The organism is Lysinibacillus sp. NPDC056232, assembly GCF_042267565.1.
In the GTDB taxonomy this organism is placed as follows: Bacteria; Bacillota; Bacilli; order Bacillales_A; family Planococcaceae; genus Lysinibacillus.
The window spans coordinates 109,375-167,045 of sequence record NZ_JBHJTF010000005.1; the positions used below are offsets into that span (position 1 = coordinate 109,375).

Here is a 57,671-nt window from a genome sequence, read left to right on the forward strand (position 1 = left end):
GAAAGAAAGACAGAAACGACGGAAGAAGAGTCAAAGTGACGGATAGAAATTAGAGCGACGGATGGAGTTGCCGGAGCGACGGAAAGTATCGACCAAGCGAAGGAAAGAAGAGTCAAAGTGACGGATAGAAATCAGAGCGACGGATAAAGTTGCCGGAACGACGGAAAGAAAGACAGAAACGACGGAAGAAGAGTCAAAGTGACGGATAGAAATTAGAGCGACGGATAGGATTGCCGAAGTGACGGATAGAAAGTCAAAAGCGACGGAAAGAATCGACCAAGCGACGGAAAGAAATCAGAGCAACTGATGAATGTGCGAGAAAATGAATATCAAAGACATTTGGAAAAATAGTATATGAATTTTGATGATTGACACATACTACAAATTTGTAGTATGTTTTAATTACTACAATGGCGTAGTAATTAAAGTGAAGGGAGTGACAGAGGTGGGTTATTATAAATTGTCCGAAACAGAAGAGGAATTGATGGACTTTATATGGAAACAAAATCGTAAGTTTACATCTACAGAATTATTAGATTTCTTTAACCGTGAGAAAGGGAAGCAGTGGAAGTCTCAAACCATTTCTACCTTTTTGACAAGGTTGGTAGACAAAGGGTTGCTGGATGTAAAAAGGGAAGGTAGATCAAATGTGTATATCCCTCTTCTTTCGCTAAAAGAGTATAAAAAGAAAGAAGCACAAGGCCTATTAGATAAGTTGTATCAAGGTTCAGTAAAGAACTTTTTAGCAACGCTCTATGACGAAAAGGTTCCTTCTGATGAGTTGAAAGAACTAAAAAAATGGTTTTCAGATAAGTAGGTGTGATGATGAATGAGTGGTTAAGAATCTTGGTGACATTGTCGGTCGCTGGAAGTATTGTTCTATCACTTTCCTTTTTGATCACGTATGTGACAAAGGAGTTACTCACTGCAAAATGGAACTATTGGAGTAGAAAACTGTCTCTTTTCTTTTTTCTAGTTCCAATTTTTGTTTTCCCTGAGTTACTTTTCATTTTTAGGAAAACAAATAATGATATCGCTTTTGGGAATCAGTTTGTAGTACTGAAAAACACATTAACTGTATCATTAGCAGCTGTCCAAATTTTATTTGCCATTTGGATTGCAGGAGTAATCGTCAAAAGTGTTTGGGCTTTCTATTCATATCAAAGACTCAACAAGCAGATAAAAGTATCAAGTTTTTTAGTTCCAGCAGAAAGTGAAGTACACCAACTCCTTACTAAAAATATGGATCGTATGAATTGCTCGACTGATATAGAGATTATGTATAACAGGTTTAATATAAGTCCCATTTTAATCGGGATTTTAAAACCGACTATTGTGTTACCGATGTATAAGATTCCAAATGATGAATTAGAGATGGTTATTAAACACGAATTGATTCATTTTAAGAAAAAAGATTTATGGATAAGAAGGTTTATGCTAATTGCAACAATTATCCATTGGTATAATCCTTTAATTTATTTATTAAAAAAAGAAGTACTTATGTGGAGTGAGCTTTCTTGTGATGAAGATGTTGTTATGAAAATGTCTCATGTAGAGAGGAAAAAATATGGAGAAACGATTTTGAATATGATTGAACGATCAAATGAGCAATCTAATTCATTTATCTTTGGCACCACTTTTTCAACTGAACAAATGAATTTAAAAAGGAGATTGATGAAAATGTTAAAAGTAAAAAAAATGAGTAAGCCTGTTATAGTCCTATCCTCTGTTGCATTATTAGCACTTGCAAGTATTGGCGTAGGAGGAGCTGCATTAGCTCAAAAAAATACACCATCTATTTTAGGAGATATTATTCAAGAAGAAAACAAAGTTGCAACATTAGTTTCTTCAAATGGAGAAAAAGAGGAAGCAAAGGGAGGATTTTCCGAGTTGATTTCAGTCAAAATGTCTGATGAATCCAAGTTTACAAAAGATGAGTGGCAAAAAGTTCTTAAGCAAATTGAAAAAGGTGAAGTTCATTTAGAAGAATAATAAAAGAATCCTGTACTTTTATAGTATGGGATTCTTTGTGCGTGTACATTTTTAAATTCACATTTCCCTCGCCATAGCGAACAATTGAGCAGTCAAGTAAAGCGTTGAACCGGCTTTTTATGAACTGCAGGAAATTTTATAAATTCCTCATCTTTATAAGTGAAGTCTAAGAAACCATTATATTTTTGGACTATATCTTTAATGATCGTTGTACCTATGCCTTCATGCTCCTGCTTTGTTGTTAAACCAGAGCGGTCAAATAAAGAATCTACGACGTTTGTAGGTAGTGGGATAGTGCTGTTCTTACAAGTCATAATCTAGACTATCAGAAGAGTAAATTAAGTATTAGAATAATGAAGCTATCTATGGGAAGTAAAAACGCTGCACAAATCAGTGTGCAGCGTTTCTTTAATCAAATAGATGTTCATATGGGGCGATGTCAATTTTCATTTCATCTAATTTTTTACGTAAAAATTTATGGTCACGCTTTGGCGTTGCTTGAATGTAGCCACGAATAATCAAATCGTGGTTAATAGAAGGTGCTTTTTCTTCTAAAGCAAGCTCGCCAATTTTTCCTGCTATTTTTTCCTTTGCTACTTGTCTAAATAGCTCAGGTACAGGGCTTACAAGTTCATATAAAAGCTCTTTCTCAGGTTGTCCCCATAAATGAATGGTTTTATCTAAATAATACTCTTGCCAATCCAAATCGGATTTACCGTCCTGCTTCGGTAATGCCTTTAAAAATTTGCGGAACATGAAAAATCCGCCTATCGCCATAAATGAAATAAGTACAACTACCCAAAATAGGATAAACCATAAAAACCAACCACTTAACAAATCGTTCACCTCTTTGCCTTCTCTCACTCTATTATAAAAGCTTACATAAAAAAATTCATCCTAAATGTCCCTTTTTTAGCAATAAGTCAGTATATATTGTGTAAGAAAGGAGGTGACCTCCATGGCAAAAGTCAATTTCTTAGGTGCTACACTGCGCTTAAAGTATGTCGCTGGACACAATGCTCAAAACGAGCCCATGTTCACAACAAAAACGTACCGCAATTTAAACAGCTCGCATACGGCAGAGGATTTAGTAGAAGTAGCATATGCCATTGCAAGTCTATCTTCACACGCACTAGACAGCATTGTAAAACAAGAAACAACAGATTTATCCTAAGGAGGGAAAGCTATGACACAAGTTTTAGAGCTGCAATTTGAAACAGCGGCAGGGAAAACGGCAACATTTGCGATTGATGCACCGAAGCCAAAGGTAACAGCGGAAGAAATTCAAAAGGTAATGCAAACAATCATCGCTAAAAACGTTTTTGATGGACAAGCTGGCACTCTCGTTGCGATGAGTGGGGCTCGCATCGTTGATCGACAAGTAACAGAATTTGATTTAGAGTTCGAATAACCAAAAAAATGGTCTTTGCAGAATGTACTGCAAGGACCATTTTCAGCAATGTCAGTCTTATGTATCTTGTAGTGAAGGAGGGACCAACATGGAACAGTGGTTAAACATGATATCGGATATCGGTTTTCCTATCTTAGTGTCGTTTTATTTACTGCACCGGGTAGAAGTGAAATTAGATGCAATTCATGATGCGCTTGTTTCCTTAAAGTGAAATCGATTTCACAAAGATGTACGAAAGCTGTCACTTGAGTGTCCTTGTCAATATTTACATCGTACGATAGGATGGGGATAGTGTAAGTAGGGAGCGTGTTAAAGATGAGAAATAAAATAATTGGACTTGTTCTACTTTTTGCATTAGCAGCTGTGCTTAGTGCGTGTGGAAATTCAAAGTTTAAAGCAGATTATAACATGGAATTACCAGATTTTGAACATGTCAATCAACGCGGAGAAACAGTTTCTTTAGAGAGTTTAAAAGGAAAACCATGGATTGGTATGTATATTTTCACGAATTGTACATCAATTTGTCCACCAATGTCTTATAATATGACGCAAGTTCAAGAGAAGCTGAAGAAAAAAGGTGTGGAAGATTATAATATTGTTGCGTTTTCAGTTGATCCTGACGTAGATAAACCACAAGTATTAGCTGATTATTTGAAAAAATATAATGTTCCAGATCAATCAAAATGGAATCTACTTACTGGTTATTCACAAAAATATATCGAGCAGTTCGCTGTAAAATCAACAAAAATAATCGTCAGAAATGATCCTAACAGCGACCAAGTCGTTCATGGGAATCAATTTTTCTTAGTCGATAAAGATGGTGTAATTGTAAAAATGTATTCAGGATATGCAGAGAATGCAGAGGATGTCCCAATTGACACAATTGCATCAGATATAGAAACATATATTGATGAAAATTTATAATGGATAGAAGGAAACCGTCTTGATTAATAAAGAGACGGTTTTTTTTTGTTGAAATTTAATCTTTTATAACTGTAGCCTCGTTTATAGTGTAGAAGGAGGGAAAGATTTTGTCTGATACAGAATATTTAGAGCAACTAATGGAACTACATACAGATCATTTATTTCGAATCGCTTACTACTATACGAAAGATCTACGAATAGCTGAGGATATTGTTCAAGATGTATTTATTAAATTTTATCATCACCAAAAGCATTATGAAGAAAGAGGAGAAATGAAGGCTTATTTAGCACGCATGACCATTAATAAATGTAAGGATTACTTAAAAAGCTGGGCTTATCGAAAAATTACATTTCAGCATAATTTTTTTGCCAAACAAAAAACTGTTTTACAAGATACACTCATTCGTCAAGATGAACAAGCTCTTTTAGATGAAGCCATTTTACGGTTACCAATAAAGCAACGTGAAGCAATTGTCTATTTTTATTTGGAGGAGATGACGATCAAGGAGATAGCAGAACTACTGGCAATTCCTGAGGGTACCGTTAAATCTCGTTTAAAGAAAGGGAAGGAATTATTAAAAGTAGACTTACAGCATATTGAATGGGAGGTACTTTTCCATGGATAAGCATACAATGCACGTATTGAAGGATGTCTCAGCACATAAAGAAGCAATCATTCAAAAGGTTCGACAACAGGTTCAGCAAGAGCCGTATCCATCAAAAAAACTTTGGCCGCATCGTGCACTGGCGGTCATGATGACATGCTCTATCTTACTATTTATTGCATGGCAAGCTTCGAAACCGATGGATCATTTAACGACAGAAATACTTCATGAAGAAGAAAAACAATCATTCACTGATTTATTTAAAACAGAAGTTGAAGGAACAGAGACAACGTTCAGTCAGTATTTTCAAATAGCAGATCAATTTATTCACCGCGAAAATATCAAATTTTATGCACCGCTTCAAGGCTTCGAGGCTATGCAAGCAGTGGCAGCTACTATGGGGAATGCTGTCCATTTAATAGACCCTGAAGATCTTCCGTTTAAATCAAATATACAAGAGGTCTATGCGGTAACATCAGAGATGCAAGATGGTAGCCTGCAAAAGCAATTTCAATTTAGTTATAAAGAAAAGTCTCTCACTGGAGTGGATCGTCAATATATTATTTTGACAGTAACAAATGTAAATCATAATCCAGTAAACTATAAAGTTACGGAAGATAGTCAGGAGTTTTCAGGGGAAATCAGGAATGTAGGTTTGAACTTTATGAATCCTTTGTATTATCATGCGATGACACCAGATAAAGGTTTCGCGTATGTATACTATAATTATGATGAGGCAGACAAGCGTATTTATCAAATGAGTACAAAAGCCAATGAGTTTTATACGTATTATAATGGCTATGCATATCAAATAGGCTATCAATTAAATGGTGATCAACAGGAAGCACAAGAAAAAATGGTTGCTCTTGCAAGGGAATTTATCCCACACATAAATTCAGAGAATGCAAAGAAGTAATGTGGAAAATAACTGCCTGCTAAAGCTCGATTGGTGAGGGGGGAGCGATCAGTGGTGATAAAAAATCCCTCGTGAGTAAGTAATACTTTATTTTTGGCAACAACTAGTTACCAAAATGACACATCTCATTCAGTCTATATTAAAATAGTAGAAAAGGGATGGGGGGTTCAACAATGACAGTAGCGCAAACGTATTTAAATGTTGTCCAGAAAAGATTTAGAAGTGTCAAAGAGCTAGGCGATAAAACACTCGACCAACTGGAAGAGGCCCAATTGCACTGGGCGTATAATGAAGATTCAAATAGTATCGCAGTGATTGTAAAACACGTTAGTGGAAATATGATATCGAGATGGACTGACTTTCTTACGACAGATGGTGAGAAATCAACGAGAAATCGTGATGATGAATTTATGGATAGCCTTCAGACAAAAGAAGAGGTAATGACAGTATGGGAAAAGGGCTGGCAAGTATTTTTAGATGCTTTACAAAAATTAACGGAAGCTGATTTACAAGGGTTTGTAACGATAAGGGGAGAACGACATTCCGTGATAGATGCGATTGAAAGACAAATGTCCCATTATTCACAACATGTCGGTCAAATCGTTTACATTGCTAAGCAAGTAAAGGGTTCTGAGTGGCAAACAATAAGTATTCCAAAGGGACAATCTCAGCCTTTCACAGATTCAATGTTAAAAAAACATCAACAATAGAAGTAAAGCCATCTCACTAGTGTGTGATGGCTTTTTTTGTGGAATATACATACATATCTTTGTTTAAAAATCGCAAAACTTTATTATATTCAGAAAATAAAATTGACGTGTATCTTTGAAGCGTGTTATGTTTAATACAAAATTTAATATGTAACATTACAAGTTTGAGTGAAAAAACTTTTTCACTTAATTTAAAGGAAAATGGGTGTAAATCCCATGCTGTCCCGCAGCTGTAAATGAGGAGTTTTGTTTCAAATACCACTGAGTAAGTACTCGGGAAGGTGAAGCAAAATGGAGATTCATAAGCCAGAATGCCTGCTTGTAGTATGATTCATTGTAGATCTACGAAAGATAGGGAGATGGATGGAAGGCTTTTAATAATGAGTTTTTCTATCCTTATTCACGTGGAATAAGGATTTTTTTATGTCTTTTTCTAATCTATGTAATTTACATCAAAGTGAGGTGTAAATAAAGCGAGAGCAAAGTAATGACGATTACTTTGTGTTTCAAGTTAGAAGTATAGTGGAGAAACATATATATTTTAATTTTCTAACACCCAAGAATAGACAGGAGCAATCATAATGATATTTTTTAAAAAATTATTACCGTTCATTCTAATACTGATGTTATCGATTTTAGCAGGCTGTTCAAGCTCGAGTGAAGGTAATGGAAGTAAAACTTCTAGCAAAAATAATAATGAAGGAAAAATGATAACAATTGGCTGGCCGCTAGATATAGGGCCTTTAAATCCGCATACCTATTTACCAAACCAAATGACTGCGCAAGCAATGGTATATGAATCATTAGTAGAATATAACGATGACGGGACAATATCGCCGAAATTAGCGGAGAGCTGGGAAATTTCTGACGATAAAACAGCTTACATATTTCATCTTAGACAAGATGTAAAATACTCTGATGGGACAGTCTTTAATGCAGATAATGTTATTCGTAATTTTAATGCAGTTTTAGCAGATCGTGATACACACTCTTGGATGGGAATGGTGAATCATATTGTAGATGTTGTGAAAGAAGATGACTATACAATTCGTCTTCAATTAGATGCACCCTATTACCCTGTATTAAATGAACTGGCTTTTGTGCGACCATTTCGCTTCTTAGGGGATAACGGATTCCATGAGGGAGATGCAACAAATAAAGGTATTAAAGCTCCGGTTGGAACAGGTCCATGGGTATTAACCGAATATAAAAAAGATCAATATGCACTTTTTAGCCGCAACGAACATTATTGGGGTGAAAAGCCACTAGTAGACAAAGTAAAAGTGAAAATTATACCAGATTCAGAATCTATTTCACTGGCATTTGAAAATGAAGAATTAGACTTAATTTATGGTCGTGGCATTATTAGCTTAGATAACTACACTTTCTTAAAAGACAGCAATCAATACAAAACGGCTGTATCTGAACCTTTATCTACACGTGCATTACTTTTTAATACACAATCTGGTCCTTTAGCAGAATTAAAAGTACGTCAGGCTATTCAATACGCTGTTAATAAAGAACAAATGGTTGAAAGTATTACCCATGGTACAGAAAAGGTTGCCAATACACTGTTTTGGGATGCTATTCCATATGCCAATATTGAGTTAAAACCAATCCTATTTAATCCAGAAAAAGCCGAGCAGTTATTAGATGAAGCAGGTTGGACATTAAAAAATGGTGATAAAATCCGTTCTAAAAATGGGCAACCTCTTACATTAGATTTAATCTATATTGCCACAGATGCTATCCAAAAACCTATGGCAGAATTAATGCAAGGGGAATTAGCTAAAATAGGCGTTCAATTAAAACTTGAAGGCGCTGATGTAATGGTAGGGCTCCAAAAATTAATGGATAATCAAGTAGATATTAATTTCTGGCGCACAAACGGTCCACCAACAGACCCACACAGCTTCGCAAACGAATCAGCAACACCGAATGCAAATGGTGTTTATGAAGCGAAATTAGGCCTAGAAAATGCAACACAAATTGATGACAAAATACATCAATTATTAATTGGGACAGATGAAGCGGAACGTGTGCAATTGTATAAAGATATTTTAACAATGTTCCATGACCAAGCATTATTTTATCCAATTTCATATGAAACGAATAATGTTATTTACCATAAATATTTGAAAGATTTTAACCCCCGTGCATCTGAATATGATATTCCTTATGCTCAAATGGATGTAAAGTAAGAGAATGAAAAGAGAGTGGGTCTATTATGACTCCTCTCTTTTTGCACTATGAAGACTTGGGAAGTGATGAAAAAATGTACGAATCAACTTGGCTTTTTTGTCTAAAACGAGTAATTACATTACCATTTGTTTTACTAGGGGTTTCAATCATGACCTTTTTATTTATTCGTTTTGTTCCAGTAGAGCCAGCGGAGGTCATACTTAGACTGTCAGGAGTCGCCCCGACAGCAGAAGCAATACAGGCGCTACGATCGGAATTAGGCACTGATCAACCTTTGTCTATTCAATATTTTATATGGCTAAAAGGCGTGTTACACTTCGATTTTGGTACATCGTTTGTGAGTAAATTACCCGTTGCTCAAGAAATAGTAGAAAAACTACCGGCAACTTTTGAATTAGCCCTAGCTGCATTTGTGTGTATTCTTTGCTTTAGTATTCCTCTTGGTATTATAAGTGCTCTTTATAAAAATTCCGTATTTGATAAGATTGTAAGCTTATTATCTATTATCAGTGTATCCATCCCAACTTTTTGGGTAGGTTTTTTTCTTCTGTACTTATTTAGTTTGAAGCTTGGCATTTTCCCGACAAATGGTAAAGGGACGATGTTACATATAATTTTACCAGCCGTATCTTTGGCATTACCAACTATTGGGTTGTTTGTTCAAGCAATTCGTACAAGTGTCATAGAAGAATTACAAAAATATTATGTTCAGTATGCACATTTACGGGGGTTAAAACAATCTGTTATTCTCAGTCGACATGTCTTCAAAAATGCTGCTATTCCACTGACGACGATGCTTGGTATGACACTTGGGAATTTATTGGGTGGGGCAGTTATTGTCGAGCAGGTATTTAGCTGGCCTGGTTTAGGTCGCTACTTAATAGAATCAATTATTAATAGGGATTATCCAGTTGTGCAATGTTATGTTCTAATAATTGCTATCATCTATGTTTTTGCTAATTTATGTACAGATATATTACATCGAGTTCTTGACCCGCAGCTAATGATGGTGAGGGGGAGAGAGTAGAGTGATTAAATTACATAGTTTAAACGGTAAACAATTGACTAGTATAACTCTTCTCACATTTATTGGGGTAATGGGGCTTTTTGCGCCGTTGATCATGCCGAATGATCCTTTTTTAGTAGACGTCTCTAAGAAGTTTTTAGAACCATCATGGGCATATCCTCTCGGCACAGATCATTTAGGTCGATGTATACTTTCACGTATATTGTTAGGTATTCGCTATTCTTTAGGGTCAGCTATATTCATTCAATTAATAGCAAGCTTTTTTGCTATATGTATCGGGGCAATAGTGGCTTTTAAGAGAGGGATCATTGATTATTTATTTATTCGCATCTGTGATATTTTATTAGCTTTCCCAACACTTGTTCTTGCATTTGGACTACTAGGTATTTTGGGTCCAAGCTTAAGAAATGTCTTATTGGCCCTTATTGTTACTCAAACTATTTATTATTCAAGAATTTTAAGAGGCCTATTTATAAGCGTTCATGAAAAAGAATTTATAAAAGCTGCAAAAATTAGTGGAACTTCAGGAGTGAAGCTAATCCTACGTCATTTCGTGCCAAATATAATGGCGCCGATGCTGACTATTATTTCTTTCGATTTAGGAAAAGTCATTTTAGAAATTGCTGGCTTTTCATTTATTGGATTAGGTGTTCAAGCTCCTACTCCTGAGTGGGGAATGATGATTAGTGAGGGCAAACAGTATATTCGACTACATCCTGAGCTTATGCTTTATCCAGGTGCGGCCATAATCATCGTAGTCCTATTATTTACTATTTTATCTGGTCATAACAAGAAAGTTGGTCATTGAAAGGGATAGCTATGGAAAGAAAAATCTTATTACAAGTCAAAGATTTAAATGTGCAAATAGGAGAGCAGGAAATCCTATCTGCTATTAATTTAACTGCAAATAAAGGACGTATATTAGGGATTATCGGTGAAAGCGGTAGTGGTAAGTCAATGTTATGTCAAGCAATTATGCAATCTCTTCCGGTTATGGCAAAATCGACGGGCCAAATTTTATATCAAAATACTGATTTAACATCTGTAACCAAAGAAAGATTAAGAGATTACCGAGGAAGGCACATATCGATGATTACACAAAATCCATTGGTAGCGTTTGATAGTAATCAAACAATAGAAAGGCATTTTCGGGAAACAATAAAAGCGCATTACGTCATGAATAAAAAAGAAATAAGACAGGTAGCTATTTCCGCAATGAATAAAGTAAATTTACCTAATCCGGAAAAGCTATTGCAATATTATCCTTTCCAATTAAGTGGAGGGATGTTACAACGTGTTATGATTGCTCTTTCTTTTGCGATGCAACCTAAATTATATATTGCCGATGAACCTACAACAGCTCTTGATACAGTCAATCAAAAGAAAATACTATCATTGTTCAATCAAATTCGAAATAACACCGATGCAGCGATTATTATCGTCACACATGATCTTGGTGTTATTGCTGAAATTGCCGATGAAGTTGCTGTTATGTATAAGGGAGAACTCATCGAGCAGGCGAATGTCTTTGATTTTTTTGACGCGCCACAGCATTGGTATACAAAGAAACTTTTACAATCGAGAATCACTTTTTAGAGGAGGTAGTAGATGGCTCTATTAGAGGTGACGAATGTTGAGAAGTACTATCATCAGAGACAGTCGTTTATACAAAAAAAGCGAGAAGCACCAGTATTACAACAGGTTACATTTTCACTTCAGGAAGGCGAATGCTTAGGAGTGGTCGGTCAAAGTGGCTCAGGAAAAAGTACATTAGCTCGGATCATTTTGGGCATAGAGAATCCAACGAGTGGGATTATACGATTTAATAATGTGAATTTATATCAAGCTAGCTCTAAAGAAAAAAAGGGAATTCGCAGAGATTTACAAGCTGTTTTTCAAAATAGCTTTAACTCCTTTAATCCAAAGCAAACTATTGCAGAGATAATAGAAGAACCATTTCTTAATTTCGAAAATTTTTCCAAAAGCGAAAGGCAACGTAAGGTCGAGAAGCTACTGAACTGTGTTGAGTTAGAAAGCAATATTGCCAATAAATATCCTTCACAGCTTAGTGGAGGTCAACAGCAACGCGTAAATATTGCTAGAGCAATTGCTATAAACCCCAAACTTATTGTGTTAGATGAGGCTATCAGTAGCCTCGATATGATATTGCAGAAAAATATATTGCAACTACTACAATCACTACAAAAGCAACTGAAGCTATCTTATATTTTTATTTCTCATGATTTACATGTAACACGCTTTATATCAGATAGAATACTAGTGATGCATAAAGGTCGACTTGTTGAGGAAATAAACAAGGACGATCCATTTAAACACCCCGCTTCACTCGAACTATTCAACGCTATTCTGCCTATGCATCCCAGGGACAGACAAAAGACGTGCTAGCCTAAGAGAAGAGTCAAAAAAATAAAAATCGTAGCCAATTTTATAGCTACGATTTTTTGCTGCTTTTCTATGCAAAATAAAGCTGATACATCGAAGCTTCTTCGTCAATAGATGTTGTGATTTCAAAGGCTACTGCTGTGTTCGCTCATTAGCAATGATTTCGTACATAAATCGTATGAGAACCATTAATTTGCATTACCATCTATGTATTCATCCGGGGCCAAATAGGAGTGGCAACCGCTTTTAATGCAGTCACTATCTGTTTTTCTTCTAAAATGCAGCTAGAGGAATAACCTTCACATCTAGATTGGCTATATTAAAAAATGGCATCTCTAATCTAGTGATGTGCCAAAAAAAGCCCCATTAACTACTAAAAACAGCCATATAGAATTTACAGAAGTCAAGACATTTGGAGATGTGTTTTAATTTTTGTAAAATTTTAGTGTTAATTTATGAAAAAAGACGCACTTCTTATAGGATAAAAGGTATGATTAGGCTATACTCAAGAGGATTAATGTTAATAGTGGAATAGAGGGAGTCGTATGAAATCAACGGTAGAACGAAAACTGCAATTTGCTTTTGGTATAGTTTTAGTATTTCTATTACTAATTACTAGTATTGCCATGTACTTTTTAAATGATAATAAACACACACTTGCGGAAATCGAAAAAAATACGGAATTAATGAACTTGTATAATGATATTTCCTTTCAAACGGTTCGTGCAAATGCTGCCATTCGAGGGTATATGTTATATGGTAAAGAAGACATGCTCAACAACCATCTTGAAATACGAGAAACTTTACATAAATCTATTCAGCGTATTGAAGAACTTGAACATAAAAATACGGACTTTGAACAGTTTTTAAAGCAGTTAGAGGCATGGGAAGAGCCTTTAGATGAACAAATTGTACCGCTTTTTCAAAGTGGTGAAAAACAGCAAGCCCAGCAGTTGGCATTACCGGTTTTAGGGAAAGGTTCTCTAAAGCTTGTTGAGTTTGGGAAAACGATGGCAACCGTTCAGCAGGATGAAATGCAGGCTCGTATAGAGGCTACAAAGCAAAAAGGCGACAGAAGTGGCAAAGAGATTGCTGTACTAGCAATGGTCTCCTTACTTATAAGCATTATAATTGCGACAGTTTTTGGTCGAAGAGTAGCGAAAAATATTCAACAAACAGTAATAGAAATGGACAAATTCTCAACTGGCAATCTACAAACGCACCTGCAATTTAAAACAAAAGATGAGTTTGCCCAGTTGGCAGCTTCCTTTAATTCAATGGCGGAAAAACTTAGACATACGATGAAGCAAGTTGGTAATTCATCTGAACAGGTAGCAGCAACATCCGAGCAGCTCACAGCGAGTAGTATGGAAGTGACACAGGCAACAGAAGTTGTCTCAGAGTCGATCCAAGATATTGCACACGGTATTGAAGAGCAGGATACATTGACAGGTGATGTACGAAACTTATCCTCGCACATTTTGAAAAAAATGAATGAGATATCAACGAATATTGATCATGTTAACGATGCAACTGTAGAAACTAAAAGTATGGCTAGCATAGGACGTTCTTCAGTTCGTAATGTCATCGAACAGATGAATGACATTGCAAATAATACAGTAGAGCTAAGTACACGTGTTAAAGACTTAGATGAAAATACAGCAGCAATTGTCTCAGCAGTCAATGTTATTAAAAATATCGCTACCCAAACAAATCTATTGGCTATCAATGCCTCTATAGAAGCTGCGCGCAGTGGTGAGCATGGCAAAGGCTTTGCTGTAGTAGCAGAAGAGGTACGGAAGCTAGCGGATGAATCGAATTTAGCAGCAGTAGATATTGAAAAGGTTGTTTTGCGAATTACTGAAGATACAAGAATTATCGAAGAAGACATGATCAGTAGTAATGATTCAGTAATGCTTGGTCGTGAAAAAGTAAATGTGGCAAGAGATAATTTCATTCAAATTGACGATGCCATTAATGATGTACAAGCTCAAACCGAATCAGTAACAGCGGCTATTCGAACGATCCATCAAGATATTGAAAAACTTGTCAAAGAAATCGACTTCATTAGCGAAGTTTCCATGAAATCAAGTAGCAATGTTCAAAGTGTTGCAGCATCCTCTGAGGAACAAAATGCAGCGATGGAAGAAGTAGCGGCAGCCTCTACACATTTGGCAAAAATGGCGATTGACTTACAAGAATCAATTCAGACATTTAAATACTAACGTATAGAACCCCTATGAATCATACATAAAGAATGATTTATAGGGGTTCTATGTTTAGTGGATAGTGACGCGGAGAGAGCGATTTATGTCGAGAAAATCAAAAAAATGAAAAAAGGTGTTTGAATTTAAGTATTTCGACCGATAAAAACAAAAGAAGAAAATTTAATCGATATGAGATGGGGAGGTTGTGTGCTGGGGGGATTCTTTGAGTCTAAAAAGAAACCACAAAATTGGATAAAACACATTTAAGAACTAGTAAAGACAAAAGGAGAGCTGTTTCATGAAACGATTATTTGGAAGCTTTAAGGGTAAGCTCTACACATTATTTGCTCTTATCTTACTAATCCCAGTTATTTCTGTAGGAAGCTTATCGTATTTTTCAGCAAAAAATTCGATAAAAGAAGAAATACTTTTTAGTGCAGATGAAAGTGTGAAAATTTTGAATACGTTAATTGATAGTTCCATTAGCGCAAAAATAAATGAAATCACTTCCTTTAGCGAGGAAATAAATTCTTCTAAGTACGAACAGAAGGAAACCACAATCCTACCAAGTTTTCAAGAATATATGAAGCTGAGTCCAGATGTTTTAAGCATTTATGTTGGAACAAATGACGGAACATTTATTCAAGAACCAAAAATAAATAGCGCGGATTATAATCCTTTAGAAAGAGATTGGTATAAAAAGGCTAAGGAATTAAAAGGTGAGACTTTAATTACGAACCCTTACATAGATGCAGGGACTGGAGATATGGTCGTAACAGTAGCTCGTCAGGTAAAAGATCAATCTGGGGTAGTGGCTATTGATTTAAAATTGACAGACCTTCAAAAAGTTTCGGACTCTATAAAAATAGGGAAAAATGGATATTCTTCTATTTTTGGGGACAATAATTTGGTCATTTCACATCCTACATTAGAAGCAGGTAAGGAATTAAACGAGAGCTTCCTCAATCAAATGTACGACAGCAAATCTGGTACGTATGATTATGTCTTTGATGGTGATGACCGTATTATGTTCTTTACAACGAATGAACTGACAAACTGGAAAATCACAGGGACAATTTTTGCCAAAGAAATTGACCAATCAGCATCACCCATTTTGAAAAAAACGTTTCTCGTACTAATTGCTGCGATTGTAATCAGTTCGATTGTATTCTTTTTTGTCATGAAGGCAATTATAAAACCGATTAGATTACTAAAGGATAGTGCAGTAACCATTAGTAAAGGGGATTTAACAGAGAAAGTGACCATCACTTCTTATGACGAGATTGGACAGCTAGGGCAAGCCTTTAACGATATGCAAGACAGTTTAAGAACTCTTATTCAAAAAATTGAACAAAATGCTGAAGAGGTAGCATCGTCGGCAGAAGAGCTAACAGCCAATGCCACTCAAACGAGCACAGCGACAGAAAAGGTGGCCATTTCGATTCAAGATGTTGCTTCAAGCGCAGATACGCAAACGACGAGTGCCAATAAGAATGCAGAATCGTTACAGGAGCTTTCCAAGGCCATTCTTCATATCGCAGAGATCTCATCTACTGTGACCGATCTTTCACAGCATGCAACGCTACAAGCAGATGAAGGTGGACAGGCAGTTCAAAATACAAAAGATCAAATGCAATCTATTCATATTTCGGTGACCGATTCAAACACGAAAATTCAAACGCTACATGAACGCTCTAAGCAAATTACGTCCATTTTAGATGTGATTACAAGTATTGCAGATCAAACTAACTTACTTGCTCTTAATGCAGCGATTGAGGCAGCAAGAGCAGGAGAGCATGGAAAAGGCTTTGCAGTTGTTGCTGATGAAGTAAGAAAGCTGGCGGAGCAATCACAGGAATCTGCACAACAAATTTTTGAGCTAATCCATGGCATTCAGTTAGAAACAGAACAATCCGTAAACATCATGGCAAAAGTTACAGAAGATGTACAAAATGGTCTACATGTATCGGATGAAGCGATTACGAAATTCCAAGTGATTAAAGCAAGCATGGATAAAATTACTCCTAAAATGGAAGAGGTATCTTCAGCCTCTGAACAAATGTCAGCAAGTGTACAAGAGGTGACAGCTGTTACGGAAGATTTGGCATTCTCAGCAAAAGGAAATGCAGCTGCCTCAGAGGATGTTGCAGCGTCTACAGAGGAACAATTGGCTTCGATGGAAGAAATTAATGCTTCTGCACAAGCTCTTGCACATATGGCAGACGAGCTAAAACAGCTAATTAGTCAATTTAAATATTAATAGAATCAGGCATAACAAAAAAACGCCATTCCGTTTGAGGAATGGCGTTTTTGAATAATTATCGATCTTCTTCCCAACAATCAGTATTTTTCAATTTTGGGATTGATTTTGCATAAAATACAGGATTTTTGCCTGCATTCCGTTGCATCGTAAAGTCGTCTAACACTTGGAAGGCAATTTTACCAAGTAATAAGATGATCGTAATATTGATGATAGCCATTAGTCCCATGAATAGATCTGCTAAGTTCCAAACAAGCTCTACTTGCGCAAGAGAACCAAACATAACCATTGCAAGAACTAAAATACGGTAGATAAACATCCAACTTTTATGAGCATTCATAAACTCAATATTAGATTCACCGTAATAGTAATTCCCGACAATAGAACTAAATGCAAAGAAAATAATAGAAATAGCGATAAAGTAAGGAGCCCAATCACCTACATGTACAGCTAAGGAATTTTGTGTAAGAACAATTCCATTACTTTCACCAGTATTATACAGACCCGCTAAAATAATGATAAACGCTGTTGCAGAACAAATCATAATTGTATCAAAAAATACACCTAAGCTTTGCACTAATCCTTGCTTTGCAGGGTGAGAGGTATTTGCTGTAGCGGCGGCATTAGGAACACTACCCATACCGGCTTCATTAGAAAATAAACCACGACGTACACCTTGCATAATAGCAGCTCCAATCGCACCACCAGCAGCTTCCTGAAGACCAAACGCTTCTGTGAAAATCAGTTTGAAAACGGCAGGTACTTCAGTCAGATTCGTTACAATAACAAAAAGGGCTACAGCTAAATAGAAAACTGCCATCACAGGTACAAGTACTTGCGTAACTTTTACGATTCTATGTACGCCACCAAAAATAATCATGGCCGTTAACACAACTAGAATAATACCAATGATAGTAGGATTAATATTAAATGCCTCACCTACAGAAGTTGCAATCGTATTCGATTGTACCGCATTAAATATAAAGCCAAAGCTTAACGTTAAAAGAATACCAAAAATAACCCCTAATTTACGTTGACCTAACGCTTTTTCCATATAATATGCTGGTCCACCACGGAACGTATCGCCATCCTTTACTTTGTACACCTGTGCAAGCGTACTTTCAATAAAGGCAGTCGCCATTCCTAAAATAGCAATAATCCACATCCAAAATACGGCTCCAGGTCCACCTACTCCAATTGCTAATGCAACGCCTGTGATATTACCTGTACCTACACGTGAGGCTGCGCTAATCGTAAAGGCTTGGAACGGAGAAACACCTGACTCTCCCTCTCTTTTTTCAACTATTAAACGAAACATTTCAGGGAAAAGTCGAATTTGGACAAATTTTGTTCCAAATGAAAAATACAATCCAGCAGCTATTAACAATGTAATAATGCAATATGTCCATAAAATATTATTAGTATCACCTACAATATTCGTTAACCATTCCATTTGCTTTCCTCCAATCTCAATACGCTTTAGTCTACACTGTTTTTTTGTAATATATAAACTTTTTGAAAATAATGAATTATATTAATTTTAATGTTTTACAATATTTGATACAGCTAGTCCAAGGTACTGTTTAGGATGTGGATATCTGATGCCTATTTATACGTTAGCAATTGATTATAAATATGGGTGATGGGTTTTGTATCGGAATTTTACCAGGTAAAAATAATATAATGATACGAAAGAAAAATGCATGGTGTTATGAAAAGGAGGTTAATGGAAAAAGAAGTTTAATACTTTTTTGAAAATTCCCTTATTTAAGTTAGAATTATTAGTATAATAGTAAAATTAAAGGGGGAATTTGCGTGAAAACAATTGGAATGATTGGCGGAATGAGCTGGGAGTCTTCTGCACAGTATTATCGTCTTATGAATGAAGAGGTTAAGCAACAATTAGGAGGCTTGCATTCAGCAAAATGCATTCTGTATAGTGTAGATTTTCAAGAAATTGAGCATTATCAAGCTGAGGGAGAGTGGGAGAAGGCTGGGCAAGTGCTGGGAGAAGCAGCGCAATCCCTAGAGAGTGCAGGGGCAGATTTTATTATCATTTGTACAAATACAATGCACAAGGTTATTGATATCATTGCGGCAAAGATCACAATACCGATTTTACATATAGCAGATGCGACTGCAAATCAAATAGAAAAAGCTAGTTTACAAAAAGTTGCCCTTCTTGGGACAAAGTACACGATGGAGCAAGATTTCTATAGAGCTAGAATAGAGGAATTTGGCATTGAAGTGCTTGTTCCACTTGCTAAGGAGCGCGCTGAGGTCAATCGTATCATTTATGAAGAATTATGCTTGGGTCGAATTGAACAAGCATCGAAGGACTATTATTTACAGGTGATAGAGAGTCTTGTGCAATCAGGAGCACAAGGAATTATATTAGGCTGTACAGAGATTGGATTACTTATTAAACAAGAAGATGTGAACGTACCTGTTTTTGATACAACAGTTTTACATGCACAGGCTGCTGTATATATGGCGATTCATAAGGAGGACTAATATGCCAAAAAAAGTACGAGAAATGGGGATCGTCGTTGGCACGTTATCAACTGGTGAGAAAAATTGTATTACCGATGTAGCTGGCGTGCGTGTAGGTCATGTAACGCTCGATGAGAAAATGAATCAAGAAGGCGCTTATGCCTGTACAGGGGTAACAGCGATTTTACCGCATGATGGTAATTTATTTCAGCAAAAGGTTACTGCTGCAAGCTATGTGCTAAATGGTTTTGGGAAAACGACAGGGCTCGTTCAGGTGAATGAGCTAGGGGTTATTGAATCACCAATTATGCTCACGAATACATTTGGCGTTCCGGCTGTAACACAAGGAACGCTACAATTTATGCTAGATACGAATAGTGAAATAGGTCATTCAACAGGAACTATTAATATCGTAGTCGGGGAATGTAACGATAGCTATTTAAATTCTATTCGAGAATGTCCTATCACACCCGAGCATGCTGTGGAAGCGATTCGCAAGGCATCAAATGAAACAGCGGAGGAAGGGGCAGTTGGTGCCGGAAAAGGAATGATGTGTTTTGGCTATAAAGGTGGGATTGGCTCGTCTTCCCGAATCGTGACACACGCGTCAACAAACTATACGATAGGTTGTATGATACTTAGTAATTTCGGACAAAGCTCAGAGTTTCTAGCTCATCAATATACTACTTCAAATGTTCAAAATGAATCGGCATTATCGCCGACAGATGGCTCCATTATCATCGTACTTGCCACAGACGCACCGCTTAGTAATCGTCAGCTGACACGTGTTATTAAACGCTGTGGTATCGGACTAGGACGTACAGGCAGTCATTTTTCACATGGCAGCGGAGATATAGTTATTGGCTTTACAACAGCCCATCATATCGCTCACCAATCAGATCAGCTCGTCGAAACACGTACACAACTACGGGAAGATCACCCTATCATGAATCAATTATTTGCAGCTGCAGCAGAAGCAACAGAGGAAGCCATTTTAAATTCACTATCTCAGGCACAGACTACTGTTGGTAGAAATGGACATAAGGTTGAAGCGTATCAATTTTAACTCGATATCCACCAATTTGGTTCTGGTTTAGCTTTGATAATAAAATTATTCAATGTATTATTCATTCTTCAGTAAATGAAACCTCATCTTTAATGCGTGAAATATTAATAAAATACTATTTAGTTAGCCTTTTTAGTAGAAATAACCGGGAGAGTTTACCTTCATTTTGATTAATATCAAAATGGAGGTTTTTTTATTGCTAATTAAATTTGATTCTATTAACTAAGGCTCATCACCGAAAGTAGTGGATGCATTTGTTAAAACGTATGCATATAAGTTGATTGGAGTGGAGACTGGGCGACTCCTTGGGGATTAGCAATAGAGGAACGAAGGCTAAAACCATCACGTCCTGTGATAACGCCTTCGTGACCAACATCGTGCTGCTGACGCTACGTTAGCACTACGCTTTCGCGCAAAAAACATCTGTTGGCCCGAGACCCTGGAGCGAAGCGGCTCATCGGACACCTCCAGGAAGCTTTGCTCTGTGCGAAAGCGTAGCGACAGCAACAACAAAGCGCCCAGTCGGAACGGAAATCAACCACACGTTATGGTGATAAGCTCTAACTAAAGAAATCCTTGAAGATGCTTATTCGCCATTTTTTATTATATTTCGGTAATCTTCTACCCTATCCATGAATAAAATCTTAAATAGGTGAAAAAACATTGTCGTTCGACTGCTTGCATCAATTATTTGGCGTATGTTGTTTGAAAAGAAGAAAATAGCTATTACTCTGTCATATTTCTTTTTTTATCTGGTCAATAAATTTAAGGTATGATACATTCGATAAAACTGAATTATCTAAAAATTTTATCGAAACCTGAAATTGGAGGTGTGACCTATACATGACATCATTTTTCAACCCATTGAGGTAGATAAAACTTCAATGAGGGCATCAACACCAACAATTTGTGAAAATGGCGAACCGATCATTCAAATTGGAGAAGAACATTCAAGAATTTTTATTGAGCCAATTTACTATCATCAAAAAATACCAAACAGTTTACAAGTTATTTATTTACGTCAGGGTGTATATGAGCGATTAACACAAGCGCTGTTATTATTACCTAAAAATTTTAGTCTTATCTTATATGATGGCTATCGTCCATTCCAAGTGCAGCAATTTTTGTTTGCGAATTTTTCAAGGCAAATAGCACAACTTTTTCCTCATATTACTGAGCAAGAGGTTGTAAGAGAAACGAGTAAGTATGTTGCGTTTCCTAGCTTGGAGCATGCTCATTTTGCCCCTCATTAACTTCTTTCAGCGGGTTTCAAAACACCCGCTGAAAGAAGTTAAAGCCTCCGGCGGATGTCACAGAATCGTAAAGGAGCTAATAAAGGATGTTAGCCTAAAAACATCGCATCCATGCGATAACGGCTAACTGACCTGCTTCGTGCAGGCCTAAGCAAAAAGCCGATTCCGGACACAATTATGCCAAGGCATAATTGATCAGATGGAGCGATTGATGTGACAATAGGAGATTTGGATGGCAATGCTTTAAATTTAGGTTCAGCATTTGATGAAATCAGTGAAAAGTCTGCAACACGCTATTTTGAACAACATCCAGAGGAAGATTGGGAAGCCTGTGTTCATCGACGTCTTCTATATAACTGTATGACAATGGTTGGCTTTACGAATTATTCAGAGGAATGGTGGCATTACGATTTTAATAATGTTTCATGAGGAAGACGTGTAGGTGCGCAAGAAGCTAGTTATGGAGCTGTGGAAGCAATGATCAAAGACAATAAAGTAAAGGAGTTTCGATTTCTATGAAGGTCTATATTAGTGCAGATATTGAAGGGATTACTGGCACAACTGCTTGGAGTGAGACGGAGCTAAACGCGCCAGATTATCAGTTTTTTCAAAAGCAAATGACAAAGGAAGTAGAAGCCGCTATTGAGGGGGCTATTCTTGGTGGAGCAACCGAAATTTTATTAAAGGATGCTCATGATTCAGCACGTAATCTTGATATATCTAATTTACCAGTAAACTGCAAGGTTATTCGAGGTTGGACGTATGACCCGATGTGTATGGTTGCGGGACTTGATAAGAGCTTTGATCGCGCCATTTTTATTGGCTATCACAGTAAAGGGGGAAGTGCGCGGAATCCTTTAGCACATACACTTTGTGTTTTTGCGGATGTGAAAATTAATGGGGAGTACGCGAGTGAATTTTTAATTAATACGTACGCGGCTGCTTTGCATGGTGTTCCAGTTTCGTTTGTTAGTGGAGATGTGGGGTTAACAGAGGAAATTCAATCGATCAATGATCATATCATCACATTTGCCACAAAAGAAGGGATAGGAAATGCGACCATTAGCGTGAGTCCACAGCTGACGATTATGGAAACAAAACGACTTGTTGAGGACTCGATGAAGGTGGCACGTGAAGATTTACAAGTGACATTACCAGAGCGCTTTGTAGTGGAAATCATTTATCGTGATCATACGCGGGCATATCGAAACTCGTTCTATCCGAATGCTACGTTTAAACCACATAATACAGTGGAATTCGTAACGGATGATTTTTATGAGGTGCTTCGAATTTTACAGTTCTTAACATAAGCAACGAAAAGGTAGGTGAATGAATGAAAATAAAAAATATTATCGTAGGGAAAGTAGAGGCACCACTTATAACACCGTTTAAAACAGCTTTAAGAACAGTGCATAGCATTCACAATATTGCTGTCTATGTCCATGCAGATAATGGGCAAATAGGCATCGGTGAAGCGGCACCGACCGCAGCCATTACTGGTGAAACACTAGGGTCTATTTCTCACGCTATAGAAGAGTATATTAAGCCAGCTATTATCGGAATGGATATTGAAGAATTGACAGAAATCATGGAGCGAATTGACAACAGTATTTATCAAAACACCAGTGCAAAAGCTGCGGTAGATATGGCGATTTATGATTTGTTTGCTAAACGCTATCAAACACCGCTGTATAAATTATTAGGGGGCTATCGGAAAGAATTAATAACAGATATTACGATAAGTGTAAATGATGCTGAAGAAATGGTGAAGGATAGTATAGCCGCTGTACAACGAGGTTTTCAAATTTTAAAAATCAAGGTGGGGAAAGATCCAGCAGGTGATGTAAAGCGAGTTATTGCTATTCGTGATGCAGTTGGACACGCCATAACATTACGAGTGGACGCGAATCAGGGCTGGACACCGAAGCAAGCTGTACAAATTATTGGTGCACTGGAAGATACAGGTGCAAATGTTGAATTGGTTGAGCAGCCTGTTCATTGCCATGATCTAGTAGGAATGCAATTCGTGACGGCTAATACATTGACAAATATTTTGGCGGATGAAAGTGTTTTCACTGCAAAAGATGCCTATACAATTATTGAAAAGCGAGCTGCGGATTTGATTAATATTAAGCTCATGAAAACAGGAGGCATTTATCAAGCACAGAAAATATGCCATATTGCGGAGGCAAACGACATACCATGCATGATTGGCTGTATGCTAGAGACAAAAATTAGCGTAAGTGCTGCTGCACATTTTGCCGCATCACAGAAAAATATCACGATGATAGATTTAGATGGACCTAGTTTATGTTTGAAAGATCCTATTGCCGGTGGGCCAATATTTGAAAATGAACGCATTAGGATGACGGATGCAGCTGGGATAGGATTTTCATAATTTAGGTTAGTAGGGAAGGTCTCATTCCCCACTGATTGTTAGTCTTCACCAAAATGGTTTTTACGGGCAGTTGATCTCCCCACTTATATGTTTTGAATCTTGAAGTGGGCGTCTTGTACCTGACGCTTTCGCTGACGGTACAGATCAATTTCTGCCAGTTTCTGCGAGATAAATTAGATTACTAGGGGGATGCTTATGATGAAAAGGTATTGGTTACTTCTCGCGAGTCTTGTCGTAATGCTTTGTGCAGCCTGTAGTGACGATTCTTCAAATGAAAAAAAATCAGAGTATCGTGTTGTTTATTCGGGGGAAATAAAAACGTTAAATTACTTAAAGACCTCTGAAACCAATGAGTTTGCTGTAGCAGCGAACTTGATTGATGGATTAATTGAGTATGATAAGTATGGTGTTGTACAACCAAGTATAGCCAAAGAATGGTCATCAAATGACGATGCTACCGTTTGGACGTTCAAGCTTCGTGACGATGCAAAGTGGATGACACATGACGGTAAAGAGTATGCAGATGTTGTTGCTCAAGATTTTGTAGATGGCTTACATTATGTGCTTGATGCAAAAAATGAATCATCAACAGCTTGGATTGCGACGGTCGTAAAAAATGGGGAAGCCTTCTATAACGGTGATATGACAGATTTTACGAAGGTTGGCATAAAGGCAATAGATAAACATACAGTAGAATACACTTTGGAAACGCCTACACCTTATTTCCTTTCTATGTTGAACTATGTCTGCTTCTTCCCGGTTAATGGTAAGTTTATAGCAGAAAAAGGTGATAGTTTTGGTACAATGCGTGAAAATTTCCTTTATAATGGATCCTTTATTTTAGATAAATTTGAACCGCAAAATGAGCGAGTACTTGTGAAAAATGATAAATATTGGGATAAAGAAAACGTACTGATTGATCGTATTCGCTATAAATACAATAAAGAAGCGGCTACAGTAGAACCAGAATTATTTTTACGAGGAGAAGTCGATTCAGCGAGTATTCCAACTTCTATTATTGATGAGTGGTTTAAAGACGAAAAGAAAAAATCACAAATACGACAAACACAAAATAACTTCTATACGTATTTCTATGCATTAAACTTTAACCCACAATTTGATGCGGAATATGAGCCTGAAAATTGGAAGAAAGCGGTCAATAATAAAGATTTCCGAAAATCATTGTTCCATGCGCTCGACCGTGTATCTGCAATGCTAACTTTAGAACCTTATAATCCAAAAGATTTGCTTAGCAACACAATTACTCCTAAAAACTTTGTCAATGTGGAGGGGGTTGACTATACACAGTTAGCACCGTTAGCTGATATTTCAAAAAATGACTCCTTCAACAAGGAGATGGCATTGGAATATAAGGAAAAAGCGAAAAAAGCGCTAGAAGGAAAAGTAACTTTCCCAATAAAAGTGTTAATGCCTTATAACTCCGGCGGTCCAGATTGGGCAAATCGTTCACAAGTAGTTGAACAACAGCTTGAAAAATTATTAGGTACTGATTATGTAGACATTATTATAGAAGCAGGACCATCAACAGGCTTTTTATCAGAGGTTCGTAAACCTGGTAAATTTGCATTACTAGAAGCAAACTGGGGTCCAGACTACGCTGATCCTTCAACGTATACGGATCCATTCACTGCAGACGGTACTTATAATAAACCAGAGCTAGCTGAAGGTTATACAGAAGCAAATGGAAAATCAAAATATCAAAACTTAGTGGACGAAGCAAAAGCGACAATCGATGCAGCCAAACGTTATGAATTGTTTGCTAAAGCAGAAGCGTTCTTAATTGATGAGGCATTTGTCATCCCTTATTCAGTAGGGGGTAGTGGCTATGTTGCTTCTAAATTAAATCCATTTGAGGCGCAATATTCTCCATTTGGCGTGACTTCCGAGAAATTTAAAGGTCAGCATATTTTAGACAAACCAATGAGTAACGATGAGTTTAAAGAAGCTTTAGCGAAGTGGGAGCAAGAACGTGCGGATGCGTTAGCTAAAGTGGCGAAATAATTGAAAATTCAATCATTTTTATCTTTGTCCCCATGATTGTTAGTTGAAACAATCGGACTTTAGGGTAGTTAATGCTGAAAAAAACATAATTGCTCCATTCAATTTAAATGTTCAAAAGCAATGAGTATTGATGAAGGAGATACCGAAAAAGAAAAGTCGGGATCTCCTTTAGTCTTTCTTAAGAAGGAGGATGAAGTGATGCTATGGTATATAGGTAAACGTTTATTACAATCAGTTTTAACACTGTTTATTATTATTACGATTGTTTTTTCATTATTACGATTAATGCCTGAAGAAGGTTATTTAGGGGCAGCAGCGAATAAGATGTCACCTGCTCAACAAGAGATATATTTAACGAATTTAGGTTTGCGTGACCCATTACTTGTACAATTGGGGAACTTTTACACGAATCTGTTTCAAGGTGATTTAGGTAAATCCGTTACATATCGGACAGATGTACCAGTCGTCACGATTATTGCAGATAAGATCATGTATTCCTTGTTATTTGGTTTAGGTGCGGTTGTGCTATCCCTTCTAATTGGGGTTCCGCTCGGAATATTGATGGCACAGATGAAGGGGCGCTGGTTGGACCGTTTGGGAACTGGCTATATTGTCATTGTTGTTGCAGTGCCAGCCGCCGTTTATTATTTAGTCATTCAAATGTATATTACAGAAATTTTTCATTTACCAATGCTTTTTGATGAGTATAATCCCGTTACTTGGATTTTACCACTTACTTCAATGGCACTAGCGCCGACTGCTTCCTATGCCATGTGGATGCGCCGTTATATGGTGGATGAACTAAACAAAGATTATATTAAGCTAGCGAGAGCAAAAGGAGTTAAAGAGCGTACATTAATGTTTAAACATGTACTACGAAACGCTTTTATTCCGATGGCACAGTATTTACCAGCAACTATTCTTTTTACTATTACAGGTTCCATCTACATTGAATCCTTATATTCCATTCCTGGGATGGGGGGCTTACTCGTAGATGCTATACAGCGACAGGATAATACGATTGTACAAGGCTTAGTGCTTGTTTTCTCTTCACTTGGAATTATCGGACTCATTTTAGGTGATATTGCAATGGCCCTTGTTGATCCACGGATTAAATTAGGGAAAGGGGAGAGTGTACGTTAATGGGAATGTATTCTGAAGAAATAAACAATATATCAAACAAATCACGTGAAACATTGTTCGAGTTTGCGGAAGTAGATGAACGTCAAGCTGAAGAAACAGCCTATTCTAATTATTCCTATTGGCGTTCAACATGGAAATCCTTTTTGAAAAATCGCATCGCTGTCTTTTTATTAGTTGGCGTCCTTATTATCGTAGGTTTCACCATTTTACAGCCGTATTTACCAGCGCAAAAATCACCGACTGAAATATATTTAGATGAGCAGACAGGCCTCCAAGCACGTAATATTGCACCAAATGCAGAATTTTGGTTTGGGACAAATTCCATAGGGCAGGATTTATGGTCACGTATTTGGGCAGGGACAAGAACCTCGTTATTTATTGGCTGTGTCGTTGCTTTAGTAGAGGCTATCGTTGGTATTACAGTCGGTACACTTTGGGGCTTTTCGCGTAAATTAGAGTTACCCATCACACAGCTTTACAACGTCGTTGATAACATACCGACGACCATCGTACTTATTTTAATGTCCTATATTTTGCGACCAAGTATTTCAACGATTATTATTGCCATGTGTATTACTGGCTGGGTAGAAATGGCAAGGTTTATACGCAATCAAATTGTGATTTTACGAGATCGTGAATATAACTTAGCCTCAAAATGTTTAGGAACACCTGATTACCGAATTATCTTAAAAAATCTATTACCCTATCTCATTTCTGTCATTATGCTACGAATGAGTTTAGCTATACCATTTGCAATAGGCTCGGAAGTCTTTTTAACATACATCGGATTAGGACTACCGATTAGTGAGCCTTCTTTAGGGAATTTAATCAATGAAGGCCGCGTGCTCATGATGTCTCCAGAATTAAGATATCAGCTTATTTTCCCAAGTATTGTATTAAGCATCATTACGATTGCATTTTATATTATAGGAAATTCATTTGCAGATGCAGCAGATCCGAAAAATCACGTATAAAGGGGGATGATGGAAGTGACACAAACTAAATCACCTATTTTAACTATCCAAAACCTTGTCATTAAATTTACACTTCGTGGCAGAGTGCTAACGGCCATTCGTAATATTTCCCTTGATTTATACAAAGGTGAAAGTCTTGCGATCGTTGGCGAATCAGGCTCAGGAAAATCCGTTCTCATGAAATCAATCATGGGCTTGCTCGATAAAAATGGCTACATTGATCAGGGGCAGATCCTCTACAATGATCAGGATTTGGCGCAGTTTAGAACCGAGAAGGAGTGGCTAAGCATTCGTGGAAAAGAAGTGGCAATGGTGACACAGGATCCAATGACATCATTAAATCCGCTGAAAACGATTGGCAAGCAAATCGAAGAATGTGTTCATTTACATCAAAGCTTAAAGGGGAAAGCAGCATATGAAGAAACATTAAAATTGTTAAAAGATGTTGGCATTCACAATGTGGAAAAGCGCTATAAGCAATATCCTCACGAATTTTCCGGTGGCATGCGTCAACGAATCGTCATCGCTATTGCACTAGCATGTAAACCGAAAATTTTAATTTGTGATGAGCCAACAACTGCATTAGATGTAACAATTCAAGCACAGATTTTACAGCTTCTAAAAAATCTCCAACAAAAATATGGACTAACAACCGTTTATATAACGCATGATTTAGGCGTTGTGGCGAAGGTTGCCGACCGTATTGCAGTTATGTACGCAGGTGATGTCATTGAAATAGGAAAGACTCATGAAATTTTCTTTAATGGCAAGCATCCCTATACTTGGGCACTCATTTCATCATTGCCGCAACTAGGATCAAAAGGGCAGCAGCTTTATTCCATCAAAGGTACACCACCCAATCTTTTTCAAGACATTAAAGGAGATGCCTTTGCACCTCGCAATCAATATGCGTTAAAGATTGATTTTGTAGAGCGTCCCCCATTTTTTCAGGTGAGTGACACACATTATGCTCGTACATGGCTATTGGATCCACTTGCTCCAAAAGTAGAGCCCCCTGAAGCGCTACAAGCCTTTTTCGCAGAAGGGAGACGATACGCGCATGAGTCATAAAGAAGTGTTAGTCGAGGTGAAAAATTTAAAGGTTGTTTTTGGTAAAGGTAAAAATAAATTTACAGCTATTGATGATGTTAGTTTCGATATTTTCAAAGGTGAAACGTTCGGTTTAGTAGGTGAATCAGGATCTGGGAAAACAACAATCGGCCGAGCGATTATGCGTATCAATGAAGTCAGCGAAGGACAAATACTATATCACGGTAAGAAGCTTAATGGCAAAATATCGAAAGAGTGGGATCGAGAAATTACACAGAAAATCCAAATGATTTTTCAAGATCCTATGGCATCGCTAAATGAACGTGCAAAGGTAGACTATATTATTTCCGAGGGACTCATGAATACAAAAAACTTCAAAAATGAGGCTGATCGTCAACAGAAGGTACGCGATGCATTATTAAATGTTGGATTATTACCGGAGTTTTCTAGTCGTTTCCCACATGAATTTTCAGGAGGACAGCGTCAGCGTATCGGCATTGCACGTGCATTAGTAATGGAGCCAGAATTTATTATTGCTGACGAACCAATTTCAGCATTAGATGTATCCATTCGTGCACAAGTATTAAATTTACTAGCAAACCTCCAGCAGCAAAATGATTTAACCTATTTATTCATTGCGCATGACTTATCGGTAGTCCGATTTATTACGGATCGAACGGCTGTTATTTATAAAGGGAACATTGTTGAGCTAGCTGAGACAGAAAAGCTGTTTTCTAATCCCCTTCATCCATATACAAGGGCGTTATTATCAGCAGTACCTGAGCCCAATCCTTATAAGGAGCGTGATAAAGTCGTAGAAATCTATGATCCATCACAGCACAACTATGACATTCAGCCACCGTCATTTATCGAAATAGAAGAAGGTCATTTTGTTTTGGCCAATGAAGAGGAATTGGAAAGTTACCGAACTTCACTAAAAATGGAGGTTAGCAAATGATTTGCCCAAAGGCATTGAAAAAAGGTGACACAATTGGTCTTATAAGTGCTTCGGGTGCAACACCGCCTGAAAAATTTCTCCCTGCCGTTAAAAGTATTGAAAAATTAGGTTTTAAAGTTGTTGCTGGGGAAACGTGTCGGGCTAGGCACGGCTACTTAGCAGGTTCTGATGAACTAAGAGCCTCTGAAGTTAATCAAATGTTTAGAGACTCCACTATTGACGGCATCTTCTGCATACGTGGAGGTTATGGAGCGACGAAAATTTTACCGCTTCTGGATTTCGATATGATCAAGGCAAACCCGAAAGTATTTGCTGGCTATAGCGATGTGACGGCATTACATATCGCTTTTAACCAAACATGTGGCTTTGTCACGTATCATACACCAATGCCCTCTACAGAATTTATTCGGCCAGAGATGGATCCATATACATGGAATTCCTTTATCGAAAGTGTGACAGCAACAGAACGTACGGGTTACTGTCTTGAAAATCCACCTGGACGTACAATGACAACGCTTGCAGCTGGAAAAGCGACAGGGCAGCTTATTGGTGGGAACTTAACATTAGTTACCGCATCTCTTGGCACACCTTATGAAATTGAGACAAAGGGCAAAATATTATTTTTAGAAGATGTAGACGAGAGTGAGCAACGTGTTGATCGGATGCTTACGCAGCTAAAATTAGCAGGCAAACTAGATGAGGTGGCAGGTATCTTATTAGGGGCTTGGACAAATTGTGGTCCAGAAAATCCAAAACATCCAGAGCATAGCCTATCCCTACAAACAATTTTCCAAGAAATTTTAGGTCCACTCCATAAACCTATCATAAAGGACATAGCTTGCGGTCACATCTTACCAACGATGTCACTGCCACTTGGTCGAACGATCACAATGGACACGGAGAATCAGATGATAAAAGTTATAGAGTAGGTGACATATGAAGCAAACGATAACAGAGATTCTTCAAAATGCACCTTATAAAGTCCATATGTTTGTGAAAGATTGTAAGACTGAGCAATTTTTCATTAGTGAAAAGCTAGAAGACGCGTTTTCTAGTGCTAGCTTAATTAAGGTGCCTATACTGCTAGCTATTCTGCATTATTTAGAAAGCAACAACCAATCATTAGAGCAAGAGCTACAGATAGCACCCGAAGCATGGGTTGATTTTAGTGTCATTAGTGAGCAGCGTTTAGAGCAAAGTACCATCTATGAGCTTTTAGTATGGATGATTATTACGAGTGATAATACAGCAACAAATGTATTAATCGATTTTCTAGGGATGGATGCACTCAATCATTATTTTCGTCAAATTGGGCTTAAGCAAACAATCATACAACGGAAGATGATGGATTTTGAAAGGCTTGAAAAAGGCTTTGATAATACAACGTCGGCAAGTGATATGGCACTGCTATTTTCACGAATTTATCGCAGGGACTTGTTGTCATCGGCATTTAGTGAGCTAACACTAGATATTTTAAGTCGTCAACGTATACACGAATCATTAAGTCGTTATTTAGTAGATGATGTGAAACTCGCTCATAAAACAGGTGGTCTTGATACGGTAGATCATGATGCTGGGATTGTGTACAGCAGCTCTGGGGATTATCTCATTGGCGTTTTCGTAACAGAGGTTACGAATAATGATCATGCAAGGCAGCTAATTGGTCGTATTTCCAAAGTTGTTTACGAGTACTTGGTGAAGCGGAAGGAGCTGATAGAATGAATGCCATTGTGAAGTCCATGATCGCCAATTTACACGCAAAGCCAGATGAAGCCTCAGAATTAGTGGATGAGGTACTATACGGGATGACGGTTCAAATCATAGAAGATATAGATGAGAGCTGGGTACGCATCCAAACCGCATATCGCTATGAAGGTTATTGCAAAAAGGCTAACTTCATAGTTGATAAAACAAGAACAGATACTTGGCGACAAGAAGCAAACCATTTTATTAACCAAAGCTTCGCCGATGTTTTGCTGCAGCCTCGAATTCAGAGTGCGAAAATAAAGACGCTCGTTAAAGGTTCCATCATCTGTTCGCTCGCTATGGAGGAAATAGATCCAGAATGGGCAGCAGTACAATTAGTGTCGGGGGAGATCGGTTATGTACGTAGACAATGGCTACAAGAAAAAATTCCAGAAAACAGCTTATCTGAGCAACAAATACGAGAAAATGTGGTCCAAATAGCGCTTAGCTATTTAGCAACACCCTATCGCTGGGGAGGGAAATCACCGCTAGGTATTGATTGCTCAGGTCTATGTTCAATGGCGTATATGCTAAACGGTGTGTATATATATCGTGATGCCGAAATCGTTGAAGGTTTTCCTATCAAGGAAATATCTCTAGAGCACATACAAAAGGGTGATTTATTATACTTCCCAGGTCATATGGCTTTATATATAGGCGACAACCTTTATGTACATTCTTCGCTTGGCGGTAATGAGGTTAATATTAATAGTCTGGACAAACAGCATCAGCAATATCGAAAAGATTTGGCGACATCTATTACCGCTGTGGGTAGCTTATTTAAATAAAAAGTGTAGAGAAGCTTGACGTGGCTTCTCTTTTTCAATTTTTGAGATGAATCGGGAAATTATTGATAGAGATAACCTATTTGCATTATGCTATAATGAAATCAAAATTTAGAGGATTGGGGGATAAGAATTGAATCTAGAGTTAAAAGAGTTGTTACGTTCCGTTTTAAAAGAAGAATTGACACCAGTGCATAAGCGACTTGACGGAATTGACCAACGTTTTGAGACTATTGATCAAAGATTTGACGGAATTGACCAGCGCTTAGATAAAATTGAAAATGATGTGCATGAACTTAAAAGTGATGTACATGTACTTAAGGATGATGTGCATGAACTTAAAAGTGATGTACATGTACTTAAGGATGATGTGCATGAACTTAAAAGTGATGTACATGTACTTAAGGATGGTGTGCAAGAACTTAAAAGTGATGTGCATGAACTTAAAAGTGATGTACACGTACTTAAGGGTGATGTGTATGAACTTAAAAGTGATGTACAGGTACTCAAGGATGATGTGCATGAACTTAAAAGTGATGTACACGTACTTAAGGATGATGTGCATGAACTTAAAAGTGATGTACACGTACTTAAGGATGATGTGCATGAACTTAAAAGTGATGTACATGTACTTAAGGGTGATGTGTATGAACTTAAAATTGGACAAGCTGAGCTTCAGAAAAACATTGTTGAACATTTAGGTGAGTTTACTGAAAAAATTGCTCAGCAGGTGGAAGATAGGACTTACGCTTTAAACAAACGTGTCTTTGATATAGAAACAGTGATTCACAGATTAATAAGTTAATATAAAAAAAATCTCCATGTCAAAATTTGAACGTGGAGATTTTTTACATTAGTATTTATAAATATTTAATTGCTGACCGGCTTCAAGTCTATCAGATCGAAGCTGATTCCATTGTTTGATGGACGTAACTTTAACATTATGAGCCTCTGCAATATGCATAAGAGAGTCACCATCAGCTACAGTAATTGTTTTTTTATCTTTGACAGGGCTGTCATACTGTTGTAAATCATACTTTGCTATTAGTGCATTAAGTTTTTCATTGTATTGTGAATCTGTTGCATAGGAGCCTGTTAAAAAGTTTGTAGCATTTGTATAGGACTTCGCATTGCTTTTAAAAACGCCTGCATAGAAATTTTTATCCCATGAAACCCCATTACGCATTAATTTCACATAATCTTGTAAAGATGCTTCATAGGAAGGATACTTGCGGAATTGAGCCATCACCGTTGTCATATTACCTGATCCATCATCCTCGGATGTTTCAAATGTTACGGAGTTATTTTGGTAACTACCTTTCATACCAAATAAATTGTTATTTGGTGCAGATCCAAGGCCACTTTGTCCATGCTCACTTTCTAAAACGGCTTGCGCAATGATAATCGATGCATACAAGTCATTTTCGGCACCTAGTTTCCGAGCAATTTCAGCAATTGAGCCAATAAACTCTTCTACACTAGGATTATCAGCAACAACTGCAGGCTCTACAGTCTCATTAGTATTGAATAGCTGCGTCACCATAAAAAACGAAATACAAATAACAATAATAGCAATCATAAGTCCTTTGAAAAAATTAAGTAAGTATTTCATTGTTCATTGATGTTGGTAGATTACAACATCTCCCTTCCTCCTTTCTTTTTAATAACGAAATTCATATATTTCTAATTATTCCAGAGTCATTAATAGAAATAAAGTCATGTTTTCTTTTGTAGAGTATATCATTCATAGAACGATAAAACCCTTCATTTAGTTCCTTAATTTCCAGCACATTTTAGAAATGAAAGGAGATTGAATAGTAGTTATACGTACTCAAAAACAGTATACGATTTTCTATGAAAATTATGAGACAAATAGAGTAGAGCGTCAAGAGGACCAACGTTTTGATATAAAACAAAAAATAAGTTTGAAATGACTTTAGATAGTGAAATATATATAGGAACACGGTGTATCTTAAAAAAAGTGTTAGTTCTAGACCTACTATGCATAACGTATATGAAATGAAGTGGATTAAAATAGTAGTTTATTTCTATATTAAAACATTAAGCTAATTTACATAGTGTGTTCTCAAAAGATCAAGGAAAGCGCTCGGCCGGAACGGAAATCACCCCCTCGTTTTGCAGAAGAGCCATTTAGTCGGTGAATAATAGAAAGTAAGATGATGTCTCTCTAAAAAAGGAGCTTATACAATGATAGCATTTGAAAATGTCACAAAAAAATATGTAAATGACCAAGTCGCAGTGAAAGCTATTCATTTAGAGATCAAAAAGGGAGAATTTTTTGTTCTTATTGGACCTAGTGGCTGTGGGAAAACAACATTATTAAAGATGATTAATCGATTAATTCATTTAACGGAAGGAACTATTCGAATTAACGGTAAAAGAATTAGTGATTACAACATTCATGAATTGCGATGGAATATCGGCTATGTCCTTCAACAAATTGCGCTTTTTCCTCATATGACGATTGAAGAAAATATAGCTGTTGTGCCTGAATTGAAGAAATGGGGTAAATCGCAAATCCAGCAACGAGTTCGTGAGCTATTAGATATGGTAGGACTTGAACCAGATAAATATAGTCAGCGTAAGCCAACAGAACTTTCTGGTGGTGAGCAACAAAGGGTCGGTGTTGTTCGTGCATTAGCAGCCGACCCCGAAATCATTTTAATGGACGAGCCTTTTAGTGCTTTAGATCCGATTAGCCGCACAAAATTACAAGATGATCTTCTTGAGCTTCAGCAAACGATACAAAAAACGATTGTCTTTGTTTCGCATGATATGCAAGAAGCCTTAAAACTTGGTGATCGAATATGCGTAATGAAGGATGGAGAGATTGTGCAGATTGGTACTCCACAAGAAATCATAGAAAATCCTGTTAATGATTTTGTTCGAGAATTTATTGGGGTAAAAGAGTATGGGGTGAATACTTTCAATATCCAAGCTGTAATTGAACCTATTGCAGATGAGAATAATCAAAGAAATCAAGAGAACACCATTTCCACCAAGGATTCTTTACAGACCATTCTTCAAAAATTAGCTCATTATGAATGTTTAGGTGTGGAAGATCAAGGGGAAATAATTGGCGTTGTCACAAGAACATCCATGCTTCAGTATTTAGCACAGGATTCCTTAGAAAGAGGTACTATAAATGGCTAATTTTTTTGACGTGTTGAGCGAACGAAAAGGCCAGTTATTGGCATCTTTATTAGAGCATATTCAAATTTCCTTCATTGCACTATTTCTTGCAGTGGTGATTGCTATTCCTCTAGGGATCTATTTAACAAATAAAAAGAAAATCGCAGAAACTATTATTGGTATGAGTGCAGTTTTACAAACGATTCCTTCATTAGCGTTATTAGGGTTATTGATTCCGTTGTTTGGCATCGGCAAAGTACCGGCAATTATTGCCTTAGTTGTTTATGCACTTCTTCCGATTTTACGTAATACGTTTACGGGAATCAATGAAGTAGATCCATCTTTAAAAGAAGCGGCGATGGCGATGGGGATGAATACGCGAAAGCGATTAGTGAAAGTAGAGTTGCCTCTTGCTATGCCTGTTATCATGGCGGGGATTAGAACAGCTATGGTATTAATCGTTGGAACAGCAACATTAGCAGCATTAATCGGAGCTGGGGGATTAGGAGATATCATTTTGCTTGGTATTGACCGCAATAATACAGCTCTAATTATTATTGGGGCTGTTCCTGCCGCGATTTTAGCATTAGTGTTCGACTTCTTACTGAAAAAGCTAACATCACTGTCGTTTAAAAAAACAATTACTGCATTGAGCATGATTAGCATTGTAGCATTAGTAATGATGATCTTTCCACTACTTAACTTCAAAGAAAAAGAAGAAATTGTCATTGCAGGAAAGCTTGGCGCTGAGCCAGAGATTCTTATTAATATGTATAAATTGCTTATCGAAAATGATACAGACTTAAAGGTGCAATTAAAACCTGGGCTTGGTAAGACTTCCTTTGTATTTAATGCCCTTAAATCTGGCAGCATCGATATTTATCCAGAATTTACTGGAACGGCAATTTCAGAGTTTTTAAAAGAGGAAGCCATCAATAATAATCAGGAAGATGTTTATCATCAGGCGAAAGAAGGAATGCTGAATAAATTTGACATGGTGATGCTTCGTCCGATGAACTATAACAATACGTATGCATTGGCAGTATCGAAGCAAATAGTGGAAGCCTATCATTTGCAAACAATTTCTGACATTAAATCTATTCAAGAAACGATAAAAGCTGGCTTCACGTTGGAATTTAATGATCGAGAAGATGGTTATTTGGGCATTCAAAAGCGTTATGGTATTACACTGTCCAACATAACAACGATGGAACCAAAGCTTAGATATCAGGCAATCGAATCAGGAAATATAGATTTATTAGACGCTTATTCAACGGATAGTGAAATCCGTCAATATCATCTACAAGTTTTAACAGATGATCAGCAACTTTTCCCACCTTATCAAGGAGCTCCTTTACTAAGGAAAGAAACGCTAGAGGCATATCCTGAGATTGAAACAGCCTTAAATAAGTTAGCAAATCAAATAACAGATGATGAGATGCGCGAAATGAACTATCGAGTAAATGTTGAAGGCAAAAATATAGAAGATGTGGCACGAGAATATTTAATAAAGGCAGGACTGCTATAAGACGAAAATCATAGGATATAAGTAGCTAGAAAAGAGATGCTTAACTTTTCTTAACGATATTGTTTATTGGGGACACAATTTAAGGTAGTTAGCTTTTTAATGCATACTAGTTTATTGATATGATAGGAAATTTATCTTAAAGTATTTTATAATATTAACCTCAATTGGGGGGAAGCGGTGACTTGAAGAAAAAAGTTATCATTATTGTTTCTTTTTTGGTTGTAATTATATTGTTGCATACAACACCAAGTACGGCATTGAGAACACATGTGTTTTTTATGGGGTATCCAAAAGCGGCAATTTCTTCAGGAATTATTGAAGATAAAGAACATAATGAAGTAGATCAAGATAAATTCGCTGAATTAAATGCCAAAGCATACACTTTAACAAATCCTCCAATAGAAAAGGCTACTCAGGGAGAATTAAGAAACTTTCTTGTGAGGAAATTTGGATTTTTACATTTTGCAGAATACTATGGTGATACTTAATACCTTCGTCAAATGGAGCTTTAATTCAATTAGGTTAAAGATTATTACACAAATAAAAACGCTCAGTAATCTGAGCGTTTTTTTCTGTCGTTTATGTTCCTAACTTCCTGTTAAAATAAGTGTCAATTAGGTTGTTATTTACTTAACTTTTAGTTTTTTCTCCCCATCAACCGAACCGCCAGTGCAATGTATATCTGTGCGAAAGCGACAATGTATATCTGCAATGACCACGCAATGACGCGAAGGTGAAAAGACATGCTCGTATATGTGACTATGTTCTTAGGTATATTATACTTACTTTCTAATAACTAAGAGAGATCTAGCTTTTTTAGTACATTGATAATTATTATTCGAAGAAAGCAACTAAAAAAAGATTGAATATGAAAAATAATGGAAATTGAAAAATAAGATTGAATTATTCAATAAACAATATTTGGATATCCATTACTTCAATAGTATAATTTTTTCCAGTGTAAGTTGTTTTGGAACTAAATGTGGATTAAAATGGGTATCAGCTCTCGGAAAATTGCTTTGTTTTTACAGTTGAGCCAAAAAATTTAAAGATGCATCTTGGAGGAAGAAATGAAAAAGAGTTTAATTTTAATGTCTTCGCTACTTTTATCGACTTCAATCATTCTTAGTGGTTGTGGAAAAGACGGGGACGAAACAAAGAAAGACGATGAACCTAAGAAAACACAGGAGGAAAAAGGACAAGATAAAGATAAAGTCCAAAAGGAAGAACCTAAAAAAGATCAAGAATCAACTAAAGGTTCAGCTGACTTCGCTTCTTTAATTTCTTATATGGAAAAGGAAACTCAAGGGAAGACTAAAGTTCTTTTTGAAAACAATGAACCACAAGTACATAAAATGGAAGACGTTTCAATTTCACTTGATGCATATTCAGTAGTGGAATTAAAGGATTTCCATACAGATTTTAATATTCCATTTGGTGAACAAACTAATGGTGGTGTCATTTTAGCTAAATATACAGTGAAGAATGATATGGATAAAGATGTTTATTATATGCCTACGCTAAGTGTTACTTTTACGGGTGCAACGAAAGATTATTCGAATTATAAAGATTTAATTCCTGAAGAAAATCAATTACCAACAAAACTAGGCTACAAAACAGATTATTTGTTAAAAGCAGGTGAAGAGGTAACAGGGTATATCGCTTATCCTTTCGGTGAAACAGATTTAGCAAAAATCAATGAACTGGGCACAGTAACAGTAATGGTTCCAAAACCGTTTACTGAAAAAGAAAATTTCGGCTCTACAATTGGTTCAGATGGAAGATTTAATCTTGCTTTAAATACGGATGGTTCTAAAAAAGTATCTAGTAATTCGTCATTTTATCAAGATAAAGTAACATTGGACAATATGGGCGAAAAGAAGATGCTGAAGGAAAAAAGCGACATTAATGAAAGTAAGAAAATAGGGGATGTAAATGCTATTCTAGAAGGGTATCAGTTTACACAATTTACACCTAATGAGGTAGAAGCGCCTCGTTTCTCTAATTTCACGAATGGTGTCACTTTATTAACAGTGAAATTTAAGTTGGAAAATAAAGCTACTAGTGAAATTGGCTTATCTTCTATGTCTTCAAAACTATCAGTTAATGATGGCTCACAATATGCATTAAGCGAAGGTATGCTATTAAATTACAATTATAATGAAGTGATTAAAGCTGGTGAAACTGGCGAGCTATTACAAGTATACGTATTAGACCAAGAACAATATGAAAAAATTTGGAAAGATAAAGCCTTTGACATCGAATTGGGTCCTATCCGAAATAAAGGAGCAGAGGATACTTCTAAAGGTAAAAAAGAAACATTTACATTACCAAGATAAATGGCAAGAGCCCTCTCGTAAATTGAGAGGGCTTCATCGTGTTGAAAAACTAAATAATCAAGGGAATATCTGTGAATGTAGTGTCGTTTTAAAAGAGGAGAAGAGGTTCGAGCCGCTTCCTCCTCTTTTGATCCATTTGCAAGATCATTCTGTATGTAAAGATTCCATTACTGACCATCTCTTTCAATGTTGTAACTTTTGCTTTTTGTCATAGTATACCTAATTCAGTATGTATGAGGGAATTAAAATTGAACAATACATTTTTAATGATAAACATTAATTAATTATTGAAAAGGATAAAGTGAGCTGTATAATTAACAATAAGAGAGGGGATGCTTGGAATGGAACAAATACTCCAAAGTAAAGAATTTCTATTTTTAACAAAAGGGTTACGTTCAATTTTCACAATCTTGATGGTTTTAATCATTTTTGTACTTACTATGATAGGCGTATTATTTGCAGGGGTAATGTTTGTGCCGGAGAATAGTGTAAATGATTTTTTGGTACAGGGGAATATAACAGCTTTTGTTCATTTTGAAGGGATGGAAATGGAATTAGCAGATAAGGTAGCGGAAAATATTCAGTATACGAAAATGCATGTCGTGAAATTACTATTTACTGCTACAATATACATAGGATTATTATTATTTATCGTTGTCCAAGTAAGAAATCTGTTAATTAATTTAAGTAAAGGAATTATTTTTTCGGAAAAGAATAGTAGAAAAATAGAATGGATCGCTTACACTGTAGTGGTATTAGGCTTGACAGTAGATACATTTCGAACGTACATTGCCTATACAGTTATTGAACAAACTAAATTAGGTGAGCTGTTAGTAGGTACAGGTTTGGTCAAAGGAATAAGCTTTCACTTCGCCGGAATTAATTGGACATTACTATTATGTGGATTAGTCATTTGGACGATAGCACGTGTATTCCGATATGGTGCGTTTTTACAAGATGAATATGATGCAACAGCTTAGGAAGTGAAAAAATGACGATAATTATTCGATTAGATCGAATGTTGGCTGATCGAAAAATGCAGCTTAGTGAGTTAGCAGAAAAAGTAGATGTGTCGATTGTCAATCTATCCAACTTAAAAACTGGAAAGGTTAGAGCCGTGCGCTTTTCTACGTTGAATGCGATCTGTAAGGCATTGGACTGCCAGCCAGGAGATATTTTGGAGTATATAGACGATGAAGAATAACAGTGGCCCGAAGAGTGAATGCTATTCGGGTTTCGATTTTTTTGCATGGTAATTGACGAAGTAAAATTAAGAACTATAAAATAAAAAAGACCGTCTGGACGGTTCTTTTTGCTTTGATAGGGGGGATTGTGTGTCATCAAAAGCAGATTTAAAACGATCACATATTATCCAAACGGCGATTGAGTATTTAAAGGACAATGAATTAAGCACTTTAACTTTAGATAAAATTGCAAATAGGGCGAACATCAGTAAGGGCGGTTTACTGTATCATTTTAATACGAAGGATGCCCTTCAAACAGCAATTGCTGAAATGATTTTAAACGAGGTTATACAATCCTATGAACATCTAGCAAGTTTTGAGCAAGGGACTGGGAGACTGTCGAGAGCGTTTATTTTAGCTTCTCAAAAAGATCTTGCAGATGGGGCATCTTTAAATATTGCGATTCAAATATTGCAAAATGACCATTCATCCATCTCAACAGATTATGAATGTTTATTTGAAGAGTTGTTTCAGGATGGCTTAGAGGCCACCGTTGTTCATTTAATTCGGTTAACAATTGATGGATTGTATTATTCAAAACTATTAAATATCGCACCGATTTCTGCTAAGGCAACAGATGGTGTCTTTGAACAATTAATGCACATGACAAGGAAGGACTAACATACATGAGTGCTCTTGGTTTTTTATCTATTTCAATTATCGCAGAAGTTTTTGCAAGCTCGATGCTGAAACTTACAAATGGCTTTAAACGATTATTCCCTTCAATTGGTGTAGTGGTTGGATATGGAACGGCTTTTTATTTCTTTTCTCTAACATTACAATCTTTAGCAATTGGTACTGCATATGCGATATGGGCAGGAATAGGAACGGCGCTAACGGCGATCATCGGTGTAGTTTTTTATAAGGAATTATTTAATATAAAAAAGCTTATGGGTATTCTGTTAATTATTATCGGTGTAGTCATACTTAACCTTGCTGGAAGCGGACATTAAGGAGGAATTTGTAAATGAAGGGTTATCTATTTTTAGCGTTATCCATTGTTAGTGAAGTAATTGCAACGACGATGCTTAAGTTTTCAGAGGCATTTACAATTCTAGGTCCATCCATAGCTGTCGTAATAGGTTATGGGATTTCGTTTTATTCTTTATCCCTTTGCTTAAAAACGTTGCCATTAAGCCTTGCATACGGCATTTGGTCAGGTATAGGTACAGCACTAACAGTAATTGTCGGAATCGTTGTATGGGGAGATATTTTTAATCTTTACACAGCAACCGGAATTACACTAATTATTGGTGGTGTTATTCTTCTAAATCAGGGAGACCATCATAATGTGACAACATAACATTCAAAAAGGAAAACGTCCTATTCTGTAAAATTAAAGACAAGTGAATGTATTACAAGTTAGTAATATCAAGGCGTTGTTTTTAATGTCACATATTATTTTAAATAATTAGTACATCACTTATATTTAGTGGTGTACTTTTTTGTTTATTAGCCCTCTAAATGAACTCATTTACTACCACAAAACAACTCTGATGATGCAAATAGTTACAGCGATTGAATGTTGCTCCAAACAGAACGTATATTCCTAAAATATACATTCTGTTTGGAGCAATAGCTTGAAAGAATATAAAGTAAAAGAAGTGGCTGACTTATTAGGTAAGCACGAAGAAACTATTAAACGTTGGATACGGTCAGGCAAATTCCCTAACGAAAACCGATTCCCCTCCAATCACTCCTATTACTGCCCTCCTAATTTTCTATAAGCAACTACACCACCGACTATACCTACAATTGTTGCCTTGATAGGATTAATTGAAAGAATTAATGAATTACTGTAAGTCATTTCTCATTTGAAAGTTCTACTTTTTTATTAAATTACTAGGAAGATAGATTTAATCTATATTTGATAAACTGATACTAATTATCAATATTTGAAAATGTTTAAATATTCCGATATTCGAATTTGTTTATTTGTGATAAATTGGAAATATCACACTAATTAGAAAAGTGTGACAACTAAAGGCGGAGGGGGAATTGAGATTTGAAAAATTTTAAGTTTACGAAGTTCTTAAGTAGTATTCTAGCTTTCATTATGGTACTTTCTCTATTGGTTCCATTGTCGAGTGCTAGTGCTGAAGAATCGAAACCATTCAAGCAAGATAGTCAAAGTGAAAGTATAATTCAACAAAAAGCGGCTATCGCTGAACAGCTAAGCTTATCTAAAGATGGTCCAACTCTTCACGAAAGTTTACAAAATGTATCAGGCAATCAAGATGTTGCAGTCATCGTTCATTTATCTGAAAAGCCTGTGGCACTAGAGCAAGGAATGAGCCAACTCAAAGGCCAAAAATTCTCTAATGCCCGAGCAAATGAAGTTCGTTCAAATGTAAAAGCACAACAAGCAAAAGTTTCAAAAGAGTTAGCTATTAAAAAAGTTCAAATGACTCAAGGATACACATTTGATACTGTTTTAAACGGTTTTGCGGCAACTGTGAAAGCCAATGATCTCCCGAAACTGCTTACAGTAGAAGGAATTACATTAATCGAACCTGATGCAATTGTTTACGCATCAGAAGAAACGATGAAATCATCGGAACTAATTAAGGAAGATCAATTAGAAGCTCAAATGAATACAAGTAATTCTTTCCTTGGCATCGAACAGCTTTGGAAGGAAGGAATTGAAGGACAAGGAATAAAAGTAGCAGTATTAGATACTGGTATTGATGCAGATCACCCTGAGTTCGCTGGAGTTTACAAAGGTGGGAAAAACTTCATTCCAAATTCAGCAACATACACGAAGCCTCGGACAGATGACGATGCATCGGAAACATTGCCTTCGGAACGTCCAGTTGGGACACCTGAATTTAATGAAAAGGGAAGCGCGTTTTATACTTCTCACGGTACACATGTTGCTGGAACAATTGCAGCAATCGGAGCTAACGAATACAGTATTAAAGGAATTGCTCCAAAAGTAGACCTTTATGCTTACCGTGTTCTTGGGGCGTACGGAAGTGGAGCTACATCTGGTATTGTTAAAGCAATTGAAACTGCTGTAAAAGAAAAAATGGACGTTATCAACCTTTCACTTGGCGGGGGTGCTAACTCTGAAACGGATGCTGGTTCATTTGCTATTAATAATGCAATGATGGCTGGAACAATCGGAGTAATTGCAACAGGGAACGAGGGTCCAAATCGCGGAACAATGGGCACGCCTGCAACTGCTCGTTTAGGAATTGCTGTTGGTAACACAACAAATCCTGAAACAATGTATAACGGTGAAGTGAATGTTACAGTTGGCGACTACAACTTAACAAAACAGCTTCCATTAATGGGAACGACTTTTGCGAAAAATTTAGCAACACAGCTTCAAGGAGAATTTGATCTAGTTGCTGTTCCTGGAAACGGGGAAGTAAAAGACTTTGAAGGAATTGATGTAAAAGGTAAAGTGGCATTGATTTCTCGTGGTAGTATCGCATTCGTTGATAAAATTGCGAATGCAAAGGCAAAAGGAGCAGTCGCAACAATTATTCATAACTTTGCTGGTGGAACGAATGCACCGAACATTTCAGGCACATTCCTTGGTGATTCATTTGAGTTTCTACCAACATTTGATATGTCCCAAACGGATGGCGCTGCAATTCGCGCGGTATTAGCAGGCGGAACCGGAAAAGTAAGCTTTAGTAAATTTGCTTCCACAAAGACACTGGGAGATGATGTAAACGATTCAAGTTCACGTGGACCATCTACACCAAACTTTGATATTAAACCAGATGTAAGTGCACCTGGAACAAACATTATGTCAACGATTCCAATGTATAAAAAAGATTTCCCTGATGCAGATTATGGGGAAGCATATGGTCGTAAAACAGGAACTTCTATGGCAACACCGCATATTGCAGGTATTGCTGCATTAGTTAAACAAGCAAATCCTGATTGGAACGCGTTCGATGTAAAAGTGGCGCTTTCTAATACAGCAAAGGTTATAGATAAAACAAAATACGATGTGTTTTCTCAGGGTGCAGGGCGTGTAGATCCTTATGCAGCAGCTCATCCGGAAATTCTTGCCTATGCACTTGATAGCGCAATTTTAGATGGAACTGGTGTAGTTACAGAAAATTTGAAAGGTACAGTTACTTTCGGTCCACAATCACTTAAAGACCGAGATATTTCTGTAACGAAACAAGTTTTAGTAAAAGATATTAAAGGGAACGGCGGCAATTATAACGTATCAATTGATGTGACAAAAACATTTGGTGATGCAACTGTTACAGTAGATCAGCCGACATTTAATCTAGATGGAGAGCAAGTTTTAAATATTACATTAACTGCTTCAAAAGCTACGGCACCAAACGGCTCTGAAATACTAGGGTATATTAACATCAGCGGCGGAGATACAGAAATTTCATTGCCATTCGCAGCTGACTTTGGCGGCGCGGCAGCAACTGCAATCAAAGATTTTAAGATTACAGAAACAGACCTATCCTTTAATGGGGATGGAGTGAAAGACTCAGCTGTACTTTCATTCACATTAACTGGAGATGTAACTACTAACTATATCGAGCTTTGGGATATTATGAATCCTGAAGGTGGAGAATACGGAGACGGCTACATTGGTTATCTTCATGCAGGTACTGCGCTAGCAAAAGGCTCTTATACGCTGAATGTCGGTGGGCAGTACAAACCATGGGGAACAAAACCTGCCACAACGATTCCAGATGGTTTGTATACAATTGACTTCACAGGTCTTGCAGCATCAGGAGTAGTTTCCGATTATGTTGGACCAATTGTCGTGAAAACGACTAAACCAGAAATTGCTGGTTCAGTAGCTGAAGGTGTCGCTACAGGACAGGTAACAGATAAGTATATCGACTACAATGAAGAGTTATATTTATATGGTTTAAATTACAATTTAAATGATAAATTAAAAGCTTCCTATATTGCGACGGTAAATGGCCAAGTACAAGCGCCAGTTGCTTTTGAATTAAATCAAGACGGTAGCTTCACATTCCCAGTAACAGCAGAAACAAATGCTGTATCAGTAATAATAAATGACGCTGCGGGGAATGTTGGTGAAGCAATGATATATGAAAAAGAAGTAGTAGAACCAGTAGTAGCACTTTCTGTAAATCCAACTAAGCTAGACCTAACAGCTGGAGAAACTGCACAACTTACGGTAACAGAAACGTCAACGCCTGCAGAAGGTGATGCAACAGAGGAAGACGTAACTTCGAAAGCTACTTATGTTGTTGCAGATGAAAATGTTGCAACAATAGTAAATGGATTAGTAACTGCAGTAGGTGAGGGCAAGACTACAATCACTATTTCATACGGTGATCATGAAGTTACTGTAAATGTTACAGTTAAAGCACCTGGAAATGGCAACGGAAACGGAAATGGCAACGGAAACGGAAATGGCAACGGAAACGGAAATGGCAACGGAAACGGAAATGGCAACGGAAACGGAAATGGCAACGGAAATGGCAACGGAAACGGAAACGGCAACGGAAACGGAAACGGAAACGGAAACGGAAATGGCAACGGAAACGGCAACGGAAACGGAAACGGAAACGGAAACGGAAACGGAAACGGAAATGGCAACGGAAACGGAAACGGAAATGGCAACGGAAATGGTAACGGAAATGGCAACGGCAATGGAAATGGAAATGGAAATGGCAATGGAAATGGAAATGGCAACGGAAACGGAAATGGCAACGGAAACGGAAACGGCAACGGAAACGGAAACGGAAATGGCAACGGAAACGGAAACGGAAATGGCAACGGCAATGGAAATGGAAATGGAAATGGCAATGGAAATGGCAACGGAAACGGAAATGGCAATAAATAATGAAGTTACCGAGGATGAGTTATAATTAATTTCAGTTCAAGCAAAAAGAGAAATTGCACAGCGCAATTTCTCTTTTTGCTATTTATTATAAAGCAATCCCTTTAAAAAGATTATCTCCTACTAAACTAACTATGACATATTCTTTCTAATTTTCTTGCCATATTTGATACAAATCAGTTCCTCTTTATCTATCCCAAATCAACGTCACTTGTTGTAGAAGCTCTTCACATATTTGCTTTTTTTCTTTCGTTACTTTGTCAAGGTCAAATTCTCCATAATAAATAGCGTCCGTGTATTGACTGTCTGGCAAAGTAAATTGATCAGAAGCTTCAGAAACTTTACCGTCCGATTTTATTAAGTTATCTCTAATTGGAGAGTTAGCAATTGATTCAACATAATATATAAAGCTAATATTTTTTACTTCTCCATCGATTTCAATTTCTATACATATAATGTGTGACATTAAATAAGAATTCACTATTTAATATAGTTTCAGCTTATAACTTGACGTTTAATAAAACAAAATGGACGTTTTCTTTTTTTGTAGAATCCCTGTTTCCTTTACGAAAAAAGTCGTCATATTCCTAAGTGCTACATATGATAGCGAGAAGGTGTTAAATATTTTTGTAATTGCTTCAATGTTTATGAATAGCTCATTAAGACTTAGGAGGGCTGGGGAAATGAATGATGAACATAAAAAAAACCATTTTCTATGTGAAGCGCTCTACGATATAAATGCACTCCAGGATTTGATAAAGGATTTTCATTCTAAATATTTTGGTCAGCTGCTTGTGAAAATAGCGGGAAGTGATACGATTCCCTTTTTTTTAATCACACACAACGGTACACATTTAAGGCTAATGGATACTGTAAAGCAGTTTGAAACAGAGTTTTTTCGCATAGAGTCAATTGATAGAGAAAGTTGTCGAGGCACTGTTTCGCTTTTGCGAGCCTATGATTATGAAGGGCATGATACGAATTTGATAGCAGAGGTTGTCCGATTAGAGCGAACATCCTCAGAAAAATCCATTGAATTAAGTGGTATATCTGCAATTCAGTTATTAAAGCCTGATATGTTGAAAGGGAAATTTATCATTGAGCCTAAATGGTGATGAAATTTTAAACTACAAATAATTAGAGCATCTGTCTATATGCCCGTTGTATCACTGAATTTATTAGAGAGAGAATCCTATGAAGGGAAGAGATTAATGGATGACAATTATTGGAATGTTGCATCATCGGCTAGATCCTAGAACTGTTCTTAAGTCATATGCATTTGCGGCCGTTGCACAAGCAGAAGGAGCTCAATTTTTTTACTTTACACCAAGAAGCGTTGACTTTGATAAACGTTCCATTAGAGGAAAGGTATATGAAAATGGTGATTGGCATGAAAAAATGATGCCCTTTCCGGATGTTATATACAATGCAGGAAGTCCAGAAAAATTATCGGTATCAAAGGACATTATTGAGAAATTGAAAAAGGAAATACCTTTTACAACTCATTCTATAGGAAATAAATGGAATGTTATGAAGCGACTTAAAGAAGCAAAGGAATTTGATAAGTATTTAATTCCATCTGAGGTTGTTGAAAATGTTGATTTACTCCATAAATTTATGGCTTTTTATAAAAAAGTTGTATTTAAACCGATAGATGGACGGAAGGGAAAAGGGATTTATTTTATTTCGAAAGTAGGAAGAACTAACTTTGAGGTAAAGAAGGATAGGGAAACTACTTTTTGTACACAGTCACAGCTAGATGAGTTAATTAGAGGGCAACTTTCTACAGGCACCTTTATCGTGCAGCCCTATATTCAATCAAAAACAAAATCAGGTCAAATTTATGATTTTCGTCTACATGTTCAAAAAAATGGTGAGGGTGAATGGGTTATAACGACGGTTTATCCGCGAATTGCACCAAATGGCTCGATTATACCGAATATTAACAATGGTGGTTATACAAATTATTTGGATCCTTTTTTAGAGCAGGAATTTAAAGAAGAAGCCTATGATGTACGGCGTATGTTGGAGCATTTTTCCTTGACACTAGCTCAACATTTAGATGAAATTCAGATGGCGCAATTTGGAGAAGTTATTGATGAAATTGGCATTGATGTAGGATTAGATGAACAAAGAAAAATTTGGATGTATGAAGTGAACTGGCGACCAGGTTGCCCTCCTGCTTTTTATTTAGAATTAGATGTGGTCATCAATACTATAAGGTATGCAATGTACCTTGCTAAGAACCAGAAACAAATTAAAACGGAAATTAGGAAACGTAGGAAAAATAAGGATTTATCCGAAGAAAGGGCTTTAGTAGAAGAATCTTTAGTAGAAGAAGCATTAGCAGTAGAAAAAGCATTGCCAGAAGAAAAAACTTTACCAGAAGAAAAGGCTTTACCGATTATTGCGATTACCGGCAGTGCTGGAAAAACGACATCAAAAGCATTCCTAGCCTCTATTTTATCAGAAAAATGGACTATTTTTGAGTCAAAAGATTATTGGAATACAACAGAGCATACGAAAAAACATAAAGAGGAAATAAATGCTTCCCATGAGGCTGTTGTGCTTGAATATGGGATGGCTTACCCAGGTATCATTACGAATCACTGTAGCATTATCCAACCGAATATTAGTATTATCACAAATATCGGTTTAGCTCATGTGGGCAACTTTGATGGAGATATTAAAGGAGTGGCCAAGGCAAAATCGGAATTAATACATGGCATGGATCAAAACGGTTTATTAATATTGAATAAGGACGATGATAATTCTAAGTACTTAGAGATACAGCAGTTTAAAGGAAAAATCTTAACAGTAGGTATTCATAGCACAGCGGACTATCAAGCTTATGATATTCAATATAAAGACATCGGTATGACCTTTAAAATAAAGCTTCAAGGACAGGAAATGGCCATGTATATTCCCATTTTAGGGGAGCATCATGTTTACAATGCATTGAATGCTGTTGCGGTTGCAGATTATTTAGGTTTTAGTCCAGCAGATATTAAGGCGGGGCTAAATTTTAAAAAGCCACCTAGAAGATTAACAATTTATAACTGTCGCGATGACATTACACTAATTGACGATACCGTTCATTCTCATCCTCAGGGCGTACGTGCTGCTATTGATGTTCTTACAAATATAGCGAAGAAACGTAAAATTGCTATTATTGGTCAAATGCGAGAATTAGGGGATTTGAGAGAAGAGGAATATCTTAAATTGGGCGAATACATTTATGAGCAAGACATTGATTTATTTATCACTTATGGTTTTAGAACGGAGGAAATGGGAGCAGCAGCGAAGGCAAAAGGGATGGATCCTTCTAAAATTTATCATTTCCTCAATAAGGAAGAATTGCATGCACTCTTAGAGAAAGTGATACAACCTCACGACACCATTTTAGTAAAGGGTGCTAGTAAAACGAATATGTTTGATACGGTTAAATTTTTAGATCAAAAATATCAAGAGTAAATAAAAAAGCCCGAGTAATTGACCTTTTGAAGGAAACAATTATTCGGGATATTTTTTTTCAGAAAGTATTTTAAATCTAAGATACTTTTAGAATGAACTTTATTTCTTTTGCGGCGTTAATGGCTTTATTTTTAGCTTCCGTTAATGTTGCGCCTTCCGCAATTACATATGCATAACGATGTCCCATCGATAAAGGAGGGGTCAGCAATGTCCCTCTTTTCGGCTTTACATATACATCCACAACTCCTGGTAAATTCGTTGCTCTATTTCTTCCAAGAACTTTTTCTAAAATACCTTTACTTTCAACAATGACGTATTTTGTATAGACAAACTTTCTGTGCTTTGGATTGATATCGGGGCGTTCACCTAAAAATAATTTAAGTGTTTCTTCCACTAAATTAAATCCAAAAGCGGCGTGAAGCATAGTATTCATTGCTCCCCCTGAGATTCGTGGATTAATCTCAATAAGCTTCCATCCATTCTTTGTTAAACGAAGCTCTAAATGCAGAGCACCATTTTCGATGTTAAACGCTTTAACAATAGATTGGAGAACTTCCTCAAGACCAGTTTGAATTTCTTTAGGAGCTTTAACAAGAACACCATAACCAGTAATGATAAAACGTTTACCTTGAGTAATTTCTTGTTCAATAATACCGATGACATGTGCTTGCCGTTTATAGACAAGTGCTTCTACTAAATATTGCGGACCTTCGATATATTCTTCAATCATTATTGTTTCACGAGGATTTTTGCTTCGTAGATGGCTCAGGTGTTTCTTCAGTTGGTCTGAGTCGTTTGCTAACAAAACATCTTTGGAGCCTGTTGATTTTGGAGATTTCACAATAAGTGGAAATTCCAAGTTGTTAGAGACGGACTCATTTGGCTTGAGAAGATAAAACTTAGGAGAATAAGGCTGGTTCTTTAAAAAATTTCTAGTTTTTTCTTTATCCTCCATCATTTCAATAGCTGTTGAAGATGTATAGTTGACACAAAATTCATCACATAAAATTGAGGCAATATGGACAAAAGGATCGACAAAACTAACAATAGATTTTATTTCTAGCCCGGTTTTAGTTAAATTATAAATTTCATCTTTCATGTCTTCTATATTCGAAGTATCAATAAGAATCATTTTATGAATATCTGGGTAGGCTTTTCTCTGCTGTAACTGCTTTTCGTTGTTAGTAAAAAGGACGGTAAAATAACCTAGTTTTTCTGCTGCTTTTGTTGCTTCACGACTTGACCCGGATTTGTTTGTGCCAATAAATATAATCGTTTTCAGGTATATCACTCCTTCTATTGTTCGTTAGATACTTAATCAACTATATATATATGCGAAGAAATAGATTTCTTCTAGTTATGTATCTTGCATACATCCAAGCAACTTTTAAGAAGTTACATATACTAGAGAGGAAAGGAGGGGAAATTGATATGAAGCCTCTTACAGTGCAGGATTTAAAAGCGATAACTGCAGGTCAATTAGTGCAAGGGTCGGAGGAAGTGTTGATTCAACATGGCGCATATCGACTGAAGCAAGTGAAAAGACCAAATACCGCCCTTTTTACAAATAAGCGTATTGTCAACTGGAAAGATTTTGAGTCACTTTATCCTATAGTACTTGTAACTGATAGACTATACAGTCAAAATGAAATACCTGAGCAAATAATTATTATTAAAGTAGAAGATTCAGATGAGGCCTATTGGAAGTTTGTAAATTTTTATCGCAATCAATTTAATATCCCTGTAGTAGCCATTACTGGTACTTCTGGTAAATCGACGACGAAGGAAATGATCAAACATATACTTTCTGCAGAAAAAAATGTAGCATCAACGCCACTTAGTAGTAATTCTAGAACTGCTTCTTTACAATATTTACTGAATATTGATGATCATACCGACGCAGCCGTTTTTGAAACTGCTGTTGGTTCACCGGGGGACATCAAACTTGCGGGGGAATATTTCAAGCCGACTATTGGGATTATTACAAATATAGGGGCACATCATTTAAATTATTGTAAAACTTTAGAGGGGTATATCCAAGCAAAGGGTGAAATGCTGGACATTATTAGTCCCACAGGCTCCTTAATCCTTAATGCTGATGATATCAACTCAAGTAAAATAGATTTATCGAAGTTTCAAGGACGCATTATTAAAGTAGGTAAGCATGAATCCTGTGATTTTCAAGCAAGTAATATTCGCTACCACAAAAATGGTATGCTGTTCAACGTTCGTCACAAAAAGAAACGCTATGAATTCTATGTACCAGGTTTTGGCGAGCATCAAGTATATAATGCGCTTACTGCGATTGCAGCTATTTATGAAATGGGTTTGCCGATTTCTTTAGCAGCTGAACAACTGCCATCATTCCGAAAATTGAATAAGCAGCTTCAGGTGTTTAAGGGCTTTAATAATTCCTTATTATTAGATGATACATGGAATATTACGACTACTTCTTTGGAGGCAGGATTAAAGGTTTTGAAAGCGCTCGGAGAAGGTAAGAAAACGATTGCCATTATTGGGACGATAACAGATTTAGGGTCTTGGGGATATATAATTCACGAACAAGCGGGAGAATTAATTAGTGAAATTGGGGTCGATGTACTTATTACGATAGGGGAACATGCAAGCATTATGGCGCTTCATGCCATTGAGGCAGGACTGAGTTCACCTGTGTATATTTTTAAAAATAGTACGCGCGTCTATAAGTTGTTAGAAGAGATTGTAGATGAAAATACGGTTCTTTTCATTAAAGGAGATATGTATAGTAAAGAAATTTCTAAGTTGGCAGATGATTTAAAAATAAAAAAATCATCTACTTCCGAATAGATTTCACCTAAATAAATGTTATTTTTCATCATTTACTAGAATGAGCATATCTATAGTCAATTGCTTGAAATGCAGGGTCATATATTAACTCATTTATTCAGAAATATATTTTATAGAAAGGGGGCGTAGTTAACTTGCAACATATAAGTGTGAACGATATAAGAAAAGTATTGCAAGGAGAATTAATAAGCGGTTCTGAACGCTGGTCTGTTAAACATGCAATTTATTATAACCGACATGAATTGACTCAAAATCATACACTTATGTTTGTTAGTAAAAGTGATACAATCAACTGGCAAGAAATAGATCAAAAGGGGCCATCTCTAGTCATTTCTGATAAATCATCAGAGGAATTGAAAAATGCGCTAAAGAATACGACCGTTATACGCGTCAAGAGTATTTTGCACGCCTATTGGAAATTCATGGGGTATTACAGAGATCTATTTCAAATACCAGTCGTTGCTTTGACTGGAACATGTGGTAAAACGACAACAAAAGAGATGATTAAACACATAGCTAGTAAGGAATGGAATGTTCAAGCATCTGTCAGCAGTAAAAATGAACCTCGACAATCCTTACCGTACTTGACTGGCATCGATCAGAAAACAAAAGCAGCTATCTTTGAATTAGGACTGGGGAATATAGGGAATATTAAACACCAATGTATGATTTATCAACCTACGATTGGTATTATTACGAATATTGGTGTCCATCATTTAGATGGATGCAATAATCTTGATGGCTATATCAAAGCAAAGGCTGAAATTGTAGAAGGAATAAGAAAAGATGGCACGTTAATCATTAATGGTGATGATGAAAACATTAAAAAAATCCCCCTAAATAAATTTAAAGGAAAGATTATTACCTTTGGCGTCAACGAAAAGGCAGATTATCAAGCTACGAATATACAATTCACAAAAGGCGGCATGAAATTTGTACTAAAAGTGTCAAATGCCAAATACAATTTATTTGTCCCAGGATACGGAGAACACCAAGTATATAATGCATTAGCGGCTATAGCTGCCGTAAAGGAAATGGGACTTTCCATTGCTGTTGCAATTTCGCAATTAAAAACGTTCAAAGCGATGGCAAGACACTTAGAATTTTCTACGGGCATCGGTGAATGTACTATAGTAGATGATACTTGGACAAATAACCCGACTTCTGTTGAAGCAGCACTGAAGGTTTTAGATACGGTAGGAAAAGGGAAAAAAGTAATTCTTATTTTAGGTGACATCAAGCGATTAGGAAATTTCGAAGAAAAATATCATCGAGAGATTGGCACAATGGTTGCGAAAAGAAACATTGATACGCTTATGACTATTGGCAAAAGAGCAGAAAATATTGCGAATCAAGCGTTGAAGGATGGCACCAAGGCAGATGTTCATATGTTTAATGATGTTACAGGCGTTTTAGATGTACTAAAGCATAAGCTCGATAGTGAAACCATTGTACTTATTAAAGGTCCAATGTCTAGCAAATCTATGATAGAATTTGCGAATCTGTTAAAAAATAAATAAAAGAAAAAGAAGCTTCCTTAAGGAATGCTTCTTTTTCTATATACAATATAAAACATGTAATTCTGTTGATCATCTCAAATTTGAAGCATTTGAAATGATTCTAGTAAATTTTTTTAAAAAACACGTTTTGCTGTAATATAATGCTCTTTATAATAGTCAACCATTAGTACTCTTGTAGTAATACCATTAGAACTTGGAATGATAATACGTTGATCTCCTGCATAGATAGCTACTAGTGAAGGGGTTTTAGAGCCTTTAGCACTATTGAAGAACACCAAATCTCCCTTTTTTAAATTGGTACGTGAAACCGTTGTACCAACATTCATTAGTTCCTTTAAATTGGTTGTACCAAGTTTAATTCCACTCTTACGATAGATAAAGTCTACATATCCTGGCGCTGTAAAGCGAAGACTTGCTTCATTATTAGTAGAGCTCATCGTTACTTTATTTTTATAATTAAAGGCGTTTTCAACAATTTTATCGCCTTTCGTAGCAGGATTAGCTGAAAGTAATGTAGGTAATACTCTACGGGCCCCTACATAATTATCTGTATAATATGGTTTGCTATTTAAATCAGAAATAACAATATTTTGTTTAGAATCAGCCATGTGAATCATTTTATTGTTCCCAATATACATACCAACGTGGTCAGGGTCTGTCCCAGTTTTTTTACTCTTAAAGAATAGTAAATCACCTTTTTGTAATTGATTTCTGTTAACAGATGTTCCTTGTTGTATCATATAATCTTCATTATAAGTCCCAATATCCACACCATTTTTCTCGAAAATGTACATGATAAATGTAGCACAAGAAAACTTATAAGGATATGTAGCCTTGTATACTGAATTACTGTATGTCGCTTTACCAATTAAGCTTTTTCCAGTTTGAATTAGTTGATCCGCTTTCGTATTAACTGCTTGTGCGTTATTCAGGGCATTTGTTGTTGCAGCCTCTACTTCTATAGGGTGAATAGTTGGTTGTACCATCCCCACTGTGCTAAAACCGATCGTCAATGCTAATGTTGTTGTTAAAAATCGTTTATTCATGTTGTTAATTTCCTCCTGAAGCTATTGTTAGGATTAATCCTGATTTGGATTACCACTGGAATTAATCGTAGCATGAAAAAGTAGGGCTTCTTTGAGGTAATTGTTACCACAGTGGATGGGAATTCACTGTAAACACCTGATATAAAAGGCTTCATCGCCTTAATTTACAGTTTTATTACAAATGTTTCAGTTGGGTGAAGTATTTGTAGAAACGAAAGGTAATAGGGGCAGGCAGTACAAGCATTTCTAAGCAGTGGAAGGAGGCATTAAAAGACATGACGGAGGAGAAACGACAATCACATCTTTGGGGTCTAGCAAGAAATAACGGTTGGAAAACAAAATGATCAAAGATCTTAATTGAGAAGCTTTATAATGAGTGGGGGCTTCGTTCTAAGCTACTAGGAGCAAGCGTCGAACTGTTTCCCACCCCTCATTATGCCTACGATTTAACGGACAGCTTTGTGTGTAAATCTTTTTTTGTTTTTGGAAGGCAGATGTCGATAAAATTCAGAAGTTGGGTGATAAAACGCAAAAGTTAGTCGATAAAACTAAAAAGTTGGATGATAAAACGTGAAAGTTAGTCGATAAAACTAAAAAGTTAGGCGATAAAACGTAAAAGTGTTCCGATAAAATTAAAAAGTTGGATGACATTTTGTTAAAACGTTCTATTCAACTGTTTTGCTATTTAAATTTCCTGAATCATCTCCACTCTATTACCGAATGGATCCCTAAATTCAAAGCGGTCAAAATGAGGAATTGGAACTGAATCGAAAATTTCGATATGATGCTCGGCTAATGCCTTTTTCCACTGTTCTATATTTTTAACTTGATAGGCAATATGAGCCTTTGTTGTTAATCTATCAAAGCCATCCTCTGTCCCAACATGTACCTCTTTATTGCCGACTTGTAACCAAAATCCACCTCGTCCTTTAAGCGAATCAGGCTTTTCAATTTCTTTTAGTCCTAATACTTGACAGTAAAAATGTCTCCCTTTTTCTTCTTCACCTTTTGGAATTGTTATTTGAACGTGATGTAAGCCAATAACCATTTTTTCTCCTCCCTTAATTCTAATCAATACTTACTTCTAGGATAATATTGCTAAATCCTTTAATTTGACGAATAAATCGTATTTTTCCTCACGAATGGAGCCTTAATAAAACCAGTAATAAGTATTAGGGAATAGGCCCATAGAAGCCATGAGGCGAAATAACGATCTAAATCAGCTGATAAATTCGGAAAAACATTATCGAAAACTAATAATACGACTGCATCGATGAGCATTCCAGGTAATGCGATACAGGTTGCAGCCTGTAATCGCTCTGTACCCTTTATCTTTTTCAAAGAATAAATAGGTATTGTCGCTATCCATACGAGCGGAATAGCTAAAATATAAGCGGCTATCATGAATAAAGGTTCTTCAAGGATAAAAAAGTAATTCCCCATTAATCGGAATACAGCACTTGCTACAAGCCAAATCGCAAACCCCCAGCATAAAAAGAATGGCATTGTGGTTCCTCCTCAAATTATTTTCCTAGACGATACAGTGTCAGCAGGATTTTTTCTAATTGTTGATAGAATGCATCTACATCGAAATCGTCCCGCATCATCACTTGTATGGCTAAACCGTCAATAAGGGCGTTGAGAAAAATGCTCCAAGTTTCTGCTGAGACACCATCAATTGGTGATGTATCCCATAATCTGTCTAAAACGTTACATAAATGTTCATTTTCAGACGCTAGGATTTGTCCAATTTGCTGTTTAATAGTTGGGTTAGTAAAGCCAAAGACGATTAAAGAGAAAAATAATTTATGATAAAAAGCATCGTTTTCATACCGACTTTTTGCAGAGAGAAGTGCAGATTGAATCATTTGTTGATCAGTCGTCAATATCTCATTCCAAGAATTTTCACAGATGTCTTGGACAATTTCGAGAATTATTTGCTCTTTTGATTTGAAATGATAATAAATAGTTCCCTGTGTCACACCAGCTTGCTCAGCAACAGCCTTTAATGTAAATTTTTCAATCCCTTTTTCTACTAAACTTTTCTTGGCAGCCGTTAATAAATCTGACTTTTCGATACCAGTAGGTTTTGCCATCTATTACACCTCCTTTTTATTAGTTAGTTGGATAACTAACTATAAAATAACAAAATATTACTTAATTTACAAGTGTGGATTCACAACAAATAAA

56 protein-coding genes and 1 riboswitch are annotated in these 57,671 nt (G+C 36.6%); of the genes, 46 read left to right on the plus strand and 10 right to left on the minus strand.

The annotated features are described in order from the left end of the window. The first annotated feature begins 445 nt into the window (after nt 1-445). A complete protein-coding gene (locus ACFCYJ_RS05955) occupies nt 446-817 on the plus strand; it encodes a BlaI/MecI/CopY family transcriptional regulator (protein ID WP_376071991.1) in 372 nt (123 codons plus the stop codon). A 5-nt stretch (nt 818-822) separates the two neighbouring features. Then, nucleotides 823-1,992 carry a M56 family metallopeptidase gene (locus ACFCYJ_RS05960; RefSeq protein ID WP_376071993.1) on the plus strand — a complete coding sequence of 390 codons (1,170 nt, stop codon included), beginning with the start codon at nt 823-825 and terminating at the stop codon, nt 1,990-1,992. A 92-nt stretch (nt 1,993-2,084) separates the two neighbouring features. Here the strand turns inward: ACFCYJ_RS05960 and ACFCYJ_RS05965 are convergent, their stop codons facing one another. Both ACFCYJ_RS05965 and ACFCYJ_RS05970 read right to left on the minus strand, forming a co-directional pair. Further along, complete coding sequence (locus ACFCYJ_RS05965; protein WP_376071996.1) at nt 2,085-2,306, minus strand: GHKL domain-containing protein; 222 nt, start codon at nt 2,304-2,306, stop codon at nt 2,085-2,087. Nucleotides 2,307-2,400: 94 nt separating this feature from the next. After that, the gene (locus ACFCYJ_RS05970; protein WP_376072178.1) at nt 2,401-2,829 is read right to left on the minus strand and encodes a DUF2621 domain-containing protein; all 429 of its coding nucleotides are present in this window, start codon (nt 2,827-2,829) and stop codon (nt 2,401-2,403) included. A 121-nt stretch (nt 2,830-2,950) separates the two neighbouring features. Here ACFCYJ_RS05970 and ACFCYJ_RS05975 point away from each other — a divergent pair, with 121 nt between their 5' ends. The 14 genes from ACFCYJ_RS05975 to ACFCYJ_RS06040 all read left to right on the plus strand — a co-directional run bounded on the left by ACFCYJ_RS05975 (nt 2,951) and on the right by ACFCYJ_RS06040 (nt 16,657). Continuing rightward, nucleotides 2,951-3,166: a DUF1659 domain-containing protein gene (locus ACFCYJ_RS05975; RefSeq protein WP_053592915.1), complete on the plus strand. Its 216-nt coding sequence runs from the start codon at nt 2,951-2,953 to the stop codon at nt 3,164-3,166. Between the two features lie 12 nt (nt 3,167-3,178). Next, on the plus strand, nt 3,179-3,403 hold the full coding sequence (locus tag ACFCYJ_RS05980) for a DUF2922 domain-containing protein (protein ID WP_376071999.1): 225 nt from the start codon (nt 3,179-3,181) through the stop codon (nt 3,401-3,403). Nucleotides 3,404-3,491: 88 nt separating this feature from the next. After that, nucleotides 3,492-3,614 (plus strand): YvrJ family protein, encoded by a 123-nt coding sequence (locus ACFCYJ_RS05985; RefSeq protein WP_082337366.1) that lies wholly within the window; start codon nt 3,492-3,494, stop codon nt 3,612-3,614. A gap of 104 nt (nt 3,615-3,718) precedes the next feature. Further along, nucleotides 3,719-4,327: an SCO family protein gene (locus ACFCYJ_RS05990; RefSeq protein WP_376072003.1), complete on the plus strand. Its 609-nt coding sequence runs from the start codon at nt 3,719-3,721 to the stop codon at nt 4,325-4,327. Between the two features lie 107 nt (nt 4,328-4,434). After that, nucleotides 4,435-4,953, plus strand: coding sequence for an RNA polymerase sigma factor (locus tag ACFCYJ_RS05995; RefSeq protein WP_376072005.1), 519 nt, complete (start codon nt 4,435-4,437; stop codon nt 4,951-4,953). Next, complete coding sequence (locus tag ACFCYJ_RS06000; protein WP_376072007.1) at nt 4,946-5,848, plus strand: hypothetical protein; 903 nt, start codon at nt 4,946-4,948, stop codon at nt 5,846-5,848. The genes ACFCYJ_RS05995 and ACFCYJ_RS06000 overlap by 8 nt, the downstream gene beginning before the upstream one ends. A gap of 173 nt (nt 5,849-6,021) precedes the next feature. Next, nucleotides 6,022-6,558, plus strand: coding sequence for a DUF1572 family protein (locus ACFCYJ_RS06005; protein WP_376072009.1), 537 nt, complete (start codon nt 6,022-6,024; stop codon nt 6,556-6,558). A gap of 143 nt (nt 6,559-6,701) precedes the next feature. Next, a riboswitch (cobalamin riboswitch) is annotated at nt 6,702-6,895 on the plus strand. 244 nt (nt 6,896-7,139) lie between these two features. Beyond that, complete coding sequence (gene nikA / locus ACFCYJ_RS06010; RefSeq protein ID WP_376072012.1) at nt 7,140-8,759, plus strand: nickel ABC transporter substrate-binding protein; 1,620 nt, start codon at nt 7,140-7,142, stop codon at nt 8,757-8,759. A 74-nt stretch (nt 8,760-8,833) separates the two neighbouring features. Continuing rightward, complete coding sequence (gene nikB / locus ACFCYJ_RS06015; protein ID WP_376072014.1) at nt 8,834-9,787, plus strand: nickel ABC transporter permease; 954 nt, start codon at nt 8,834-8,836, stop codon at nt 9,785-9,787. A gap of 1 nt (nt 9,788) precedes the next feature. Continuing rightward, nucleotides 9,789-10,595 (plus strand): ABC transporter permease, encoded by an 807-nt coding sequence (locus ACFCYJ_RS06020; protein WP_376072016.1) that lies wholly within the window; start codon nt 9,789-9,791, stop codon nt 10,593-10,595. A gap of 11 nt (nt 10,596-10,606) precedes the next feature. Beyond that, nucleotides 10,607-11,383: an ABC transporter ATP-binding protein gene (locus ACFCYJ_RS06025; protein WP_376072018.1), complete on the plus strand. Its 777-nt coding sequence runs from the start codon at nt 10,607-10,609 to the stop codon at nt 11,381-11,383. A gap of 12 nt (nt 11,384-11,395) precedes the next feature. Beyond that, a complete protein-coding gene (locus ACFCYJ_RS06030) occupies nt 11,396-12,193 on the plus strand; it encodes an ABC transporter ATP-binding protein (protein ID WP_376072020.1) in 798 nt (265 codons plus the stop codon). Nucleotides 12,194-12,735: 542 nt separating this feature from the next. After that, nucleotides 12,736-14,415 carry a methyl-accepting chemotaxis protein gene (locus tag ACFCYJ_RS06035; RefSeq protein WP_376072023.1) on the plus strand — a complete coding sequence of 560 codons (1,680 nt, stop codon included), beginning with the start codon at nt 12,736-12,738 and terminating at the stop codon, nt 14,413-14,415. A gap of 280 nt (nt 14,416-14,695) precedes the next feature. After that, a complete protein-coding gene (locus ACFCYJ_RS06040) occupies nt 14,696-16,657 on the plus strand; it encodes a methyl-accepting chemotaxis protein (protein ID WP_376072026.1) in 1,962 nt (653 codons plus the stop codon). A gap of 58 nt (nt 16,658-16,715) precedes the next feature. Here ACFCYJ_RS06040 and ACFCYJ_RS06045 read toward each other — a convergent pair whose 3' ends face one another. Continuing rightward, nucleotides 16,716-18,110 (minus strand): alanine/glycine:cation symporter family protein, encoded by a 1,395-nt coding sequence (locus ACFCYJ_RS06045; protein WP_376072029.1) that lies wholly within the window; start codon nt 18,108-18,110, stop codon nt 16,716-16,718. Between the two features lie 362 nt (nt 18,111-18,472). Between ACFCYJ_RS06045 and ACFCYJ_RS06050 the strand changes: the two genes are divergently transcribed. The 15 genes from ACFCYJ_RS06050 (at nt 18,473) to ACFCYJ_RS06120 (ending at nt 33,350) form a co-directional block, all read left to right on the plus strand. Next, nucleotides 18,473-19,171, plus strand: coding sequence for an aspartate/glutamate racemase family protein (locus tag ACFCYJ_RS06050; protein WP_376072032.1), 699 nt, complete (start codon nt 18,473-18,475; stop codon nt 19,169-19,171). A gap of 1 nt (nt 19,172) precedes the next feature. After that, nucleotides 19,173-20,216: a DmpA family aminopeptidase gene (locus tag ACFCYJ_RS06055; RefSeq protein WP_376072034.1), complete on the plus strand. Its 1,044-nt coding sequence runs from the start codon at nt 19,173-19,175 to the stop codon at nt 20,214-20,216. Nucleotides 20,217-21,100: 884 nt separating this feature from the next. Beyond that, a complete protein-coding gene (locus ACFCYJ_RS06060) occupies nt 21,101-21,469 on the plus strand; it encodes a M15 family metallopeptidase domain-containing protein (RefSeq protein WP_376072037.1) in 369 nt (122 codons plus the stop codon). Between the two features lie 213 nt (nt 21,470-21,682). Further along, the gene (locus tag ACFCYJ_RS06065; protein ID WP_376072040.1) at nt 21,683-21,898 is read left to right on the plus strand and encodes a M15 family metallopeptidase; all 216 of its coding nucleotides are present in this window, start codon (nt 21,683-21,685) and stop codon (nt 21,896-21,898) included. An 86-nt stretch (nt 21,899-21,984) separates the two neighbouring features. Next, complete coding sequence (locus tag ACFCYJ_RS06070; protein ID WP_376072042.1) at nt 21,985-22,779, plus strand: M55 family metallopeptidase; 795 nt, start codon at nt 21,985-21,987, stop codon at nt 22,777-22,779. A 23-nt stretch (nt 22,780-22,802) separates the two neighbouring features. After that, complete coding sequence (locus ACFCYJ_RS06075) at nt 22,803-23,867, plus strand: dipeptide epimerase (protein WP_376072045.1); 1,065 nt, start codon at nt 22,803-22,805, stop codon at nt 23,865-23,867. Nucleotides 23,868-24,065: 198 nt separating this feature from the next. Continuing rightward, complete coding sequence (locus ACFCYJ_RS06080) at nt 24,066-25,889, plus strand: peptide ABC transporter substrate-binding protein (protein ID WP_376072181.1); 1,824 nt, start codon at nt 24,066-24,068, stop codon at nt 25,887-25,889. 198 nt (nt 25,890-26,087) lie between these two features. Beyond that, nucleotides 26,088-27,032: an ABC transporter permease gene (locus tag ACFCYJ_RS06085; protein WP_376072047.1), complete on the plus strand. Its 945-nt coding sequence runs from the start codon at nt 26,088-26,090 to the stop codon at nt 27,030-27,032. Next, complete coding sequence (locus tag ACFCYJ_RS06090) at nt 27,032-28,006, plus strand: ABC transporter permease (RefSeq protein ID WP_376072050.1); 975 nt, start codon at nt 27,032-27,034, stop codon at nt 28,004-28,006. Before ACFCYJ_RS06085 ends, ACFCYJ_RS06090 begins: the two co-directional genes overlap by 1 nt. Before the next feature lie 6 nt (nt 28,007-28,012). Beyond that, on the plus strand, nt 28,013-29,077 hold the full coding sequence (locus tag ACFCYJ_RS06095) for an ABC transporter ATP-binding protein (RefSeq protein ID WP_376072052.1): 1,065 nt from the start codon (nt 28,013-28,015) through the stop codon (nt 29,075-29,077). Continuing rightward, entirely contained in the window at nt 29,067-30,014 is a 948-nt protein-coding gene (locus ACFCYJ_RS06100) for an ATP-binding cassette domain-containing protein (protein ID WP_376072055.1), read from the plus strand. The genes ACFCYJ_RS06095 and ACFCYJ_RS06100 overlap by 11 nt, the downstream gene beginning before the upstream one ends. Then, nucleotides 30,011-30,943 (plus strand): S66 peptidase family protein, encoded by a 933-nt coding sequence (locus ACFCYJ_RS06105; RefSeq protein ID WP_376072058.1) that lies wholly within the window; start codon nt 30,011-30,013, stop codon nt 30,941-30,943. The genes ACFCYJ_RS06100 and ACFCYJ_RS06105 overlap by 4 nt, the downstream gene beginning before the upstream one ends. A gap of 7 nt (nt 30,944-30,950) precedes the next feature. Then, complete coding sequence (locus tag ACFCYJ_RS06110) at nt 30,951-31,736, plus strand: serine hydrolase (RefSeq protein ID WP_376072060.1); 786 nt, start codon at nt 30,951-30,953, stop codon at nt 31,734-31,736. Further along, the gene (locus ACFCYJ_RS06115; protein ID WP_376072063.1) at nt 31,733-32,548 is read left to right on the plus strand and encodes an NlpC/P60 family protein; all 816 of its coding nucleotides are present in this window, start codon (nt 31,733-31,735) and stop codon (nt 32,546-32,548) included. The genes ACFCYJ_RS06110 and ACFCYJ_RS06115 overlap by 4 nt, the downstream gene beginning before the upstream one ends. A 130-nt stretch (nt 32,549-32,678) precedes the next feature. Continuing rightward, nucleotides 32,679-33,350, plus strand: coding sequence for a hypothetical protein (locus ACFCYJ_RS06120; protein WP_376072066.1), 672 nt, complete (start codon nt 32,679-32,681; stop codon nt 33,348-33,350). A 48-nt stretch (nt 33,351-33,398) separates the two neighbouring features. Here the strand turns inward: ACFCYJ_RS06120 and ACFCYJ_RS06125 are convergent, their stop codons facing one another. Continuing rightward, nucleotides 33,399-34,157, minus strand: a complete 759-nt coding sequence (locus ACFCYJ_RS06125; protein ID WP_376072069.1) for a glucosaminidase domain-containing protein — start codon at nt 34,155-34,157, stop codon at nt 33,399-33,401. 596 nt (nt 34,158-34,753) lie between these two features. On the opposite strand from ACFCYJ_RS06125, the gene ACFCYJ_RS06130 reads away from it, so the two are divergent. The 11 genes from ACFCYJ_RS06130 (at nt 34,754) to ACFCYJ_RS06180 (ending at nt 46,618) form a co-directional block, all read left to right on the plus strand. Continuing rightward, on the plus strand, nt 34,754-35,719 hold the full coding sequence (locus ACFCYJ_RS06130) for an ABC transporter ATP-binding protein (protein ID WP_376072072.1): 966 nt from the start codon (nt 34,754-34,756) through the stop codon (nt 35,717-35,719). Beyond that, complete coding sequence (locus ACFCYJ_RS06135) at nt 35,712-37,226, plus strand: ABC transporter permease/substrate-binding protein (protein WP_376072074.1); 1,515 nt, start codon at nt 35,712-35,714, stop codon at nt 37,224-37,226. Before ACFCYJ_RS06130 ends, ACFCYJ_RS06135 begins: the two co-directional genes overlap by 8 nt. 182 nt (nt 37,227-37,408) lie before the next feature. Beyond that, nucleotides 37,409-37,714 (plus strand): hypothetical protein, encoded by a 306-nt coding sequence (locus ACFCYJ_RS06140; protein WP_376072077.1) that lies wholly within the window; start codon nt 37,409-37,411, stop codon nt 37,712-37,714. Between the two features lie 582 nt (nt 37,715-38,296). After that, nucleotides 38,297-39,565 carry a DUF5068 domain-containing protein gene (locus ACFCYJ_RS06145; protein ID WP_376072080.1) on the plus strand — a complete coding sequence of 423 codons (1,269 nt, stop codon included), beginning with the start codon at nt 38,297-38,299 and terminating at the stop codon, nt 39,563-39,565. Between the two features lie 341 nt (nt 39,566-39,906). Continuing rightward, nucleotides 39,907-40,545, plus strand: a complete 639-nt coding sequence (locus ACFCYJ_RS06150) for a DUF2975 domain-containing protein (protein ID WP_376072082.1) — start codon at nt 39,907-39,909, stop codon at nt 40,543-40,545. Nucleotides 40,546-40,556: 11 nt separating this feature from the next. Next, entirely contained in the window at nt 40,557-40,769 is a 213-nt protein-coding gene (locus ACFCYJ_RS06155) for a helix-turn-helix domain-containing protein (protein ID WP_376072085.1), read from the plus strand. 130 nt (nt 40,770-40,899) lie between these two features. Continuing rightward, a complete protein-coding gene (locus tag ACFCYJ_RS06160) occupies nt 40,900-41,430 on the plus strand; it encodes a TetR/AcrR family transcriptional regulator (RefSeq protein ID WP_376072088.1) in 531 nt (176 codons plus the stop codon). A 5-nt stretch (nt 41,431-41,435) separates the two neighbouring features. Then, nucleotides 41,436-41,762, plus strand: a complete 327-nt coding sequence (locus tag ACFCYJ_RS06165; protein ID WP_376072090.1) for a DMT family transporter — start codon at nt 41,436-41,438, stop codon at nt 41,760-41,762. Nucleotides 41,763-41,776: 14 nt separating this feature from the next. Continuing rightward, nucleotides 41,777-42,112 (plus strand): DMT family transporter, encoded by a 336-nt coding sequence (locus ACFCYJ_RS06170; RefSeq protein WP_376072093.1) that lies wholly within the window; start codon nt 41,777-41,779, stop codon nt 42,110-42,112. 277 nt (nt 42,113-42,389) lie between these two features. Then, nucleotides 42,390-42,536 (plus strand): helix-turn-helix domain-containing protein, encoded by a 147-nt coding sequence (locus ACFCYJ_RS06175; protein ID WP_376072096.1) that lies wholly within the window; start codon nt 42,390-42,392, stop codon nt 42,534-42,536. A 278-nt stretch (nt 42,537-42,814) separates the two neighbouring features. Then, complete coding sequence (locus ACFCYJ_RS06180) at nt 42,815-46,618, plus strand: S8 family serine peptidase (protein WP_376072098.1); 3,804 nt, start codon at nt 42,815-42,817, stop codon at nt 46,616-46,618. A 184-nt stretch (nt 46,619-46,802) separates the two neighbouring features. On the opposite strand, the gene ACFCYJ_RS06185 is transcribed toward ACFCYJ_RS06180, so the two are convergent. Next, the gene (locus ACFCYJ_RS06185; protein ID WP_376072101.1) at nt 46,803-47,096 is read right to left on the minus strand and encodes a hypothetical protein; all 294 of its coding nucleotides are present in this window, start codon (nt 47,094-47,096) and stop codon (nt 46,803-46,805) included. Between the two features lie 202 nt (nt 47,097-47,298). Here ACFCYJ_RS06185 and ACFCYJ_RS06190 point away from each other — a divergent pair, with 202 nt between their 5' ends. Continuing rightward, nucleotides 47,299-47,730 (plus strand): hypothetical protein, encoded by a 432-nt coding sequence (locus ACFCYJ_RS06190; protein ID WP_376072103.1) that lies wholly within the window; start codon nt 47,299-47,301, stop codon nt 47,728-47,730. Between the two features lie 100 nt (nt 47,731-47,830). Continuing rightward, complete coding sequence (locus ACFCYJ_RS06195) at nt 47,831-50,089, plus strand: YheC/YheD family protein (protein WP_376072106.1); 2,259 nt, start codon at nt 47,831-47,833, stop codon at nt 50,087-50,089. Nucleotides 50,090-50,165: 76 nt separating this feature from the next. Here ACFCYJ_RS06195 and ACFCYJ_RS06200 read toward each other — a convergent pair whose 3' ends face one another. Beyond that, nucleotides 50,166-51,371: an ATP-grasp domain-containing protein gene (locus tag ACFCYJ_RS06200; RefSeq protein ID WP_376072184.1), complete on the minus strand. Its 1,206-nt coding sequence runs from the start codon at nt 51,369-51,371 to the stop codon at nt 50,166-50,168. A gap of 149 nt (nt 51,372-51,520) precedes the next feature. On the opposite strand from ACFCYJ_RS06200, the gene ACFCYJ_RS06205 reads away from it, so the two are divergent. After that, nucleotides 51,521-52,915 carry a UDP-N-acetylmuramoyl-tripeptide--D-alanyl-D-alanine ligase gene (locus ACFCYJ_RS06205; RefSeq protein WP_376072109.1) on the plus strand — a complete coding sequence of 465 codons (1,395 nt, stop codon included), beginning with the start codon at nt 51,521-51,523 and terminating at the stop codon, nt 52,913-52,915. A gap of 134 nt (nt 52,916-53,049) precedes the next feature. Continuing rightward, complete coding sequence (locus ACFCYJ_RS06210; protein WP_376072111.1) at nt 53,050-54,435, plus strand: UDP-N-acetylmuramoyl-tripeptide--D-alanyl-D-alanine ligase; 1,386 nt, start codon at nt 53,050-53,052, stop codon at nt 54,433-54,435. Nucleotides 54,436-54,548: 113 nt separating this feature from the next. Here ACFCYJ_RS06210 and ACFCYJ_RS06215 read toward each other — a convergent pair whose 3' ends face one another. The 4 genes from ACFCYJ_RS06215 to ACFCYJ_RS06230 form a co-directional block, all read right to left on the minus strand. Then, on the minus strand, nt 54,549-55,481 hold the full coding sequence (locus ACFCYJ_RS06215; protein WP_376072113.1) for a C40 family peptidase: 933 nt from the start codon (nt 55,479-55,481) through the stop codon (nt 54,549-54,551). Between the two features lie 685 nt (nt 55,482-56,166). After that, on the minus strand, nt 56,167-56,529 hold the full coding sequence (locus tag ACFCYJ_RS06220; protein WP_376072116.1) for a VOC family protein: 363 nt from the start codon (nt 56,527-56,529) through the stop codon (nt 56,167-56,169). A 59-nt stretch (nt 56,530-56,588) separates the two neighbouring features. Next, nucleotides 56,589-56,987, minus strand: coding sequence for a DUF5367 domain-containing protein (locus tag ACFCYJ_RS06225; protein ID WP_376072118.1), 399 nt, complete (start codon nt 56,985-56,987; stop codon nt 56,589-56,591). 17 nt (nt 56,988-57,004) lie between these two features. After that, nucleotides 57,005-57,577, minus strand: a complete 573-nt coding sequence (locus tag ACFCYJ_RS06230) for a TetR/AcrR family transcriptional regulator (protein WP_376072119.1) — start codon at nt 57,575-57,577, stop codon at nt 57,005-57,007. Nucleotides 57,578-57,671: the final 94 nt, after the last annotated feature.

Excerpts from the sequence above, each read along its gene's own strand:
- ACFCYJ_RS06080 (WP_376072181.1), top strand. The coding sequence starts at position 24,066 with ATGAAAAGGTATTGGTTACTTCTCGCGAGTCTTGTCGTAATGCTTTGT.
- ACFCYJ_RS06030 (WP_376072020.1), top strand. The coding sequence starts at position 11,396 with ATGGCTCTATTAGAGGTGACGAATGTTGAGAAGTACTATCATCAGAGA.
- ACFCYJ_RS06000 (WP_376072007.1), top strand. The coding sequence starts at position 4,946 with ATGGATAAGCATACAATGCACGTATTGAAGGATGTCTCAGCACATAAA.
- ACFCYJ_RS06135 (WP_376072074.1), top strand. The coding sequence starts at position 35,712 with ATGGCTAATTTTTTTGACGTGTTGAGCGAACGAAAAGGCCAGTTATTG.
- ACFCYJ_RS06225 (WP_376072118.1), bottom strand. The coding sequence starts at position 56,987 with ATGCCATTCTTTTTATGCTGGGGGTTTGCGATTTGGCTTGTAGCAAGT.
- ACFCYJ_RS06220 (WP_376072116.1), bottom strand. The coding sequence starts at position 56,529 with ATGGTTATTGGCTTACATCACGTTCAAATAACAATTCCAAAAGGTGAA.
- nikA (WP_376072012.1), top strand. The coding sequence starts at position 7,140 with ATGATATTTTTTAAAAAATTATTACCGTTCATTCTAATACTGATGTTA.
- ACFCYJ_RS06025 (WP_376072018.1), top strand. The coding sequence starts at position 10,607 with ATGGAAAGAAAAATCTTATTACAAGTCAAAGATTTAAATGTGCAAATA.
- ACFCYJ_RS06115 (WP_376072063.1), top strand. The coding sequence starts at position 31,733 with ATGAATGCCATTGTGAAGTCCATGATCGCCAATTTACACGCAAAGCCA.
- ACFCYJ_RS06205 (WP_376072109.1), top strand. The coding sequence starts at position 51,521 with ATGAAGCCTCTTACAGTGCAGGATTTAAAAGCGATAACTGCAGGTCAA.
- ACFCYJ_RS06105 (WP_376072058.1), top strand. The coding sequence starts at position 30,011 with ATGATTTGCCCAAAGGCATTGAAAAAAGGTGACACAATTGGTCTTATA.
- ACFCYJ_RS06155 (WP_376072085.1), top strand. The coding sequence starts at position 40,557 with ATGACGATAATTATTCGATTAGATCGAATGTTGGCTGATCGAAAAATG.
- ACFCYJ_RS06095 (WP_376072052.1), top strand. The coding sequence starts at position 28,013 with ATGATGGAAGTGACACAAACTAAATCACCTATTTTAACTATCCAAAAC.
- ACFCYJ_RS06055 (WP_376072034.1), top strand. The coding sequence starts at position 19,173 with ATGCCAAAAAAAGTACGAGAAATGGGGATCGTCGTTGGCACGTTATCA.
- ACFCYJ_RS06230 (WP_376072119.1), bottom strand. The coding sequence starts at position 57,577 with ATGGCAAAACCTACTGGTATCGAAAAGTCAGATTTATTAACGGCTGCC.
- ACFCYJ_RS06150 (WP_376072082.1), top strand. The coding sequence starts at position 39,907 with ATGGAACAAATACTCCAAAGTAAAGAATTTCTATTTTTAACAAAAGGG.
- ACFCYJ_RS06060 (WP_376072037.1), top strand. The coding sequence starts at position 21,101 with ATGAGGGCATCAACACCAACAATTTGTGAAAATGGCGAACCGATCATT.
- ACFCYJ_RS06075 (WP_376072045.1), top strand. The coding sequence starts at position 22,803 with ATGAAAATAAAAAATATTATCGTAGGGAAAGTAGAGGCACCACTTATA.
- ACFCYJ_RS06100 (WP_376072055.1), top strand. The coding sequence starts at position 29,067 with ATGAGTCATAAAGAAGTGTTAGTCGAGGTGAAAAATTTAAAGGTTGTT.
- ACFCYJ_RS06215 (WP_376072113.1), bottom strand. The coding sequence starts at position 55,481 with ATGAATAAACGATTTTTAACAACAACATTAGCATTGACGATCGGTTTT.
- ACFCYJ_RS06045 (WP_376072029.1), bottom strand. The coding sequence starts at position 18,110 with ATGGAATGGTTAACGAATATTGTAGGTGATACTAATAATATTTTATGG.
- ACFCYJ_RS06005 (WP_376072009.1), top strand. The coding sequence starts at position 6,022 with ATGACAGTAGCGCAAACGTATTTAAATGTTGTCCAGAAAAGATTTAGA.
- ACFCYJ_RS06070 (WP_376072042.1), top strand. The coding sequence starts at position 21,985 with ATGAAGGTCTATATTAGTGCAGATATTGAAGGGATTACTGGCACAACT.
- ACFCYJ_RS06195 (WP_376072106.1), top strand. The coding sequence starts at position 47,831 with ATGACAATTATTGGAATGTTGCATCATCGGCTAGATCCTAGAACTGTT.
- ACFCYJ_RS06040 (WP_376072026.1), top strand. The coding sequence starts at position 14,696 with ATGAAACGATTATTTGGAAGCTTTAAGGGTAAGCTCTACACATTATTT.
- ACFCYJ_RS06035 (WP_376072023.1), top strand. The coding sequence starts at position 12,736 with ATGAAATCAACGGTAGAACGAAAACTGCAATTTGCTTTTGGTATAGTT.
- ACFCYJ_RS05975 (WP_053592915.1), top strand. The coding sequence starts at position 2,951 with ATGGCAAAAGTCAATTTCTTAGGTGCTACACTGCGCTTAAAGTATGTC.
- ACFCYJ_RS06145 (WP_376072080.1), top strand. The coding sequence starts at position 38,297 with ATGAAAAAGAGTTTAATTTTAATGTCTTCGCTACTTTTATCGACTTCA.
- ACFCYJ_RS05965 (WP_376071996.1), bottom strand. The coding sequence starts at position 2,306 with ATGACTTGTAAGAACAGCACTATCCCACTACCTACAAACGTCGTAGAT.
- ACFCYJ_RS06125 (WP_376072069.1), bottom strand. The coding sequence starts at position 34,157 with ATGAAATACTTACTTAATTTTTTCAAAGGACTTATGATTGCTATTATT.
- ACFCYJ_RS06170 (WP_376072093.1), top strand. The coding sequence starts at position 41,777 with ATGAAGGGTTATCTATTTTTAGCGTTATCCATTGTTAGTGAAGTAATT.
- ACFCYJ_RS06130 (WP_376072072.1), top strand. The coding sequence starts at position 34,754 with ATGATAGCATTTGAAAATGTCACAAAAAAATATGTAAATGACCAAGTC.
- ACFCYJ_RS06085 (WP_376072047.1), top strand. The coding sequence starts at position 26,088 with ATGCTATGGTATATAGGTAAACGTTTATTACAATCAGTTTTAACACTG.
- ACFCYJ_RS05985 (WP_082337366.1), top strand. The coding sequence starts at position 3,492 with ATGGAACAGTGGTTAAACATGATATCGGATATCGGTTTTCCTATCTTA.
- nikB (WP_376072014.1), top strand. The coding sequence starts at position 8,834 with ATGTACGAATCAACTTGGCTTTTTTGTCTAAAACGAGTAATTACATTA.
- ACFCYJ_RS05980 (WP_376071999.1), top strand. The coding sequence starts at position 3,179 with ATGACACAAGTTTTAGAGCTGCAATTTGAAACAGCGGCAGGGAAAACG.
- ACFCYJ_RS06165 (WP_376072090.1), top strand. The coding sequence starts at position 41,436 with ATGAGTGCTCTTGGTTTTTTATCTATTTCAATTATCGCAGAAGTTTTT.
- ACFCYJ_RS05960 (WP_376071993.1), top strand. The coding sequence starts at position 823 with ATGATGAATGAGTGGTTAAGAATCTTGGTGACATTGTCGGTCGCTGGA.
- ACFCYJ_RS06090 (WP_376072050.1), top strand. The coding sequence starts at position 27,032 with ATGGGAATGTATTCTGAAGAAATAAACAATATATCAAACAAATCACGT.
- ACFCYJ_RS06190 (WP_376072103.1), top strand. The coding sequence starts at position 47,299 with ATGAATGATGAACATAAAAAAAACCATTTTCTATGTGAAGCGCTCTAC.
- ACFCYJ_RS05990 (WP_376072003.1), top strand. The coding sequence starts at position 3,719 with ATGAGAAATAAAATAATTGGACTTGTTCTACTTTTTGCATTAGCAGCT.
- ACFCYJ_RS06110 (WP_376072060.1), top strand. The coding sequence starts at position 30,951 with ATGAAGCAAACGATAACAGAGATTCTTCAAAATGCACCTTATAAAGTC.